Origin of the sequence: Streptomyces sp. SD31 (assembly GCF_052068475.1) — a bacterium.
Classification (GTDB): Bacteria; Actinomycetota; Actinomycetes; order Streptomycetales; family Streptomycetaceae; genus Streptomyces.
In genome coordinates this window covers 170587-227479 of record NZ_JBQHCX010000020.1, presented here as the reverse complement: position 1 = coordinate 227479, position 56893 = coordinate 170587, and the positions used below count along the sequence as shown (strand labels likewise).

The following is a 56893-nucleotide window of genomic DNA, read 5'->3' as shown; positions in this document are numbered from 1 at the left end:
GCGAACATCAGCAGCATGATCGTGCCGTGCATCGTGAACGCCTGGTTGAACTGCTCGTTCGACATGATCTGCAGACCAGGCCGGGCGAGCTCGGCGCGCATGAGCAGCGCCATCACGCCGCCGATCACGAAGAACGCGAACGACGTGACGAGGTACAGCGTTCCGATCGTCTTGTGGTCGGTGGTGGTGAGCCACTTGACCACGACGTTGCCGGGCTGCTTGCGCCTGACCGGCAGCTCGTTCTCGTACGAGTCCTCAGCTGCCGCGGCACCCTGGGGTTCGTTGAGGATGCTCACAGGTTTGTCGTCTCCCGGTTCTTCTCGTGGCTCGTCTGCGCGATGCCGGCGGGAACGTAACCGGTCTGCCCCTTCTTGGCGAGGTCCTTGAGGTGCTGCTCGTAGCGCTCGGGGGAGACGACCTTCACGTTGAACAGCATCCGGGAGTGGTCGACGCCGCAGAGTTCGGCGCACTTGCCCAGGAAGGTGCCCTCCTTGTTGGGGGTCACCTCGAAGGCGTTGGTGTGGCCCGGGATGACGTCCTGCTTCATCAGGAACGGCACCACCCAGAAGGAGTGGATGACGTCACGCGAGGTGAGGACGAAGCGGACCGTCTTGCCCTTGGGGAGCCACAGGGTCGGACCCGGGTTGCCCGTCTGCGGGTTCCGGGTGCCGGGAGTGCCGCAGTCGTAGACGCCGCCGGCGTTCGCCGGGAAGTCTTCCTTGAACCGGTCCGGGATCGCGGCCAGTTCCTTGGCCGTCTTGGCGTCGCCGGTGGAACCGTCGACGTTCTCGATCATGTTGAAGCACCAGGACCACTGGAAGCCGACGACGTTGACGGTGACGTCGGGCTTGTCCTTGAGTTCGAGGAGCTTCGACTCGTCGCGGGCCGTGAAGTAGAACAGGACCGAGACGATGATGAGCGGGACCACCGTGTACAGCGCCTCGATCGGCATGTTGTACCGGGTCTGCGGAGGGACCTCGACCTTGGTGCGGCTGCGCCGATGGAAGATGGCGCTCCACAGGATGAGGCCCCACACCAGCACGCCGACGGCGAGCGCCGCCGCCCAGGAACCCTGCCACAGGGAGAGGATCCGCGGAGCCTCTTCCGTGGTCGGGGTGGGCATACCAAGGCGAGGGAAGTCTTCCCAGTTGTACGAGCAACCGGTGGCTGTCGCCAGGACCAGGCCCGCAGTCATTGCCTGCAGCAGCTTCCGCCGCATCGGGCGCCGCGGCGAGCGGTCGGAGCCGTTGGGACTCACGTAGCGCCTTCCCGAGAGTCTCGCCCGCGCGGTATGGCTGCGGCCTGGCCTTCTCGCTGGTCGGTCGCCGCCCTGCGTCGGGCAGGGGTTTGGATGTTTATGCGGACCAAACCCTAGCCGACGCCCTCCGGGGGTTCGCGGGGAGGGGGGCCTACTGAGGTGGGGGGTTCGCTTGATTGGCGGCGGCGGGCTCGTTGGGGCTTGTCGCGCCCCGCGGCGGAGCCGCTGATGTCACTGTCCCGCGCCCCTGAAGGGCGTTCCAGTGACCGGACGATTTAGCGTTGCTGTGTGGGCTACTTCGACGCTGCTTCCAGTGCTCCCCTTCATCCCGTTGCCCGGCAGGCTCTGCAGGCCTCCCTTGATGAGGGGTGGGCTGATCCTGCCCGTCTCTATCGGGAAGGGCGGCGGGCGCGCATGTTGCTCGACGCGGCTCGGGAGGCCGCTGCCGAGGCGGTGGGGTGTCGTGCCGACGAGTTGGTGTTCACCTCGTCCGGGACCCGGGCCGTGCACTCGGGTGTCGCGGGCGTGTTGGCGGGGCGGCGGCGGGTCGGGCGTCACCTGATCGTGTCCGCCGTCGAACACTCCTCTGTGCTCCATGCGGCTGATGCGCACGAGGCCGGGGGCGGGGCGGTCACGCAGGTCGGGGTGGACCGTGCCGGGGCCGTGAGCGTGCGGGGTTACGTGGCTGCCCTTCGCCCGGAGACCGCCCTGGCCTGCCTCCAGTCGGCCAACCACGAGGTGGGGACCGAGCAGCCGGTGGCGGAGGTGGCCGGGGTGTGCCGGGAGGCCGGGGTGCCGCTGCTGGTGGACGCGGCGCAGTCGCTCGGGTGGGGGCGCGTCGAGGGTGACTGGTCGGTGTTGACCGGGAGCGCCCATAAATGGGGTGGGCCGTCTGGGGTCGGACTGCTCGTCGTACGCAAAGGAGTGCGGTTCGCCGCACAAGGGCCCCTGGACGAGCGGGAGTCGGGGCGGGCGGCCGGGTTCGAGAACATCCCGGCGATCGTCGCCGCGGCGGCCTCGCTGCGGGCCGTACAGGCGGAGGCGGCCCAAGAGGCGGTACGGCTGCGGGAGCTGACGGAGCGGATCCGGGCGCGGGTGCCGGGGACGGTGCCGGATGTGGAGGTGGTCGGCGATCCGGTGCGGCGACTGCCCGGTGTCGTCACCTTCTCCTGTCTCTATGTCGACGGGGAGACATTGCTGCACGAGCTGGATCGTGCCGGGTTCTCGGTCTCCTCCGGTTCGTCCTGTACGAGCAGCACGTTGACGCCCAGCCATGTGCTGAGGGCGATGGGGGTGCTGAGCGAGGGAAACGTGAGGGTTTCGTTGCCGTTCGGGACGGCGGCGGAGGACGTCGAGCGGTTCCTGGAGGTGCTGCCGGGGGCCGTGGCGTCCGTGCGGGAGAAGCTCGGGGCGCCGGTGCCCAGCACTGTCGTACGGGAGGACGTCCTGGTCGTGGACGCGATCGGCAAGCTCTGTCCGCTTCCGGTCATCGAGCTGGCCAAGGTCATCGGCGAGGTGCCCGTGGGCGGACGGGTACGGGTCCTGGCCGACGACGAGGCCGCACGGCTGGACATTCCGGCCTGGTGCGCGATGCGGGGGCAGGAGTACGTGGGCGAGGAGCAGGCTGCGGAGGGGACGGCGTACGTAGTCCGCCGGGTGACCTGAACGCCCCGTCTTTCAGGGGCGCGGGGCGGTATCGATATGCGGCCACCGCCGCGTGAGCGCGACCAGTCCCCACGCACCAGCACACGACGACACTCCCGCCAAGGCAGACGCGTAGTCGCACCCGGCCTCAGCCGAGATGCTTCCGCACCTCCTCGGCGGCAGCGTCCCCGTACGCCTTGGTGAAGCGGTCCATGAAGTGAGCCCGCCGCAGCTGATACTCCTGCGTCCCCACCGTCTCGATCACCAGGGTCGCCAGCATGCACCCCACCTGCGCGGCACGCTCAAGGGAAACACCCCACGCCAGTCCCGACAGGAACCCCGCGCGGAAGGCGTCGCCGACACCGGTGGGGTCGGCCTTGCGCTCCTCCTCGGGGCAGCCGACCTCGATCGGGTCCTCCCCCTCGCGCTCGATGCGGACGCCGCGCGAGCCGAGGGTCGTGACGCGGTGGCCGACCTTGGAGAGGATCTCCTCGTCGGTCCAGCCGGTCTTGGACTCGATGAGGCCCTTCTCGTACTCGTTCGAGAAGAGGTACGTCGCTCCGTCCAGCAGTATCCGGATCTCGTCGCCGTTCATGCGGGCGATCTGCTGGGAGAAGTCCGCGGCGAAGGGGATCTCGCGGGAGCGGCACTCCTCGGTGTGGCGGAGCATCGCCTCGGGGTCGTCGGCGCCGATGAGGACCAGGTCGAGGCCGCCGACGCGGTCCGCGACGGTCTTCAGCTCGATGAGGCGGGCCTCGCTCATCGCGCCGGTGTAGAAGGAGCCGATCTGGTTGTGGTCGGCGTCGGTGGTGCAGACGAAGCGGGCGGTGTGCAGGGTCTCGGAGATGCGGACCGAGCCGGTGTCGACGCCGTGCCGGTCCAGCCAGGCCCGGTACTCGTCGAAGTCGGAGCCCGCGGCGCCGACCAGGATCGGCTTCGTGCCCAGCTGGCCCATGCCGAAGGCGATGTTCGCGCCTACGCCGCCCCGGCGTACGTCCAGGTTGTCGACCAGGAAGGAGAGCGAGACCGTGTGCAGCTGGTCCGCGACGAACTGGTCGGCGAAGCGGCCGGGGAAGGTCATGAGGTGGTCGGTGGCGATGGAGCCGGTGACTGCGATGCGCACGGCGTGGAGTCTCCTGCGGGGAGGTGAGGTTGACAGTCCACGCTACCGTTCGTGACCAGGACTCTGAAGCAGTCGAAACTACCCGATAGTAGATCTTTCTTCGCGGCTCTCGGCGTGCCTACGGTTCCGTTATGACGAAAATCGAGGTCCACGCCCCGGCTCCGATCGACCTGGAGGGCGACCTGGCGTCGCTGCGCGGTGACTGCGCGCGGATGGCTCCCCACTGGACCGCTCCCGACCGTGTCCTTTCCCGTCCGGTCTCCCCCTCACTCATCCATGGGGTGACCGTGCCGCCGAGGTCGGCGCGGCTGCTGGACGCGATGTCGGACTACGGCGACTGAATCGGCGCCTTTCAGGGAACCGCGCGCTCCCCCGCTGCGTCCCATCGCTGTCCCCCGTAAAGGGGATGCGGGATACGACCGTGGGCCGACCTTTTTGGCAGGGTCCGGTCAGGGTCATGGGACATGTGCGCAGCCGAAGGAGCGATGCGGTGAACACCGAGCGACCCGAGAACGACGACACGGGCGCCGACGGCTCCGCCGAGGAGCAGGGCGTCCGGGAGGAGAACGGCGCCGCCGGTGCCGTGGAGGACGGCACCACCGTTCCCGACGCCGAGGCCACGGGGGCCGAGGACGAGCGCGCCCATGAAGAGACCGATCATGAAGAGGCCGCTCGCCACGAGGCCGGAGTCAGCGATTCCGCCCGGCGCCGCTCCCCCGCGATCATCGCCTCCGTCGCTGCCGCCGTGCTGCTGGTCGGGGGCGGTGGGGCCTACCTCGCCGCGAGTGCGTCGGGTGGGTCGGACGGGGGTACGGCGTCGGGGACGTCCGGCGACGACACTCCCCCGCCGCTCCACCTCGACGGCTACACCGAGGGCGGCACCGGCGGTACCGGCGGCATCGCGCCCGGGGAGCCCAACCCGTACGGCGTCACCTACAAGGCCGACGGGGAGTTGGCGGACGGGCCCGGCTCGGCGCCGGTGTACCGGGCTCAGGGTGAAGTCGGCGCGGACGAGGTGGCCCGGCTGGCCGAGGCGCTCGGGGTGGACGGGAAGCCGGTGGCGCAGGGGCAGACCTGGAAGGTCGGGGCGAAGGACGGGTCGGGGCCCAGTCTGCAGGTGAACAAGCAGGCGCCGGGGACCTGGACCTTCTACCGGTACGCCCCCGGCACCGACAACTGCGAGAGCACCACCGTCTGCGACAAGGGCGCCGCGGACCGGGCCGCCGACCCGGTGAGCGAGGCCGCCGCGAAGAAGGCCGCCGCGCCGGTCCTCAAGGCGGTGGGTCAGGACGACGCGAAGCTCGACGCCGGCCAGCTCATGGGCGCGCAGCGGGTCGTGAACGCCAGCCCTCTCGTCGGCGGGCTGCCCACGTACGGCTGGACGACCGGGGTCACGGTGAGCGCCCAGGGTGAAGTGGTCGGCGGTAGCGGCCAGTTGAAGGCGCCGGTGAAGGGGGACACGTACCCCGTGCTGGATGCCGAGAAGACGCTCGGGCTGATGAACGCGGCGCCGGGGACCGACCACCGCATGGGCATAGGCGGCTGTGCCAGCCCCGTACCGCTGAAGGACCGCCTCGAGGCGCCTTGCGGGTCGGAGGCCTCGACGGGTGCGCCGGCGAAGGACACCGTCACGGTCGAGAAGGCGGTGTTCGGGCTGGCCTCGCACTCCGTGGACACGCGGCAGGCGCTGGTGCCGTCCTGGCTGTTCGAGGTGCGGGCGCCGGGCGCGCAGGACGGCTTCACGGTGACGTATCCGGCGGTCGACCCGAAGTACCTGGTCTCGGCCACGCCGTCCGAGGAGCCGAGCGGGCAGCCGAGCGGGCAGCCGACGCCGCGGCCGACCGAGCCGAAGGACGAGCCGACCTCGGCGCCGGTCACCCGGAACGTGGCGGTGGACGGCTACACCGTCGACGGCAGGGAACTGACCGTGGCCTTCACGGGCGGCGTGTGCGCCGAGTACAAGGTGACGGCGAGCGAGAGTGAGGACGAGGTCACGGTCCAGGTGACCGAGACCTCTCAGCCGGACAAGATCTGCATCATGATCGCCAAGGTGTTCCACAAGACCGTGCAGCTGGACGAGCCGCTCGGTGACCGCAAGGTCGTGGGCTCGGACGGACAGGCCGTCCCGCTGGAGAAGCCCGGGACGCGGCTCCCGGACGCACCGGAGACGTCCGGGGCCCGGTAAGGGTCCGCGGACGCGGGAAGGCGGCGGCCCCGTCGGAGGGGGTCGCCGCCTTCCCGTGTGCCGGCCGGGCTCGGCCGGGCTGCTCAGTTGGGCTCGGCCGGGCTGCTCAGTTGAAGGAGTCGCCGCAGGCGCAGGAGCCCGTCGCGTTCGGGTTGTCGATCGTGAAGCCCTGCTTCTCGATCGTGTCCACGAAGTCGACGGTGGCGCCGCCCAGGTACGGGGCGCTCATGCGGTCGGTGACGACCTTCACACCGCCGAAGTCCTTCACCACGTCGCCGTCGAGGGAACGCTCGTCGAAGAAGAGCTGGTAGCGCAGGCCGGAGCAGCCGCCGGGCTGGACGGCCACGCGCAGGGCCAGGTCGTCACGGCCTTCCTGGTCGAGCAGGGCCTTGACCTTGGACGCGGCGGCGTCGGTCAGGACGATGCCGTCGGTGACGGTGCTGGTCTCGTCCGATACGGACATCTACATCTCTCCCGGGTTGTACGGAGACTGCTTGCCGACGGTTGCAACCGGCGGGGCCGCGGATTCATTCCGGGCCGGGCGCTTGTCTTATCGGTCCTCCTTCATGCTCGCACACGGTGCGCGAAGCGGAAAACGCCTCAATGGGGAATACGCGGACCCGTCATCGGGATTCACGTCACATCGACGCGATGGCCATCGTCAAACTGACGTGAACCGGTTATGATAGATAGCGTCAATTCGACGAAAAGTCGATGAAGGTGTCCCGCATGACCCGCCGGGTCCGGATCTTCCGGTCCCGGCGAGCCGCAGAACAGAAAGGGTGCGTGTCGTGACCACCGCCCAGACCACGGAGCTCGACGTCCAGCCGACGCCCCTCGCCCTGCTGCTCCTCGGCCGTGAGGCCGACCCCAGGAGCGAGCGCGGCGTCGAGTGTCCCGGCGACCTGCCCTCGCCGTCCGACCCGGACCTGGTCGAGCGCGCCCGCGCGGCCAAGGAGAAGCTCGGGAACAAGGTCTTCGTGCTCGGCCACCATTACCAGCGCGACGAGGTCATCCAGTTCGCGGACGTGACCGGCGACTCCTTCAAGCTGGCCCGGGACGCGGCCGCGCGCCCGGAGGCCGAGTACATCGTGTTCTGCGGCGTGCACTTCATGGCCGAGTCGGCGGACATCCTGACCTCCGACGACCAGAAGGTCGTCCTGCCCGACCTCGCCGCCGGCTGCTCGATGGCCGACATGGCGACGGCCGAGCAGGTCGCCGAGTGCTGGGACGTACTGACCGAGGCCGGGGTAGCCGAGCAGGTCGTGCCGGTGTCGTACATGAACTCGTCCGCGGACATCAAGGCGTTCACGGGCAAGCACGGCGGCACGATCTGCACCTCGTCGAACGCGAAACGGGCCCTGGACTGGGCCTTCGAGCAGGGTGAGAAGGTCCTCTTCCTCCCCGACCAGCACCTCGGGCGCAACACCGCCGTCCGGGACATGGGCATGTCCCTGGAAGACTGTGTCGTCTACAACCCGCACAAGCCGAACGGCGGGCTGACGGCCGACGAGCTGCGCGCCGCGAAGATGATCCTGTGGCGCGGCCACTGCTCGGTGCACGGCCGCTTCAGCCTGGAGTCCGTGGAGGACGTGCGCGCCCGGATCCCCGGCGTCAATGTGCTGGTCCACCCCGAGTGCAAGCACGAGGTCGTGGCCGCGGCGGACTACGTCGGTTCGACCGAGTACATCATCAAGGCCCTGGAGGCCGCCCCGGCCGGCTCCAAGTGGGCCATCGGCACCGAGCTGAACCTCGTACGCCGCCTGGCGAACCGTTTCGCGCCGGAGGGCAAGGAGATCGTCTTCCTGGACAAGACGGTCTGCTTCTGCTCGACGATGAACCGCATCGACCTGCCCCACCTGGTTTGGACCCTGGAGTCCCTCGCCGAGGGCAACCTGGTCAACCGCATCGAAGTCGACAAGGAGACCGAGGCGTTCGCGAAGCTGGCGCTGGAGCGGATGCTGGCGCTGCCGTAGTCCCGCCGTGCGGCGTGCTCACCCCGAGGAGGATTTCCGCTCGGGGTGAGCGGGGTCGAGGCTGAAGCCGGTGCCGTCGGGGGTGCTCACGATCAGTGCGCCGCCGTACCGCAGTACCTGGGACTTGATCGACTCGCCGCTCGCGGGCTGATCGGCGTGCGCGCCCGTCTCCCGCGGCAACTCGCCCTCGCGGGTGTCGAGGGCGGCTACCCGGCCACTGATGCCGGCCAGGTACCACGTGCCGGTGCGGTCGTCGTAGGCGGGCTGCCCGGAGGCCTCGACGCTGGTCCGGGTCTGCCACAGCTGCTCGCCGGTCAGCGGGAGACGGCGGCCACCTGGCCGTTGGCCTGGGTGATCCACAGGGTGCCGGCGCCCGGCCGCACCGAGCCGTCGTAGGTCTTCGTCGGTTTGCCGGGCACGTACCGGGTCGCCGTCCAGGGCCGTACCGCCTCCTTGGCCGGCGTCCACCACGGGTGCGGTGAAGGCACCGCTCACCTTGCGGACGGCCTCGCGGCCCGAGCGCGCCCTGCCCCGGTAGACGATTCCATGCCTCCGGCCCCGAGCCGGTCGACCGGCTTGTAGCCGCCGACGGACTTCGGGTCGTCCCTGTGCAGCGGCACGCGCGAATCCCCTTCCGCCACGGATCAGTTCGAGGCCACGGAATACGTAACCCCGGGTACGGCAATGGCCGGGTCCCCGATCTCCGTGGATCAGGGGCCCGGCCGCCGTACGACAAGGGCCGTCACACGCCCGCGGGTTCGGGCTCCCCCGATTCCTTCGGCTGAGCAGGCGTCCCGGCCTTCTTGGCCTTCTTCGCCGCCCGCTTCTTCGCCCGGCGCTCCTTGCGGAGCTCCAGCATCGTGTACAGCGTCGGAACGAGCAGCAGCGTCAGCATGGTCGAGGTGATCAGGCCGCCGATGACGACCACCGCCAGCGGCTGGGCGATGAAGCCGCCCTCGCCGGTGACGCCCGCGGCCATCGGGAGCAGGGCGAAGATCGTCGCCAGGGCCGTCATGAGGATCGGGCGCAGCCGGTGCCGGCCGCCCTCGATCACGGCTTCGACGACGCCGTAACCCTGCTTCCGGTACTGGTTGATGAGGTCGATCAGGACGATCGCGTTCGTCACCACGATGCCGATCAGCATCAGCATGCCGATCATCGCGGGGACGCCCATCGGGGTGCCGGTCGCCACCAGGAGGCCGATCGCGCCGGTCGCCGCGAACGGGATCGACACGAGCAGGATCAGCGGCTGGGCCAGCGAGCGGAAGGTCGCCACCAGCAGCATGAAGACGATCGCGATCGCCGCCAGCATCGCCAGACCCAGGTTGGCGAACGCCTCGTCCTGGTCCTGCGAGACACCGCCGATCTCGGCCGTCGCGCCCGCCGGGAGGGTCAGCCCGTTGATCTTGGACTGGAGGTCCGCGCTCACCGCGCCGGTGTTGTCGCCGGTCGGCTTGGCGGTGATCGTGGCGGCGCGCTGACCGTCGATCCTGGTCATCGAGACCGGGCCGTCCACCAGCTTCACGTCCGCGATGTCACCCAGCTTCACCCGGCCCAGAGACAGGCCCTGAAGCTGCTTCAACGTCTTCGCGGGCTTCGCCGACCTGATGACGATGTCCCGCTCGGTGTCGTCGAGGGTCGCCTGGGCCGCCGTGTTGCCGCGGACCGCCTGGGCCACCGCCATGCCGAGCGTCTGGTCGTTGAAGCCCGCCGCGGCCGCCTTGTCGTTGGCCTTGACCGAGATGCGCGGCACGCTCTGCGACAGGTCGCTGGTCACGTCCGTGACGTCGTCCAGGCCGGCCACCGCCTCCCGGACCTGCTCGGCCGCCGTGCGCAGGACGCCCGCGTCGGCAGCCTTCACGACCACGCTCAGGTCCTGGGCGCCGAAGCCGTCACCGGCCGCGATGGTGGTCGTACCGATGCCGTCGAGGTTCTTCAGGCCCGCCTCGATACGGTCCTGCACCTCGTCGTACGACGCCGAGTCCGCCAGCATCACCTGGTACGACGCCTGGTTGGTGTCGGTGCCGCCGCCGAAGGCCGCCATGAAGCCGGACGAGCCGACCGTGACCTGGTAGTCCTTCACGCCCTCGGTTCCGGCGAGCAGTTTCTCGACCTTCTTCGCCTGCTCGTCGGTCGCCGCGAGGCTGGTGCCCGGCTTCAACTCCTGCTTGACGGTGAGGACTTCCTGCTCGCCCTGGTCGAAGAAGTTCGTCTTCAGCAGCGGCGCCATGCCGAACGTGCCGATGAGGATGACGATCGCGAGCAGCACGCTGGTGAGGCGGCGGCGCGTCGCGAACCGCAGGACGGGGACGTAGAAGCGCTGGAGCCTGCTCTTCGCCTCCTTCTCCTCGGCCTTGCGGCGGGCCTCGTCGGCGTCCTCCGGGGTGCCCTTCGGGGCGCGCAGGAACCAGTACGACAGGACCGGGACGACCGTCAGCGAGACCAGCAGCGACGCCAGCAGCGCGGCCGTCACCGTCAGGCTGAACGAGCCGAACAGCTCGCCCACCATGCCGCCGGTCAGGCCGATCGGCAGGAAGACGGCGACCGTGGTGAGGGTGGAGGAGGTGACCGCTCCGGCGACCTCGCGGACCGCCTTGAGGATGGCCTCCTCGCGCTCCTCGCCGTAGCCGAGGTGGCGCTTGATGTTCTCCAGGACCACGATCGAGTCGTCGACGACGCGGCCGATCGCGATGGTCAGCGCGCCGAGCGTCAGCATGTTCAGGGAGAGGTCCCTGGTCCACAGCACGATCAGCGCCAGGACCACGGACAGCGGGATGGACACCGCGGTCACCAGCGTCGAGCGGATCGACGCCAGGAAGACCAGGATGATGAGCACCGCGAAGAGCAGACCGAGCGCGCCCTCGGTGGTCAGGCCGTCGATGGACTTCTTCACGGCCGGGCCCTGGTCGCTGACCACGGTGAGCGTGGCGTCCGAGCCGAGGTCCTTGCGGAGCTCCGGGAGCTTGTCGCGCACCGCGTCCGAGATGGCGACCGCGCTGCCGTCGCGGTCCATGGTGACCGCGACCGCGAGGGACGGCTTGCCGTCGGTGCGGGTGATGGAGTCGGCCGGGGCCTGCTCCTGCTTGACGGTCGCCACGTCACCGAGGCGGACCGGCTTCTTCCCGGAGGTGCCCTCACCGGCGACCATCAGGTCCTTGATCTGCTCCAGCGAGGTGAAGCCGCCGCCCACCTGGACCGTGCGGTTGTCGCCGCCCTCGTCGAAGGAGCCGGCCGGGACGGTGGCGCCGCCCGCCTGCAGGGCCTGGGAGAGGGCCGCCGAGGTCAGGCCCGCCTTGGCCAGCTTCGCGTCGTCCGGCTCCACGGTGACCTGGAGGTCCCGTACGCCGTCGACGGTGACCTGGCCGACGCCGTCGATGTCCTCCAGCGCCGTCACGACCGTACGGTCGAGCTGGTCGGCCAGCGCCTGCTGGTCCTGGCCGGAGGTGACGGCGAGGACGACGGTCGGGATGTCGTCCGTGGAACCGGCGATGACCTGCGGGTCCACATCGTCCGGCAGCTGGACGCGGGCCCGGTTGACGGCCTGCTGGACGTCGGCGACGAGCTGCTGGGTGTCGGGGCCGTAGTCGAAGGACGCCATGATCACGGCGTTGCCCTCGCTGGCGGTGGAGGTGACGCCGGTGATGCCGTCGACGGCTTCGAGGCTGTCCTCGATCGGCTCGACGACCTGCTTCTCGACCACGTCCGGTGAGGCGCCCTGGTACGGCGCCAGCACGGACACCATGGGCAGTTCGATGGAGGGCAGCAACTGCTGCTTGAGCTGGGGTATCGCGATGGCGCCGAAGGCGATCGCGATGATCGACATCAGGCCGATCAGGGCCCGTTGGGCAAGGCTGAATCTCGACAGCCAGGACATGGGTCAGGGTCTCTCTTCTGTGAGCGGCAGAAGTGGGCAGCGGACGTGGCAGGGCGTCTGTGGCACACACGCAGCGCACCACTCATGTGAGCGCCCGCCCTAACACCCTGAGCCATCGGGGAGCCCGTTTCCGTAGACCCCAGGTCCATTTCCTTATACGGCGCATACTCCGGGCGCAGTACACCCGCTCCGGGTCACTCCACCCTTGGACGTACCAGGCCGGACTCGTACGCGATCACCACGAGCTGGGCCCGGTCGCGGGCGCCGAGCTTGGACATGGCCCGGTTGACATGCGTCTTCACGGTCAGCGGGCTGACCTCGAGCCGCTCGGCGATCTCGTCGTTGGAGTGCCCGCCGGCGACCAGGACCAGGACCTCGCGCTCCCGGACCGTGAGGGCGTCGAGCCGCTCGGCGCGGGCGGGGTCGCGGTCGTCGTCCGCGCCGTCGCCCTGGGCGAGGAAGCGGGCGATCAGCCCCTTGGTGGCGGCCGGGGACAACAGGGCCTCGCCGCCGGCCGCGATGCGGATCGCGCTGAGCAGTTCGTCGGGTTCGGAACCCTTGCCGAGGAAACCTGAGGCGCCGGCGCGCAGCGACTGCACGACGTAGTCGTCGACCTCGAAGGTGGTGAGGATGACGACGCGGACATGGGCGAGGGCCGGGTCGGCGCTGATCATGCGGGTGGCGGCGAGGCCGTCGGTGCCGGGCATCCGGATGTCCATCAGGACGACGTCCGCCCGCTCCTCCTTGGCCAGCCGCACCGCCTCCGCCCCGTCGGACGCCTCGCCCACGACCTCCATGTCGGGCTCGGAGTCGACCAGCACCCGGAAGGCGCTGCGCAGGAGGGCCTGGTCGTCGGCGAGCAGGACGCGGATGGTCATGCGGGGTCCTCCGCGGGGCACGAGGTGGATGGCTGGGCGCTATGAGAACTTCCGCGGGGTGCCCGGGAGTTCCGCGACCGGGTCATGCGGTGTCCTCGGCGGCGCGGGTGGGGCTCTTGATCGGCAGGATCGCATGGACGCGGAAACCGCCTCCGTAGCGGGGGCCGGTGGTGAGGGTGCCGCGCAGGGCGGTGACGCGCTCGCGCATGCCGAGCAGGCCGTGGCCGCCGCTGTCGGGCGCGCGGTCCTCGCCGGCGCCGTCGTCGAGGACGGTGATCTCGATGTTCGGCCCCACGCGGACGACGCTGACCTCGGCTTTCGCCTCCGGGCCCGCGTGCTTCTGCACGTTGGTGAGGGCCTCCTGGATGACGCGGTAGGCGGCCAGGTCGACGGCGGCGGGGAGGGTGGTGCCCTGGTCGGTGCGGGCGACCTCCACCTGGAGGCCCGCGCTGCGGAAGGTGCCCGCGAGTTCGTCGAGGCGGGCGAGGCCGGGGGCGGGTTCGGTGGGGGCCTCGGGGTCGCCGGACTGGCGGAGCAGGCCGACGGTGGCACGCAGTTCGTTGAGCGCGGAGCGGCTTGCTTCGCGTACGTGGGCGAGGGCTTCCTTGGCCTGGTCGGGCCGCTTGTCCATGACGTGGGCGGCGACGCCGGCCTGGACGTTGACGAGGGCGATGTGGTGGGCGACGACGTCGTGCAGGTCCCGGGCGATACGCAGGCGCTCCTCGGCGACGCGGCGGCGGGCCTCCTCCTCACGGGTGCGCTCCGCCCGTTCGGCGCGCTCGCGGATGGCGGCGACGAAGGCGCGGCGACTGCGGACCGCGTCGCCCGCGGTGGCGCCGATGCCGGTCCAGGCGAAGATGCCGAGGTTCTCCTGGGCGTACCAGGGCAGGGGCCCGGCGAGCATGGCGGCGCCGGTCAGGGCGGTGATGGTGAGCAGGCCCACGCGCCAGGTGGTGGTGCGGTCGGTGGTCGAGGCGACGGTGTAGAGGGCGATGACCGCGGACATGGCGACCGGGGCGCGAGGGTCGGCGCTGACGCATTCGACGAGGGAGAAGGAGCCGGTGAGGGCGAGGACCGGCAGCGGGGCGCGGCGGCGGAAGACCAGGGCTGCGGCGCCGAGGGTGATGAGCAGGAGGCTGAGCGCGTCCGGGGTGCGCAGGCCCCAGGTGACCCCGTTCTTCCCGTGCGGGTCCACGAACGAGCCGGCCACCATGCAGGCCAGTACGCCCACCGCCAACGCGGCGTCCAGCGCCATGGGGTGCGCCTTGAGGTGCCGCCGAGTGCGTTGCCCTGCGGGGCTTGGGACGGGGGCCAACGGGAGGTTCCTTGTGGTGTGTGCCCGGCGTTGCAGTGCGCGTCTGCTGGGGGCTGCCGCCCCCAGGCCCCCGCTTCGGCCCTGAACGGGCCTCGTCCTCAAACGCCGGACGGGCTGGATTTTACGGACCGGCGTCCACAGGCGCCCCGGATCAACCCGGGATCAAGCCATCGTCGCTCAGCAATTCCCGGACCTCCTCCAAGGTCGCGTCCGGAGACGGGAGGATCAGTTCCGACGGTTCCAAGGAGTCGTCGGGCAGGGGCTCGCCGAGTTCGCGGACCTTGGAGAGGAGGGCGTCGAGGGTGCGGCGGAAGCCGGGGCCGTCGCCGTTCTCCATTTCCACCAGGAGCTCGTCGTCGAGCTTGTTCAGCTCGGACAGGTGGCTGTCGGACAGCTTCACCTGCCCTTCACCCATGATCCGGACGATCATGTCGCCCATCTCGGCCTCCTCGGCGTGGGCCCCGCCGTCGGCTACTGCTTGTCGAAGCGCGGGGTGTCCTGCGGCTGCTGCTGGGACTGCGACTGACCGTTGCCGCCCTCGATGGCCTGCTGGCCGCCCGACGCCCCTCCCGCCAGCTCCGCCTTCATGCGCTGCAGTTCCAGCTCTACATCCGTACCACCGGAGAGCCGGTCCAGCTCGGCCTGGATGTCGTCCTTGTGCATGCCGGACTGGTCGTCGAGGGCGCCGGAGGCGAGGAGTTCGTCGATCGCGCCGGCGCGGGCCTGGAGCTGTGCCGTCTTGTCCTCGGCGCGCTGGATGGCCAGGCCGACGTCGCCCATCTCCTCCGAGATGCCGGAGAACGCCTCACCGATGCGGGTCTGGGCCTGGGCCGCCGTGTACGTCGCCTTGATCGTCTCCTTCTTGGTGCGGAAGGCGTCGACCTTCGCCTGCAGACGCTGGGCCGCGAGGGTGAGCTTCTCCTCCTCGCCCTGCAGCGTCGAGTGCTGTGTCTCCAGGTCCGTCACCTGCTGCTGGAGGGCGGCGCGGCGGGACAGCGCCTCGCGGGCCAGGTCCTCACGGCCCAGCGCGAGCGCCTTGCGGCCCTGGTCCTCCAGCTTCGACGACTGCTGCTGGAGTTGGTTGAGCTGGAGTTCCAGGCGCTTGCGCGAGGTGGCCACGTCGGCGACGCCGCGGCGGACCTTCTGGAGCAGCTCCAGCTGCTTCTGGTACGAGTAATCGAGGGTCTCGCGCGGGTCCTCGGCCCGGTCAAGGGCCTTGTTCGCCTTCGCGCGGAAGATCATCCCCATACGCTTCATGACACCGCTCATGGGCTTCGCGCGCCCCCTTCTGACGTCCAGCTCCAGCTCTGCGACAGAACCCACAGTACGGGCCCTGCATCCATTGACGCACTGTTCGGGGACGGATGCGCTCATCCCCAAGGACGACTGCCGACGCTCCCGCTCCGGCGTAAGGAGTAGGTGACTCCCGGGTGGCTCATGGGTGGTTCCGATGGCCGCCGGCCGAACCGTCTGCAACGTCCCCTCTGTCCCCCTACGACGACTGGTGTTGCCGGATCGTTCCCCACCGGACTGACGTCCATGCGTCGCCACCCCGTACCCTTGGGTTTTGTGTTCCGTAGCCGTGCCAAGGAAGAGAAGGCCCAGGCCGCCGACAAGGCGCTGGTGACCGACTCCAATCAGACCCGTCATCCCGAGGCCCCGAAGGGCCGCCCCACGCCCAAGCGCAGTGCGGCCCAGTCGCAGCGTCGCAGCGTGGCCAACACGTCGATGACGCGCAAGGATGCCGCCAAGCGCCAGCGCGAGGAGCGCCGGGCCGCCCTGGAGAGGCAGCGCCAGGCGCTGGCCGGGGGCGACGAGCGGTATCTGCCGGCCCGCGACAAGGGCCCGGTCCGCAAGTTCGCGCGTGACTTCATCGACTCGCGCTTCAACATCGCGGAGTTCTTCCTGCCGATGGCCGTGGTCATCCTCGTGCTGAGCATGGTGCAGGTGCCCGCGCTGCAGAACATCGCGCTGCTGCTGTGGCTGATCGTGATCGTGCTCATCGTGCTGGACTCGGTCGTCACCGGCATCCGTCTGAAGAAGCGGCTCGCCGAGCGCTTCCCCGACGAGAACAAGCGCGGTGCCGTCGCCTACGCGCTGATGCGCTCGCTGCAGATGCGCCGGCTCCGGCTGCCGAAGCCGCAGGTCAAGCGCGGAGAGCGGCCCTGAGCACAGCTGCTTTCACCGGGGGTGCGGCCGACGCGTGGCTCAGCAAGCTGGGCGGACTGCGCGATGTCGTACGACAGGAGCTGGTGGCCCGGCAGCTCGACGAGCAGATAGCCGGGCGGTTCCCGGTCGGGCAGCGGCTGCGGGTGCTCGACGTGGGCATGGGCCAGGGCACCCAGGCGCTGCGCCTGGCCAGGGCCGGGCACCAGGTGACCGGCGTCGAGCAGGACCCGAAGATGATCGCGGCGGCCCGTGAGGAGCTCGCCGGCGAGCCCGAGGGGATCCGGGAGCGGGTCCGCATCGTCCAGGGGGACGGGCGGGACACCGGCGTCCACTTTCTGCCGGGCAGCTTCGACGTCGTGCTGTGCCACGGCGTGCTGATGTACATCGAGGAGCCCGATCCGCTGCTGGCCGGGCTGGCCCGGATGCTCGCCCCGGGCGGACTGCTGTCGCTGCTCGTGCGCAACGGCGACGCGCTGGCCATGCGGCCGGGACTCGCCGGGGACTGGGCCGCGGCGCTGGACGCCTTCGACACCACCGCCTACCGCAATCGGCTGGGGCTCGACGTACGGGCCGACCGGCTCGCCGAGCTGACGGCGACGCTCGCCGGGATCGGGGCGCCGCTGCACACCTGGTACGGCGTGCGGGTGTTCACCGACACGGCTGCCGACGGGGCGGAGATCCCGGCGGACGTGGAGGCGTTGCTGGCGGTCGAGGAGCGGGCCGGGAAGACGGATCCCTATCGGAGCGTCGCGGCGTTGCTGCATCTGTGCGGAGTGCGCGGCTAGGTCCTGTCCAAGGCAGGGCCCGGGCTCGTTCGGGTGAGCACCACGGGCCGGAGCCGGGTTCCGCGGTGAGACTCGGGGCATGGATGCTCGCCGTTTCCCTGCTCTGCGGCCGGTCGTCGCGGCCGTCGCCGTGCTGTGCTGCCTCGGGCTTCTCTCCGCGTGCTCCGGCTCCTCCTCGCGCTCGCGCGAGGAGGGCTCGACCACGCAAGCCGCGCAGGCCGCCGTCCCGCGGGCGGTCGACGATCTGCAGGACGGCTACCTGAAGGTGATCAAGGACGTGCTGCCGTCGGTCGTGCAGATCCAGGCCAGGAACGATCTGGGCTCGGGTGTGGTCTACGACGGCCAGGGGCACATCGTCACCAACGCGCATGTCGTGGGGAACGAGGACAGCTTCCGGGTGACGACCGCCAACAGCGAGGACACCTTCACCGCACGGCTGGTCTTCTCCTACCCGCAGCAGGACCTCGCGGTCATCAAGCTCGACAAGGCGCCGAAGGGCCTGAAGGCGGCGGCGTTCGGGGACTCGGCGAAGGTCGAGGTCGGGCAGATCGTGCTGGCCATGGGCTCACCACTGGGACTGTCGTCCAGCGTGACGCAGGGCATCGTCTCGGCGACCGGACGGACCGTCACCGAGGGCCGCAGCCAGGGCGGTACGGGCGCGACGATCGCCAACATGGTGCAGACGTCGGCCGCCATCAACCCCGGCAACAGCGGTGGTGCCCTGGTGAACCTCGACGGCCGGGTCATCGGCATCCCGACCCTCGCGGCCACCGACCCCGGCGCGGGCGAGGGCGCGGCGCCCGGCATCGGGTTCGCGATCCCGGCGTCGACCGTGCGGACCATCGCCGACCAGATCGTGAGGGACGGCAGGGTCACCGAGTCGGGCCGGGCGGCGCTCGGCATCACGGGCCGTACGGTCGTGGACGACGACTATCAGGTCGCGGGCGTCGCCGTGGTCGAGGTGATGGCGGGCGGGGCGGCCGACAAGGCCGGAATCGAGCCCGGGGACGTCATCACCCGGCTCGGTGACACGGACATCACCACCATCACCTCACTCGCCGAGGAGCTTGCCTCCGACCGGCCGGGCGAGCGGACGACGGTGACGTACACGCGCAACGGCAGTGAGAAGACGGTGGATGTGACGCTGGGTGAGCAGTGACGGGAGGGCGGGGCGAGGGCCGGACGATCGTGGGGCCCTCACCCCCTCCCTGCCTACGACTGCTCGGCGTGCAGGCTCATCGGCCCGTAGATCTCGGTGGAGTCCTCGAACAGCCGTACCTGGTCCGCGCCGCCTTCCAGCAGCGCCTTCCAGTTCTCCCCGACCCAGGACTCGGCGTCCCCCTGGGTGGTGAACTCCTCGGGCTGCACCGCGGGCGGGACCTCCGCCCCGTCGGCCTTCTCGAACCGCCACGTCCATGCCGCCATGTACGCCTCCAAGGTGTCAGCACGTGCAGAGCAGGAGCCGGATCTTGGTCCGGCTCCTGCCCTGAGCCTAGCCGGATGCGCGAGACCTGCGCAGACACGCGAAAATCGGTTCTGTGGAACTGACTCTGCTCGGCACCGGTGCCCCCGCGGGACTCCCCCGCCCCGACTGTCCGTGTGCGGCCTGTGCGGGCGCGCTCGGCGATGACGCGCGGGCGGCCACCGCGTTGCTCGTGGACGGGGGGCTGTTGCTCGATCTGACGCCCGGGGCGGCGTTCGCGGCGGCTCGGGCGGGGCGTTCGCTGGCGGGGGTACGGCAGGTGCTGCTGTCGCATCCGCACGACGGGCCCGCCGTCGAGGTGCCGGCGGGGGTGCCGCAGCCCGGTCGGGTGCCGGACGGGCGGGAGTTGGCGCTGCTGACGGGGCATCGGGTGCGGGCGGTGGCGATGGACTCGCCGGGCACGGGGTACGCGGTGACCGGGCCGGACGGACAGCGGCTGCTGTACCTGCCGCCGGGGGGTGCGCCGGCCGGGCTGGAGGAGGGGTCCGTCGGGATGTACGACATGGTGGTCGCCGATGTCGTGGGGCGGCCGGACGCCCTGGCCAAGCTGCGGGCGGTGGGGGCGATCGGGCCGACCACGGATGTCGTCGCCGTCCATCTGGACCATGACGTCCCGCCGGGCGCCGAGTTGCGACGGCGGCTGGCCGCGGCGGGGGCGCGGGCGGTGCCGGACGGGGCGACGCTGGTGGTGGGGGCGTACGAGGACGTACCCGACGTGCCGCGGCGGACCCTGGTGCTGGGCGGGGCCCGGTCCGGGAAGTCGGTGGAGGCGGAGCGGCGGTTGGAGGCCTTCCCGGACGTGCTGTACGTGGCGACCGGCGGCACCCGGAGTGGCGACGGGGAGTGGGCGGCGCGGGTCGCCGCGCACCGGGAGCGGCGGCCGGGGTCGTGGCGTACGGCCGAGACGTGCGACCTGGTGCCGCTGCTGGCGGAGGCCGGGGCGCCGTTGCTCGTCGACTGTCTGTCCCTGTGGCTGACGGACGCCATGGACTCCGTGGGGGCGTGGGACGACGCGGTGTGGGCGGACGGCGGGGAGCGCGCGCTGCGGGAACGGGTACGGGAGTTGACGGAGGCGGTGCGGGCCACTCGGCGGACCGTGGTCGCCGTGTCGAACGAGGTGGGGTCGGGGATCGTGCCGGCCACGGCGTCGGGGCGGCGGTACCGGGACGAGCTGGGCCGGCTGAACGCCGCGTTCGCCGGGGAGTGCGAGCAGGTGGTGCTGGTGGTGGCGGGGCAGGCGCTGGTGCTGCGGGGCTAGACCTGTCCCCGGCACCGGAGGGACTGGCAGCCGGGATTTTGACGAGGGGGCCTCAGGCCGGTGCGGTCGGCTCCTTGCGGGCGATGACACGGTATGTGTTCGAGAAGCGGGTGTGGCGTAGTACGGGGGCCAGGACGTGGTCGAGGGCCCAGGCCACGGCCACCAGGGGCGCGCAGGCCCGGGACAGCGGGGAGGGCAGGAAGAACGCCAGCGTCCGCGAGGTCGCGGCCGCGAGGTCGTACGGGATGTGCGCGGTGCGGCGGTCCGTGGAGAGGACCGTGCAGCCCTGGGACTCCAGTTCCTGGCGGAGCGTGTCCAGGGGCATCAGGTGCAGGTGGCCGGGGCGGCTGTGCGGGGTCCACCATCTGCCGAGCAGCACGGCGAACACGCAGCGCGGGTCGGGGAGTTCGACGATGAGGTGGCCGCCGGGTCGCAGGACCGTGAGGGCGGCGCGGAGCTCCTCGCGGGGGTCCGGGGTGTGCTCCAGGTGGCGGAACATGCTGACGATGTCGTAGCGGGCGCGCAGCCGGGCCCTGATGCGGGCGTCCGTCAGGTTGCCGACGTGGGCCTCCTCCACCCGCTCGGCCACGCGTGCGTGCAGGACGCGGTAGGTCGGGTCCAGGCCGTCGAACGCCGTGTACGGGAAGAGTTCCTTCGCCACCTCCGGGAAGCGGGCGTAACCCGTGCCCACGTCCAGCCAGCTCTCCGGCTCGGGGAAGGCGAGCGCCGCGCGGGCCGCTGCCCTCAGCCGGCGGGACGGCAGCCGCGTGAGCCCCAGGTGCCGGGGGACGTAGGGCTGGTCCCGGCATGCGGCGAGGGTGAACGCGCAGTCGGCGCGGGCTCTTTCGGGGGGTGCGGTCGCGGTCATGGGGCGGCTCCCGGGCGCGAGGGCGTAGGGCGGGGGCGTACGGGGGGCATACGGCAGAACGGTGCGAGCATGCCCCGACAATCCACTGCAAAACGGAACGTATGGGATGCCGATCTTGGGTGCAACGACGTCGCGCCGATGCCGGGGGGACGTGGCGGAACCCCTGGTGGCCATGTGGCGCCGTTCTGTTCGACCGGTGCCGGTACTGTTCGGCGAATGAGCTCGCTTAATCTCGACGACTTCAGTGATCTGATCGAGCGCCCCGACGGTGGGGTGCGCCGTGACGCCGAGGCGCGCCGTGAGCGTCAGATCGTGCCGCCCGGCGCGCTGGGCCGCCTCGACGACCTGGGTGAGTGGCTGGCGGCGGCACAGTCCGCCGTACCGGTGCGGCCGATCGAACAGCCGCGGGTCGTGCTGTTCGCCGGTGACCACGGCGTCGCCGAGCTGGGCGTCTCGGCGCGACGTGCGGGCGGCGCCGTGGAGTTGGTGCGGGAGATCCTCGAGGGCGGCCGGCCGGTGTCCGTGCTCGCGCGGCGGCTCGGGGTTCCGGTACGGGTCGTCGACATGGCGCTGGACTGCGACCCGGAGTCGCTGCCGGAGGCCGTCGTACGGCATCGGGTGCGGCGCGGCAGCGGTCGTATCGATGTCGAGGACGCGTTGACGGTCGAGGAGGCGGAGGCCGCCTTCCGGGCCGGGATCGCGGTGGCGGACGAGGAGGCCGACTCCGGTACGGATCTGGTGGTGCTCGGCGATGTGAGCGTCGGCGGCACCACGGCGGCCGGGGTGCTCGTGGCGGCGCTGTGCGGGACGGACGCCTCGGTCGTCACCGGGCGCGGCGGGCTGGCCATCGACGACCTGGTGTGGATGCGCAAGTGCGCGGCCATCCGGGACGCCCTGCGCCGGGCGCGCCCCGTGCTCGGGGATCAGCTGCAACTGCTCGCGACGGTGGGTGGGGCCGATCTCGCCGCGATCACTGGGTTCCTGCTGCAGAGTGCGGTGCGGAAGATGCCGGTCGTACTGGACGGGGTCGTGGTCGCCGCGTGTGCGCTGGTGGGGCAGCGGATCGCGTTCCGGGCGCCGGACTGGTGGCTGGCCGCGCACAACAGCGGGGAGCCGGGACAGGCGAAGGCGCTGGACCGGATGGCCCTGGAGCCCCTGCTCGACCAGGGCGTGAAGGTCGGGGAAGGGGCCGGAGGACTGCTGGCCCTCCCCATGGTGCAGGCCGCCGCCGCACTGGCCGCGGAGCTGCCGGAGAAGCCGAAGCACTCGGAGACGGCGGAGGACTCGGAGACGCCGGAGGATTCGGAGACGCCGGAGGCCGAGGGGCCGGTGGCGGAGAAGGAACAGCCGGTGACCGAGTGACGGTGGTGTGCGCGCAGTTCGGCACTGCCGGGCTGCGCGGTCGCGACGGAGCGTGAAAAGGGCGGTTCATCGCGGTTGGGACCATATGATCCCCCCCTCGTGACGTGGCGGACGCTCGTCATCGCGTACGTCGCGACTCTCGCCGGCACCCTGTACGCGCGCGTGGGCATCGCGCTCGGCCCGGACCACCCGATCGGGCTGCCCGCCTCGGACGCCCGGGTCGTGGACACGGGGCCGTCGGCGGCGGTGGTGGGCCTCGCCGTGTTCCTCGGATGGCGCTACGGCGCCTATGTCACGGCCGGCGCGGTGATCGTGGCGATGGTGGTCGAGGTCGTGCTGAAGGAGAACCTCGCCGGCAAGGAGCACCTGGCGGCGATCGCGGCGGTGCTGGTGCTGTGCGCCTGGTCGGCGATGCGTCAGCGGCGCTCCAGGGCCCGGTCCGGGTCGGCGTCCGGCGCCCCGCCGATCCACTCCTGAAGTCTGCGACGGGGGCCCGCCCAGCGCTTGTCGTGGTGGTAGGCGCGCAGCTGGGCCTTGGCCCGGGCACGCGGGCGGCGGCGGTAGAAGCGCTTCGCCCAGGGGGAGTCGGGCCGGGCCAGGCGGACGGCACCGAACAGGGCGATGAAGGGGACGACCACTCCGAAGATCGCGATCCGGGCCTTGCCCTTGGCCAGGGCGATCAGAGCCAGGAGGAAGTTCCCGAGGATCGTACTGAGCACCGACCCGCGGTTCTGCAGTTCGTCGTCGCTGAGGTCGTTGACCCCGAAGGGCGCGTAGCCGAGCAGGAACAGGCCGGCCACGGCGGCGGTGAGCACGACCACCTCCACGCTCTTGCGGCCGGCCTCGGTCCAGTAGACGTCGTCCAGATGCACGATCAGCGCGAACTCGTCCATGACCAGGCCGGCGCCCATGCCGAAGACCACGGCGGCCACGGCCGCACCGAAGCCGCGCTGGCCGCTGGCGACCGCGCAGAAGCCGCCGATGACCGTGAGGACGACTCCGGGGACGACATGGTGGATGTGGACGGCGCCGGTCTCGATGTTGCGGAAGGGTCCTTTGCCCGCGCGGATGAGGCGGGTGATGACGCGGGTGACGAGGAAGGTGACCACGAAGGCGGTCAGGGCCAGGAGCAGGGGGAGCTTGCCCGGTTCGATGATGTTGCGCTGCCACCAGTCACCCATGGCTTCAGTGTGTCCGGGGCAGGGGTGGGCCGCCTGGCGGGTAGGGCGTCCGGGCTAGTCTGCGGGCGTGTCCATGACCCCGCCGCCCCCGCACGCTCCCCGGTCGCACGGTCTCCGTGTCCACGGTCTCCGTTTCGCCTTCGGCACCCTGAGCGTGCTCCCCGTCAAGGTGAGCCGGTGGGACCGGGAAGCGGCGCGCGGCGGGATGCTGTGCGCCCCGCTCGTCGGTGTGGTCCTCGGCTGCGGTGCCGCGTCCCTCGCGCTGGTGCTGCTGTTCCTCGGCGCCGGTCCTCTCCTCGCCGCAGTCGCCGCCGCCGCCGTCCCGGCCGTACTCACCCGAGGGCTGCACCTCGACGGGCTCGCCGACACCGCCGACGGGCTCGGCAGCGGCAAGCCCGCCGAGGACGCGCTGCGGATCATGAAGCAGTCGGACATCGGACCCTTCGGCGTCATCACGCTCGTGTTCGTGCTGTTCGCGCAGGTGGCCGCCCTCTCCCAGCTGTACGGCGACTCGTGGGCCCGGGGTGCCCTCGCCACCGTCGTCTCGGCCGTCGCCGCCCGGCTCGCGCTCACCCTGGCCGCCCGCGCCGGGGTGCCCGCCGCGCGGCCGGAGGGGCTGGGGGCCGCGGTGGCCGGCGTCGTCCCGGTACGGAGTGCGGTGGCCGTCGCCCTGGCCGTGACCGGCGTCGCCGCGGCGGCGGGAGCGCTGCTCGGGACGTACGACCTCGCCCGCGCCGCCCTGGCGGTCCTCGCCGCACTCGCCGCCGCCGAGCTGCTCCTGCGGCACTGCACGCGCCGCTTCGGCGGCGTCACCGGTGACGTGTTCGGAGGGCTCGCGGAGACGGCGGCGACGACCGCGCTCGTCGTGCTGGCACTGGGCGACTGAGCCTCAGCACGCCCGTCGCCACACCCCCAGCTCGTACTTCTTCAGCATCGAACTCAGCTTCAGGCGACGCGACTCGGCGCAGAAGCTGCGCGTGGGGACCTCGTACTCGACGTGGAACACCGCCTTGCCGGCCTTCACGAAGGGGCTCAGGGCCGCGCACTCCCCGTACTGCGCGCACTGCTCGTTGACCGCGAAGTCGAAGTCGTCCACGAGCTCGGGGATCTGGTCCAGGTCGTTCTTCAGGCCGACCGCCATGCCCCGCTCGTGGGCCAGCGTGGCGATCAGGCGGTTGTAGCGGAGCTGGTCGCGGGCCTTCAGCGGGAAGCCCGTGCGGTTCTTGTAGCCGTCCATGTTGTCGGGCTCCACCGCGTCGAAGCCCTTGTCGCGGCACATGTCGATACGGTCCGCCATCAGGGGTTCCAGGACGTCCAGGCGACGGATGTCGAGCCAGCGCTCGCCCTCCCAGCCGTTGCCCTTGCCGATCACCGACTTGGGGAACTTCCCGGCGTCGGGCCGCCAGTCCTCCCAGGCGCCGGTGGAGAGGTAGCAGATGACCTTGCGGCCCTCGCGGTGCAGCGCGGCGACCGTCTTCTCGGACTGGTCGAAGCCGTCGATGTCGTAGACCGGCACGTCGACGGAGGTGTCGATACGGCCGCGCAGCTGCCACTGCCAGGCCGTGCCGGGCCGCGGCTGCCAGCGCGCGCCACTCGGACCCCCCTCGGCGTCATCGGCGCCGTCGGGGGACGTCGTGCAGCCCGCGAGGAGGACAAGAGGCAGAACGACCAGCGGAATGAGGCGTCTCACCGAGCGGGCTCCAGAGTGTGCGGCAACGTACCCCACGGATGATCGCCCATCCCCGGTACCCCGCAGTGCACGGCGGCCCCGCGGGCTCGGGCCAGGTCCGCCACCTCGACGCCGGCCGGGACGCCGTACACCAGATGGCACAGGCGCACTCCGCCGCCGCCCCGCCACTGCTGCGGGCCGAGCCGGGTGTACGACTCCCAGGTGCCCTCGAAGGTGACCAGGAGGTCCGCGATCCTGGCGTACGACGGGTGGGGTGCCGTGCCGTGGTTCAGGGCGAGCGTGCCGCAGCCCACGCCCCAGGCCGCCGTCGCGAGCCGCTGGTAGTACGCGAACTCCTCGCGGCCCGCGGCGACTTGGTCGAGGAAGACGCCGTCCGCGGCGTACCAGTCGCGGTGCCGGGCGATGTCGCGTACGACGTCGGCGTGCGGTCGGCGGCCGTAGTCGGTGTCGGCGTAGCCGAGCACCCGCACTCCCCCAGGGGAGGGACCCCCAGCGCCGCGCAGCCGGGTCGCGACCTCGGCGAACGCCGCGTCGGGCGTTTCACCGGGGCCGCTGGCCGGGTTGAGGACGACCCCGTACAGGCGGGGCGCGGCCGTGATGATCGCGTCCCATTCGGCGGGGCGGACGGACGGGTGCTCGTAGTACGGGACCAGCAGCTCGTTCATCGGTGTCATCGGTGGGCGGTCGCTCTCCCCAACAGGGCGCAGACGAGGGCGGCTTGGATCATCGCCGCCGTCCCGTACACGATCAGGCCGACCTCGTGCGGGCCGCCCGTGTGGGTGACCAGGCCGACCGTCTGGGCGAGGGCCGCCACGCAGCACACCGTCGCCGCGCTGAGCACCGCGCCGAAGGACTGCAGCAGCAGGCCGGTCCACAGCAGTACGCCGAGGAGGAGCAGGCCGGCGAGGCGGATGCCCGCGATGCCGGGGGCGTGCGGCCACAGCGCGGAGGTGGCGAGGCTCAGGGCGAGCAGGGAGAGCAGGTAGGCCGACAGGCACTTGACGACGGTGACCGTCGTGGTCCGCCAGAAGGCCTTCGGTGTGCTGCTGGAGCGCAGGCCGGCGAGGCTGCCGCTGCGGAAGCGGTGCAGGAGCCATTCGGCGGGGCCCATGCTGAGCGTCAGGGCCACTGCGGCCGGGGCGGCTATCGCGCTGTGCTGCTCGCCGGTGAGGATGTCGCCCAGGGCCGCGTAGAGGACGAGGACGCCGGTGGCCAGGCCGAAGAGGGCGTACGGGAGGGATGCAGAGAGACGGGGGCCCATTGTCGTTGATTGACTGCGGGTGCGTCGTGGCGTGTCGCGCCCACGCGGCGGTAGCCGCATGTCCGATACAGCCCCGCGCCCCTTTCGGGGCGCTACCTCACGTAGGCCAAGAAACGTCACCACTGTCAGCGAACCCAGAAGCAGGGCCAGTCTCGCGGCGTCCGGCACTGGATGGATCAGGGCCAGGACCGCGCCCGCCGACATCGGCAGCAGAGCCACCAGCAGGGCCCGTTCGCGGCCCATGACCAGGAGCGCGGTTGCCGCGCCCAGGTAGATCGACTGGCCGGCCGCGAAAGCGACGCCGACGGAGGCGGCGCCTGCGACGGCCAGGGACACCAAGGCACCGAGCATGGCGCCCGCCGGGGCGCCGAGGAGCAGAGAGCGGCGGGCGGCATCGCGGTCGCCCAGCCCCAGCCAGGAGTACGCCCGGTGGGCGAGCCCCTGGTTCCAGGTCCAGCCGACCAAGGCGCCGGCCAGCAGCGGGACCGTGCCGGCGGGGAGGCCGAAGTCGTCCCGCGAGCCGGCGAGGAGGGGTGCGCCGAGGACGTAGCCGAGGCCCGGGAGGGCGAAGACCACGCCACGCAGCAGACAGCCCAGCAGGCTCACCTGCCAGGGGTCGCGGACCGGCCCCTCCGGCTCCGGGTAGCGGCGCTCCACCCGCTCGTACAGTTCCTCGGCGAGGGCGAAGGAGTTCTTCACGCCGTAGCGCTCGCGTATCTGGTCGTCCGACAGGCCGTCGGACTCCAGCAGTGCGGCGATCTCGTCGGGGTGGACGGCGGCGGCGATGAAGTCGTCGAGGCGTTCGGCGAGTTCGTCGATGGGGTCGGGCTGCGCCCAGCTGGGTGCGGTGCGCTGGCGCGGGATCGCGGGCAGGGTGTCGGGACGGGAGCCGGGCGGCATCCAGAGGCTTCCGCTCACCAGCCGGTTCCGTCCGTCGCGACCTTCTCGTACCAGGGGTCGCGCAGTTCGAGGGTCCAGTCGGCGACCGTTTCGAGCGTGGGCTCGTACACCTCGGGGCTGCCCGCGAGCTCTTGATAAATCGTCCGGAAATTGTCCACGGAGCGGCGGAGCGTGAAGCGGTCGATCACCCGCTGACGGGACAACTCGCCCAGTTCACGGCGCCGTTCGTCGTCCCTGAGCAACGTCAGCACGGCGGCCGCCATCTTCTCCGGCTCCCGCGGCGGGACCACCAGACCGGTGTCGCCGACGGCCTCGCGCACTCCCCCGACGTCCGTCGACACCGTCGTACGGCCGCAGGACATGGCCTCGATGATGGAGAACGGGAAGCCCTCGGAGATGGACGACAGCATGACGACGTGACCGGCGGCGTAGGCGCGCCAGACCTCGCTGATGCGGCCCTCGAAGGTGAGGCCGTCCGTGACACCGAGTTCGGCGGCGAGTTTCTCCAGCTTGGTGCGGTAGGCCTCGCCGCCGGGCGGGACGGGGCCGAACAGGCGCAGGCGGGTCTCGGGGAGTTCGGCGCGGACGTCGGCGTAGGCCCGCAGCAGGGTCTCCAGGTCCTTGATGGGGTCGACACGGCCGCACCAGGTGAGGGTGGGGACCTCGGGCTCGGGGCCGGCGTGCGGAAAGGCGTGCGGGTCGACGCCGTTGTAGACCGTGCGGATCTTGTCGGCGTCGGCGCCGCCGCGCTCCTCCCAGCGGCGGTTGTACTGGTTGCAGGGGGTGATCAGGTCGGCCGCCCGGTAGCCGAGTGAGTTCAGCTCACGGTAGAAGCCGAGCATGAACGCCTTCACCGGCCAGCGCTGGGCGTCGCTGCGGTAACCGAGATAGCGCTCGCGCAGATAGATGCCGTGCTCGGTGAGGAGGAAGGGCACGCCGTCCAGCTTGTGTGCCGCGAGGGCGGGGAGGGTGGCGAGGCCGCTGCTCACCGCGTGGGCGACGGAGTCCTCGGGGATGCGGATCCCGAGGGGGCGCAGGGCGTGTTCCAGCAGGTCGGTGGCGGTCAGGGCGTCGTGGACGGTGGGGCGGGCGGCCGCGGTCGGCAGATGCGGCATCGTCCATACCCACATCAGCGACCGCAGCGCCGACTCGGTGCGCAACGCCGCCGACAGGCGCCCGTCGCGGGCGAGTTCGGCCAGCTCGTACAGGGCCTCGCCGAAGTCGGTGTGGGACTCGGGGCCCGTGGGGTCGAGGAAGGAGAGCAGGAAACGCTCGTAGGAGTCGGTGAAACGGCGCCGGGCCCTGCCGTACGGCGCCCTTTTGCGTCCCGGACGCGGGCCCCAGGTCGGTACGGAGGTGTGCCGGTAGACGTTCGGCGGCAGCTCCCACGTGACGGGTTCGCGGCCGGTTCCGGTGAGCGAGACGATGTGGAAGTCGACCTCCGGCATGCCCTTGACGAGCTGGTCGCACCAGGTGCTGACCCCGCCGTGGACGTGTGGGTAGGTGCCTTCGGTGAGCATGGTGACATGACGGCCCGTGGGCATCATGCGAGTTCCCCCCTGTGGAGCAAAGGTGGTGCTACGGCCCGGAGGCGCACCCCGGTCGGTTGGTCGTGAAGCGACCGGGGTGCGCTGTGGCGCTGTACTTACGACGGCAGCTTCAGCCGGAGAGCGGTCTGGAGCGGTGCGGGCGTGGTCCAGCCCGAGCGCGCTCCCGCGTACGGCGTCCCGAACGCGGTGGTACCGAGGAGGAGTTGCCGGGTGGTTCCTTCCGGTGCGGTCACCGGGATCCGGGTCCCGGACGGGGCGGTGACGGTGACGGTGTCGCCGATGCGGTACGCCGTGACGGAACGGTTGGCGAGAGCGGTCTGCCAGGCGGCGCGGTGCCGCAGCTCGGTGCCGATGGCGCTCTGCGCGAGGTTCTGCACCGGGGTGTTGTCGGCGAAGAGTGCCTGGTAGTCGGCGAGCACCTGGTCCAGGACCGGGTACAGCGTCCGGTCCTCGGCCAGGTTGGACTGGTGGGCGTAGTGCGGGCGCGGGTCGTTGCCGATCGCGTGTCCGAGGGCGGTGCGGGCCTCCAGCGGGACGATGTACTCGTCGTATCCGGTGGCCGTGTCCAGCGGGTCGGCCAGGCAGGTGGAGGCGGGGTTGGTCTCGCAGACGCCGCTGCCGCCGTCGGCCCTGGAGGTGTAGATCCAGTTGTACTCGTCGACCATCTCCTCCTCGGTACCCACGTTGTAGTACACGTTCATCGGGTGCCTGGGCACGGTCAGCGCGGCGCCGACCGCACGCTGCTCGGGCTCACGGGAGTTGTCGGAGGCGGTCCACTTGACGCCGTTGTCGGCGAGGGCGCCGGCCAGGTTGGGGTTGTCGTCGGGCTGCTGCGGCAGGGTCTTCAGGCCCGAGTGCTCGCCGGTCACCAGCTCCGTGCGGTCGAGCGGGAGCCCTTTGGTGACGCCCCAGTTGTAGTTGTCGCGGATCTGAGCCGAGATGTCCGCGCGGCTCATGTACCGGGTCGAGCCGTCGGCGTTCTTGGCGCAGCTCCAGGGCACGGTCGAGGTGTCCTGGACGCAGCCGAGGAACGGGTGCGTGTAGGTGTGGTTGATCCAGCGGTACTGCGCCTTGTCGGCCAGCAGTTGGTCGGTGAGGGCGTCCGTGCCGCCGTTCTCGCTCTTCCACTGCTCGCCGGCCCCGGCGTTGTAGACCATGTCCAGCGTGAAGCCGTGCTCCCGCTGCCACTGCGCGGCGTGGACCGCGTCCTCGGCCGTCATGCGGATCGGCGTGGTTCCCTCGCCGTCCCCGCCCACGCAGTCGAAGTCACCGGGGGTGCAGTTGTGCTCGGTGTCCCAGCGGCTGTCGGGCGCGAAGACGTCGTCGACGTGCACCGCGAAATAGTTGCGCGCCTGACCCAGGTGCACGCCCTGAGTCAGCCATTCGACGATGCCGCGGGCAAGGACCCGGAACTGCTGCTGGTACGCGTTGTACGCGAAGGTCACGACCAGTTCGCGGCGCCCGTCGTGGCTGTACTCGCCGATCAGGCTGCCGCGCCCGGAGCCGGCGGGCACGGGAATGTCGACATAGCTGGTGAAGCCCGTACGGGGCCGGGCGACGAAGCCGTAACTCTCCTGTACGGAGGCGTCGTTGTCCTCGAACGTGAAGGCGCCGTCGAGATAGCCGAAGTACCCCGCCTTGCCCTCGGTCGTGACGGCTGCCGCCCGCCCGTCGAGGGTGCCGGCCCAGCCGCCCTCGCTGGTGTAGTCGAGGCCGACGCCCGGGTGGGCCCAGGTGTAGGCGTCGACCTGCGGGATGCCGTAGGTCCGCTCGTAGCTCTCCAGCGCGGTCTGCTCGGCGGAGCCCGCGCCGAAGGGGGCCTCGTTGGGCAGGACGACGCCCTGGTACTTGGCCCGGGGTGTGCCGTTCACCGTGTCGCTGAGGAACGCGCCCGTGATGGTCGGGCGGTTCGCGTCGGTCAGGTCGACGGTGGTGTACGGGATGCCGGTGCTCTTCAGCTGGGCGGTGATGGCCCGGACGGGGCTGTCGCCGTTGTCCACGACCAGCACCCTGAGATCGATGCGCGGCTCCCCCGCGGCCGCGGCGCCCGGGGCCGCCAGGCCCAGCGACAGCAGACCCGCGGCTGTCAGGACGGCAACGACGTTTCTGCGGTTTCTCCATCGGTGCGCACTGCGCGCCATTGTTTTGCCCCTTCCCCCCAGAAGATCCCCTCATGGCCGCTGGTGACGAATCGGCAGGGGATCCGTGGAAATCATGCAAAGCGGCAAGCCGATCGCTCGCCGGAACCAGACGAGTGTGACTCAGCTCACCGAGGGCGTGGATCAAGAAATGACCACGACGCCACCGAGAGGTGAACGCCCGTAGGAATGAGCGAACGCTCACACGAGCGTAGGCTCATCCCGAGTGTTCGCCGTACCGGGGAAGGCCCCGCTGCCACCGCACCCGTAGGGTCGGCCGTCGGGCCCGGTCGACCCACACCGATTCGGCCATCGCAAACTTCACATCGGAAGCGAGATTTCACCACCGTGACTGCTCTCACTCTCAGCACCGCCGCGGCGCCCGGCCTGCGGGCCGACGCGATCGTGATCGGTGTCGCCAAGGGCGCCGCGTCCACGTCCGGGGCACTGGTTGTCGCACCGGGCGCCGAGGCTGTGGACAAGGCGTACGACGGCAGGCTCGCCGGCGTCCTGGAGACCCTCGGCGCCTCGGGCGCCGAGGGCGAGGTGACGAAGCTCCCCGCGCCCGCCGGCTTCAAGGCCCCGCTCGTGGTGGCGGTGGGCCTGGGCGCCGAGCCCGAGGACGCCAAGGACGGGGCCTACGACAGCGAGGCGCTGCGCAAGGCCGCCGGTGTCGCCGCCCGCGCCCTCGCCGGCTCCAAGAAGGCCGCGTTCGCGCTGCCGCTGGGCGATGCCGGTGACGTCGGCGCCGTCGCCGAGGGCGTGCTGCTCGGGGCGTACGCCTTCGACGCCTACAAGGGCAACGGCCGGGACGCCCAGGACAAGAAGAACGGCAAGGCGCCCCTCGCCGAGGCCGCGCTGCTCGGCGCCAAGCCCCGCGACAAGGCGCACAAGGCGGCGATCGAGCGCGCCACCGCCGTCTCCGAGGAACTCAACCGCGCCCGCGACCTGGTCAACACCCCGCCGAACGACCTCACCCCCGAGTCCTTCGCCGCGATCGCCACGGCGGCGGCCAAGGAGCACGGCATCAAGGTCCAGGTGCTCGACGAGAAGGCGCTGACCAAGGGCGGCTACGGCGGCATCCTGGGCGTCGGCTCCGGATCGGCGGCCGGCCCGCGGCTGGTCAAGCTGACGTACACGAGCTCCAAGGCGGCCAAGCACCTCGCCTTCGTCGGCAAGGGCATCACCTACGACTCGGGCGGCATCTCGCTGAAGCCGGCCGGGCACAACGAGACGATGAAGTGCGACATGAGCGGGGCGGCCGCCGTGTTCGCCGCCGTCGTCGCCGCCGCGCGCCTCGGTCTCGAGGTGAACGTCACCGGCTGGCTGGCGCTCGCCGAGAACATGCCGTCGGGGTCCGCCGTGCGGCCGGGTGACGTGCTGCGCATGTACAGCGGCAAGACCGTGGAGGTGCTCAACACGGACGCCGAGGGCCGACTGGTGCTCGCGGACGCGCTGTGGGCGGCGTCGCAGGAGAAGCCGGACGCGATCGTCGACGTGGCGACGCTGACCGGGGCGATGGTGCTGGCGCTGGGCAACCGGACGTTCGGTGTCATGGCCAACGACGACGCGTTCCGCTCCGCGGTGGTGGAAGCGGCGGAGGAGGTCGGCGAGCCGTCCTGGCCGATGCCGCTGCCGGAGCACCTGCGCAAGGGGATGGACTCGCCGACCGCCGACATCGCCAACATGGGTGAGCGCATGGGCAGTGGGCTGGTCGCCGGTCTGTTCCTGCGCGAGTTCGTGGGTGAGGGCGTCACCTGGGCGCACCTCGACATCGCCGGTCCCGCCTTCAACGAGGGTGGTCCCTTCGGGTACACGCCGAAGGGTGGTACCGGGAGCGCGGTGCGGACGCTGGTCCGGCTGGCCGAGCTGACGGCTGCGGGTGACCTGGGCTGACGCTGTTCTGCATGAGGGGGCTCCGCGCGCGGGTAGGGCGGAGCCCCCTCTTCCATGCCCGCTCAACTGAACGTGGGGCGTCTCACACACCGGCCCGGCGTCTCTTTCGGTGTGGACAAGTGCGAAGATGGGGCTCGGCAGGACAGGGCCCCACCCCAGGGCCGAAGAAAGAGCGGCCGGACACCAGCCGCCTGCCGGTCGTCGAAGACCGGCGTACGGCGCACATGCATGGAGGACGTGACGTGGCGAACGACGCCAGCACCGTTTTCGACCTAGTGATCCTCGGCGGTGGTAGTGGCGGTTACGCCGCGGCCCTGCGCGGGGCGCAGCTGGGCCTGGACGTCGCCCTGATCGAGAAGGACAAGGTCGGCGGCACCTGCCTGCACCGGGGTTGCATCCCCACCAAGGCCCTGCTGCACGCGGGCGAGATCGCCGACCAGGCCCGCGAGAGCGCGCAGTTCGGTGTGAAGGCCACCTTCGAGGGCATCGACATCGCCGGGGTCCACAAGTACAAGGACGGCGTGATCGCCGGTCTGTACAAGGGTCTGCAGGGTCTCGTCGCCTCCCGCAAGGTGACGTACATCGAGGGTGAGGGCCGCCTGTCCTCCCCGACCTCCGTCGACGTCAACGGCCAGCGCGTCCAGGGCCGCCACGTCCTGCTCGCGACCGGCTCCGTGCCGAAGTCGCTGCCGGGCCTGGAGATCGACGGCAACCGGATCATCTCCTCGGACCACGCCCTCGTCCTGGACCGCGTACCGAAGTCCGCGATCATCCTGGGCGGCGGCGTCATCGGCGTCGAGTTCGCCTCCGCCTGGAAGTCCTTCGGGGCCGACGTGACCGTCATCGAGGGCCTGAAGCACCTCGTCCCGGTCGAGGACGAGAACTCTTCGAAGCTTCTTGAGCGCGCCTTCCGCAAGCGCGGCATCAAGTTCAACCTGGGCACCTTCTTCTCCAAGGCCGAGTACACGGCCGACGGTGTCAAGGTCACCCTCGCCGACGGCAAGGAGTTCGAGGCCGAGGTCCTCCTCGTCGCCGTCGGCCGTGGCCCCGTCTCCGCCGGTCTCGGTTACGAGGAGCAGGGCGTCGCGATGGACCGCGGCTACGTCCTCGTCGACGAGTACATGCGCACCAACGTGCCGACCATCTCCGCCGTCGGTGACCTCGTCCCGACCCTCCAGCTCGCGCACGTCGGCTTCGCCGAGGGCATCCTGGTGGCGGAGCGTCTGGCCGGTCTGAAGACCGTTCCGATCGACTACGACGGTGTCCCGCGGGTGACGTACTGCCACCCGGAGGTCGCCTCCGTCGGTATCACCGAGGCCAAGGCCAAGGAGATCTACGGCGCGGACAAGGTCGTCGCTCTGAAGTACAACCTGGCGGGCAACGGCAAGAGCAAGATCCTGAACACCGCGGGCGAGATCAAGCTCGTCCAGGTCAAGGACGGTGCCGTCGTCGGCGTCCACATGGTCGGCGACCGCATGGGCGAGCAGGTCGGCGAGGCCCAGCTGATCTACAACTGGGAGGCGCTGCCGGCCGAGGTCGCCCAGCTCATCCACGCCCACCCGACGCAGAACGAGGCGCTCGGCGAGGCCCACCTGGCCCTGGCCGGCAAGCCGCTGCACGCGCACGACTGATCCCTCGGTCGACGAAGCGACGACTCAGACTTCCGCAATTCGTAAGGAGCAACCGAAACCATGGCGGTTTCCGTAACCCTTCCGGCGCTCGGCGAGAGCGTCACCGAGGGCACTGTCACCCGCTGGCTGAAGGCCGAGGGTGAGCGCGTCGAGGCCGACGAGCCGCTGCTCGAGGTCTCCACCGACAAGGTCGACACCGAGATCCCCTCCCCCGCCGCCGGCGTCCTGGCCTCCATCAAGGTCGCCGAGGACGAGACGGTCGAGGTCGGCGCCGAGCTGGCCGTGATCGACGACGGCACCGGTGCCCCGGCCGCCGCCCCGGCTCCGGCCGCCGAGGAGGTCGCCCCGCCGGCTCCCGAGCCGGCCCCGGCCGCCCAGCCGTCCACCGAGCAGGCCGCCCCCGCTCCGGCTCCGACCGCCGAGGCCGCGGCCGGCGGCGGTACGGCCGAGGGCACGGACGTGGTCCTGCCCGCGCTCGGCGAGTCCGTCACCGAGGGCACCGTCACCCGCTGGCTGAAGTCGGTCGGTGACAGCGTCGAGGCCGACGAGCCGCTGCTGGAGGTGTCGACGGACAAGGTCGACACCGAGATCCCCGCCCCCGCCTCCGGCACGCTGCTGGAGATCGTGGTCGGCGAGGACGAGACGGCCGAGGTCGGCGCCAAGCTGGCCGTCATCGGCGTCGCGGGTGCCGCTCCGGCGGCCGCCCCGGCCCCGGCGGCTCCGGCTCCCGCCGCCGCTGCCCCGGCCGCGCCCGCGGCTCCGGCTGCCCCCGCGGCTCCGGCCGCTCCGGCGCCCGCCCCTGCCGCTCCGGCCGCGCCCGCCGCTGCCGCCCCGGCTCCGGCTCCGGCCCAGCCCGCGGCCCCGGCCCCCGCGCCGGCCGCTCCGGCCCCGGTCACCCCGGCTCCGGCCGCTCCGGCCGCCGCCCAGGCGACCGACGAGGGCGCCTACGTCACCCCGCTGGTGCGCAAGCTCGCCGCCGAGAACGGCGTCGACCTGGCCACCGTCAAGGGCACCGGCGTCGGCGGCCGTATCCGCAAGCAGGACGTCGTCGCCGCCGCCGAGGCCGCGAAGGCCGCCGCCGCTGCTCCGGCCCCCGCCGCCGCAGCCGCTCCGGCCGCCGCGAAGAAGGCCCCGGCGCTGGAGGCTTCCCCCCTCCGTGGCCAGACCGTCAAGATGCCGCGCATCCGCAAGGTCATCGGCGACAACATGGTCAAGGCGCTGCACGAGCAGGCCCAGCTGTCGTCGGTCGTCGAGGTCGACGTCACCCGCCTGATGAAGCTGCGCGCCCGCGCCAAGGACGCGTTCGCGGCACGTGAGGGCGTCAAGCTCTCCCCGATGCCGTTCTTCGTCAAGGCCGCGGCCCAGGCGCTGAAGGCCCACGCGCCCATCAACGCCAAGATCAACGAGGCCGAGGGCACGATCACCTACTTCGACACCGAGAACATCGGTATCGCGGTGGACTCCGAGAAGGGCCTGATGACCCCGGTCATCAAGCACGCCGGCGACCTCAACATCGCGGGCATCGCCAAGGCCACGGCGGAGCTGGCCGGCAAGGTCCGCGCCAACAAGATCACCCCGGACGAGCTGTCCGGCGCGACCTTCACCATCTCCAACACCGGTTCGCGCGGTGCGCTCTTCGACACGATCATCGTGCCGCCGGGCCAGGTCGCGATCCTCGGCATCGGCGCCACGGTCAAGCGCCCGGCCGTCATCGAGACGGAGGAGGGCACGGTCATCGGCGTCCGCGACATGACGTACCTGACCCTGTCCTACGACCACCGCCTGGTGGACGGCGCCGACGCGGCCCGTTACCTGACGGCGGTCAAGGCGATCCTGGAGGCGGGCGAGTTCGAGGTCGAGCTCGGCCTGTAAACCAGTTGGGCTTCGTGCCTTACGGCGCCCCGTCCGGAGTTTCTCCGGGCGGGGCGCCGTCGCGTTGCGGCAGGGGCCACTCGCAACCCCCTCAGGGGCGCGGGGCCGTGACATCAGCGGCTCCGCCGCGGGGCGCGACCAGCCACAAACAACCCGCACCCGCCCGACGGACCGGAGCGAGCTCTGAGGCGCCCCACCGCCACACCGTGTAAGTCTCGTCTCACCTGCACCAAAGCACCCTTGTCGGCCCTCCCAGCGGAGCGCACCGGCCTTATTGTCTAAACGTCAACGCGCCCTAAGGAGCCCTCATGACCGCCCCCGTCATCCACTCGCTGCGCGAACAGATCCGCGAGCACATCCTGGAGGGGATCATCAGCGGTCGCTGGCAGCCGGGCGAGCGAATCGTGGAGCGGCGCATCGCCACCGAGTTGGAGGTCAGCCAGACACCCGTACGCGAGGCGCTGCGCGAGCTGGAGTCGCTGCGGCTGATCGAGTCCGCGCCCAACAAGGGCGTACGTGTACGGAGTCTGACCGCGGCCGATCTGGAAGAGAGCTACCCGGTCCGGGCCGGCCTGGAGGCCATCGCCGCGGAACTGGCCGCCGACCGCCTCGCAGAGGACTGCTCCGCTCTGGAGCCACACGTCAGCGCCCTGTACGAGGCCGACCGCAAGGCCGACGGCACGGCCCAGGTGCGGCACACGGTCGCCTTCCACCGCGAGATGGTGCGGGCGGCGGGCAACTCCGTGCTGCTGCACACCTGGGAGGGCCTCGGCATCGAGGTGTTCACGGCCCTGTCCATCCGGTGGCTGGGAACGGTGCAGCAGTCGTACGCGGAGGAGCACGAGGAGTTGGTGGCCGCGTTCCAGCGCCGGGATCCCCGGATCGCCGAGCTCGTCAAGGCCCATGTGCTGGGGTGCGCGCCTCGGCACGAAGGCGAGTAGCGCCGGGTCCCGCGCTGACGGACACGGCCGTGGAGGCGCTGCGTCCCGGATGCCGTGGGAGGGCTGGTCCCGGATGCCGTCGGCGACCCGTCTGAACCGGCGGGTGCACTCGCCGATTACCGGGGGCGCCGTGCTGGTGGGAGCCGCGTCTTCCCCGAGGCGGCGACCACGCCCCCGTCGGCCGATGGTGGAGGCCGCGTGATCTGGCCCCAGCTCTCCTCCATGCTCCCCGGGCCCGTGCTGCCCTCGACGCTGACCGCCGTGGCCTCGACGGCGTCGGCCGTCCGGTCCGTGGCTCGGGCTCTGACCGACGTACCGGCTGCGCTGCCGGTGAGCGAGCCGATGCTGTGGCCTCGTGCACCCGGCCTCTGGCGGACCTCCGGGGGTAGATCGAGGTCCAGCGACTGGGACGGCCCGGCACGGCCGCCGCGTCCCGTCGGCCGGAGGCCACGCTGCGCAGGGTGCCGGGGGTGAGCCGGGCCGAGGTGAACGGCACGCTGGGCTGCTGCGCGCCGCGGTGACGACAGTGGCGGCCGCCGTCGCCTGGATCGCCGCCCTGGCGACCGGCACCCGGGCGTACGCCGACACCGTCGCCCTGGCGACGTCCCAGTTGTTCCAGACGCTCCAGTACGCGGGCCGTGATCCCGTGGTGGCCGCGGCCGTGATCGGGTCCCTGGTCGTGCTGGGCGTGGTCGTGACCGTGCCGGGGCTCAGCCACTTCTTCGGCAGCCGGCCGCTCGGCCCGGGGGCTGGTCGATCGCGCCGGCGTCGGCGGCGGGATCGGTGCTGGTGCCCGCCGTGGCCCGGCGCGGCGTCGACACGCTGGGGAAAGTTCACCCGCAGGACACTCAGGTGCGGCCTGCCGGATGACATCGGACCGGACAAAGGAGCCGTACCCAGCTCGACCCACACGAAAGGCGGCTCACCATGCCGCACATCCTCACCACGATCCTGACCAGCGTGGCGGTCGCCCTGCTCGAGGCCCTCCTGGTGCGCCTGGCCATCCAGCTCTGGAAGGCGTTCGGCCCGAGCATGCGTCCGGTGGCCGCGCACGCCTGACCGGCGACCGAAGCAACCTGGACGAATTATCCGTTCAGGACAGGTTTAGGTGTTCACGTCGGGTTTAGGTTTAGCCGCGCGCGTCAATGGAAGGCGGCTGGAAGGACCCAACCACCCATGCCTTCCAGCAGGGGAGGACGGCTATGACTTCCCCAGAGCCGCAGACCCGGCAAGCACAGCAAGCACCACAGCCGGCTCCGTCCGAGACCGGGACCCAGGCCGAGCCGGAGCACCACGAGGAGAGGCACACCGGCGGCAAGGTGGTGCATCTGCACACCGCCCACCCCCGGGTTCCCATCCCGTACGTGACACCGGGCGACATGTTCTCGGGCGCCCGCAAGGCCACGTCCACGGCTGCCTCCACCGTCACGTCCCTCCTCCCGACTCCACGCAGGCTGGCCTTCTACGGGATCCTCGGCGGGATGACCGCCGCCGGAGCCATGGCATGGCCGGTCGCGGTCGCCGTCGGCGCCGCCACCGAGGTGATCACCCGTGAGCAGTCCGCACGGCATCAGCAGGATCACGTACGCATGGAGCGGGAACGCGCCCAGACCGAGCAGGGCCGGCAGTCCGCCACCGACCGGACGGAGACCGGGACGCCCCCGCAGGCGGCGATGAGCTGACACAACCCGCCCAAGCTAGCCGCTCGGAACTCAGGTGAGCAGGGGAAACGCGGCACCGCGTGCCTGTTTCCCCGGCACCGGATGCCAACTTTCTCGATGTCGAGACTTTTTAGCCCTCCACCCTTTGATCGATCATCGATCAGGGAGTTACAGTCGCCGACGGGCTTGTCACCCAAGCCCCAGCCCTGTCCTGCCAAAGACCAAGGGCACCCCCGAACCCTTACCGATTGAGGGAACCCCTTCGACTGAGGAAGGCGGCGACATGACCGACCCCAACGCCATCCAGCCGAGCGCGCTCGACCAGCTCCCGGACCGGGACCCGGAGGAGACCGCCGAATGGCAGGCCTCGCTGGACGCGGTCGCCAAGGCGGCCGGGCCGCACCGTGCGGCGTACCTGATGCGCCGGACGCTGGAGCGTGCCGAGGGCACCGGCATCGCGCTGCCCAAGCTTCTCGAGACCGACTACGTCAACACCATCCCGACCGCCGCCGAGCCGTCCGTGCCCGGTGACGAGGCGATGGAGTCCCGTATCACCGCGTGGAACCGCTGGAACGCGGCCGCGATGGTGAGCCGGGGCAGCAAACACGGCGTCGGCGGCCACATCGCCACCTTCGCCTCCGCGGCCTGGCTCTACGAGACCGGCTTCAACCACTTCTTCAAGGGCAAGGACTCCGGGGAAGCGGCCGGCTCCGGCGACCAGCTGTACATCCAGGGCCACGCCTCCCCCGGCATCTACGCCCGCGCCTTCCTCGACGGCCGGCTGAACGAGTCGCACCTCGACAACTTCCGCCAGGAAGCCGGCGGCAACGGACTCCCGTCGTACCCGCACCCCCGCCGCCTGCCCTGGCTGTGGGAGTTCCCGACGGTGTCCATGGGCCTCGGCCCGCTGTCGGCCATCTACCAGGCCCGTTTCAACCGCTACCTCACCAACCGCGGCATCAAGGACGTCTCCGCCTCCCACGTGTGGGCGTTCCTCGGCGACGGCGAGATGGACGAGCCGGAGTCCACGGCGGCACTCGCCCTGGCCTCCCGCGAGGGCCTGGACAACCTGACCTTCGTCATCAACTGCAACCTGCAGCGCCTCGACGGTCCGGTCCGCGCCAACTTCAAGATCGTGCAGGAGCTGGAGGCCCAGTTCCGCGGCGCCGGCTGGAACGTCGTCAAGACCCTGTGGGGTACGGCGTGGGACGAGCTGTTCCAGCTCGACACCACGGGCGCGCTCGTACGACGGCTGCGCGAGGTACCGGACGCGCAGGTGCAGACGTACCAGACCCGCGACGCCGCCTACATTCGCCAGGACTTCTTCGGCAAGGACCCGGCGCTCGTCGAGATGGCGAAGCTGCTGAGCGACGACAAGATCCTGGAGTGCTTCCACCTCTCCCGCGGTGGCCACGAGGCGCGCAAGGTCTACGCCGCCTACAAGGCCGCCGTCGAGTTCAAGGGCGCGCCGACGGTCATCCTGGCCCAGACGGTCAAGGGCTTCACCCTCGGCGAGGGCTTCGCGTCGAAGAACGCCAACCACCAGATGAAGAAGCTGACGGTGGACGAGTTCAAGGCGATGCGCGACCTGCTCGACCTGCCGATCAAGGACAGCGACTTCGTCGACGGGGTCGTCCCCTACGGCCACCCCGGCGCCGACTCCCCCGAGGTCCGCTACCTCCAGGAGCGCCGCGCGGCCCTCGGCGGCCCGGCCCCGGCCCGCCGTGTGCACCCGGTGGCCCCGCTGCCGGCCCCGGCGGAGAAGGCGTTCGCCTCGTTCGACAAGGGCTCCGGCTCCCAGAATGTGGCCACCACCATGGCCTTCGTCCGCCTCATCAAGGACCTGGTCCGCGACAAGGAGACGGGCAAGCGCTGGGTGCCGATCGTGCCGGACGAGGCGCGCACCTTCGGCATGGAGAGCCTCTTCCCCTCCCTCGGGATCTACTCCCCCAAGGGCCAGACGTACGAGCCGGTCGACCGCGACCAGCTGATGTACTACAAGGAGGCCAAGAACGGCCAGATCCTCAACGAGGGGATCACCGAGGCTGGTTCGATGGCCGACTTCATCGCCGCGTCCACCGCGTACTCCACGCACGGCGAAGCGATGATCCCGTTCTACATCTTCTACTCGATGTTCGGCTGGCAGCGCACGGCCGACCAGATGTGGCAGCTCGGCGACCAGCTCGGCCGCGGCTTCCTCATCGGCGCGACGGCGGGCCGTACGACGCTGACGGGCGAGGGCCTGCAGCACGCCGACGGCCACTCCCCCGTCATCGCGGCGACGAACCCGGCGGCGCTGACGTACGACCCGGCGTTCGCGTACGAGGTCGCGACGATCGTCAAGGACGGACTGCGCCGCATGTACGGCGAGGCCGCGCCGGGTGAGGACCCGAACGTCTTCTACTACCTCACCGTCTACAACGAGCCGCTGCCGCAGCCCGCCAAGCCGCAGGGCCTCGGCATCGACGAGGGCATCATCAAGGGCCTGTACCGCTTCAACACGGCGGAGTCGGCCGAGCTGTCGCCGGTGGCCAACGCCCCGCGCATCCAGCTCCTCGGCTCCGGCACCGCGATCCACTGGGTGCTTCAGGCGCAGAAGCTGCTCGCCGAGGAGTGGGGCGTGGCGGCCGACGTATGGTCCGCGACCTCCTGGACGGAACTCCGCCGTGACGCGCTGGAGGCCGACGCGGCCCTGCTGCGCGGCGAGGAGCGGGTGCCGTACGTCCGTCAGGCGCTCCAGGGTGCCGAGGGCCCGGTGCTGGCGGTCTCCGACTACATGCGCCAGGTCCCCGACCAGATCGCGCAGTGGGTCGAGCAGGACTACTCCTCGCTGGGCGCGGACGGCTTCGGCCTCTCCGACACCCGCGAGGCGGCCCGCCGCCACTTCGGCGTCGACGCCCCGTCGATCGTCGTCGCGGCCCTGGCCCAGCTCGCGAAGCGGGGCGAGGTCAAGGCGACTGCGGTGAAGGAAGCGCGGGAGAAGTACGGCCTGTAAGGGCTGACGGCCAGTGAAGGGGTACGGCGGCTGCCGTACCCCTTCGTTGTTGTTGGGGGCGTTGTCAGTGGCCCCCGGCATCATGGCCGTATGCGTGCTGCCCGGCTGATCAAGATGGTGCTGTTGCTCCAGTCCCGGCCCTCCATGACCGCCGCCGAGCTGGCGCGGGAGCTGGAGGTGTCCGAGCGGACGGTCACGCGGGATGCGCAGGCGCTGTCGGAGGCGGGCGTTCCGGTGTACGCCGATCGGGGGCGGGCCGGGGGGTACCGGCTGATCGGCGGCTATCGGACGCGGCTGACGGGGCTCGCGCGGAGTGAGGCCGAGGCGTTGTTCCTGTCCGGGGTGCCGGGGGCACTGCGCGAGATGGGGTTGGAGGACGCCGCCTCCGCCGCCCGGCTGAAGGTGTCGGCAGCCCTCATGCCCTCCCTGCGCGACGCCTCCCGGACCGCCGCCCAGCGGTTCCATCTCGACGCCCCGAACTGGTTCAGGGAGCCGAGGACACCCGAGCTGCTGCCGGCCGTCGCGGAAGCGGTGTGGGACGACCGGCGGATCGTCGCCCGGTACCGGCGCGGGGAGGCCGAGGTCGAGCGGGAGTTGGAGCCGTACGGCCTCGTGCTGAAGGCGGGGGTCTGGTACCTGTGCGCCCGCGTGGCGGCGGAGCACGGGTCGTACCGGGTGTACCGCATCGACCGGTTCACCGCCGTGGACGCCGGTGACGAGCGGTTCGAGCGGGACGAGGGGTTCGATCTGCCGGGCTTCTGGGACGAGCGGGCGGAGCAGTTCGCGCGGTCCATTCTGCGGGCCGAGGTCGTGGTGCGGGTGTCCCCGGGCGGGGTGCGCGGACTGCCGTACGCCGTCGATCCGCAGTCCGCGCGGGAGGCGCTGGAGGCGGCGGGCGCCCCGGACGGGGACGGGTGGGTGACGCTGACCCTCCCGGTGGAATCCGAGGAGGTCGCCCACACCCAGCTCGCGTCGCTCGGCCCGGAGGTCGAGGTGCTCGCGCCGGAGGCGCTGCGGGAGCGGTTCGCGAGCGACGCGGTACGGCTGGCCGCGCTGTACCGTTCATGACCGCTCTTGAGAGGTAGGTCCGCGAGACGATAACAATCCGTCGCACTCCACGTGCGCCCCACCCGCACAGGGCCGATGCTTGACCCGTGATGGACGAGACGGAGTTCTGGGAGCTGATCGACGCAGCCCGCGAGGCCGCCGAGGGCGACCCCGAGGAGCAGGCCGACCTGCTCGTGGACAAGCTGCTCCAACTGGACCCCGAGATGGTCCTGGACTTCGCCCGTCACTTCGAGGCCCGCTACAACCGCGCGTACACGTGGGACCTGTGGGGCGCCGCCTGGGTCCTGCTGGACGGGGCCAGCGACGACGCGTTCGACTTCTTCCGGTGCTGGCTGATCGGTCAGGGCCGCGAGGTGTACGAGGGCGGTGTGCACGAGCCCGACTCGCTCGCCGACCTGCTGGGCGACTTCGACGAGGAGTTCGACGGCGACGGCGAGGAACTCGGCTACGCCGCGGACGAGGCCTACGAACAGCTCACCGGCACCGTCGCCCCCGACCTCGGCATCGCCCCCGCGCCCTCGGAACCGAAGGGCGCGCCGGTCGACTTCGAGAACGAGCGGGCGCTGGCGGAGCGGTATCCCAGGTTGTGGGAGCGGTTCAAGGACTGAGTTCAAGACTGAGACGGAACCTCAGGTGCTTCGGGCGCTTCAGTGGCTTCGGCCGCTTCAGGCGCTTCAGGCGCTTCAGGCGCTTCAGGCACTTCAGGCGACGGCCCGCCTGCGGCTCAGGTCCGACGGGATGTGTTGCTCATGATCTCCACCTCCGGTCCGTGCGTGTGCATGACGATAGGGAGGCAGTCTCGGGGTGATACGTGAGTCGGCTACGAGAAACCTGTGAGGCGTTCTGGCCTGGTGACCGACGTCACCGGGCGGGTCGGGAAGGTTCACGCCACGTCTCTTGACCGGTTCCGTGATCTCCGGCTTAGGGTGGCCGCCCCGACCTGGAGCACCCAGCCCATGACCAGCCTGTTCGTGCGGGAGATACCGCGCGCGGAGCATCTCGCCCATCTGCGACGATATCCCGACGCGAGCCACCTGCAGATCCCCGAGTGGGGCGATGTGAAGCCCGACTGGCTGCCGGAGAGCGTCGGCTGGTTCGAGGACGGGGAGATGGTCGCGGCGGCGCTGGTCCTGTACCGGCCGCTGCCCGGGACCCGGCGCTACCTCGCCTACCTCCCCGACGGTCCCGCGATCGACTGGCGCACTCCGCGCCTGGAGCGGTGGCTGGACCCGCTCGTCGCCCATGTGAAGCGGATCGGGGCGTTCTCGGTCCGGATCGGCCCGCCCCTCGTCGTACGCCACTGGGACGCGGCCACCGTGGCGGCCGGCATCGCCGACCCCGACGTACGGCATCTGCACGATCTGCCGGCGGCCGGCATCGACGGATACGCGCTCGACGTCGCGGAGCGGCTGCGCCGACTGGGGTGGCGGCGGTGCGAGGAGGACGACGGGAGCGGTTTCGGCCTCGGCCAGCCGCGCTACGGCTGTGAGATCCCGTTGGCGGGGCGCTCGGTGGACGATCTGCGCGGCGCCCTCGCACCGCACTGGGAGCAGGCCCTGCGTACGGCCGAGGCGGCGGGCGTCCGGGTCTCCTGGGGCTCGGCGGCCGACCTGCCCGAATTCCACCGCCTGTACACCGCGACCGCCGCCCACGACGGCTTCAAGGCCCGCCCGCTGGACTACTTCCGGCGCATGTGGAAGGCCCTGAACGCCGAGGACGACGACCGGCTGCGGCTCTACCTCGCCGAGTACGACGACGAGGTGCTCTCCGCAGCCCTGATGATCAACGTGGGCTCCCGGGCCTGGCACTCGTACGCCGCGTCCGGCCGCCGCGGGCGCCAACTGCGGCCCAGCAGCGCGCTGTTGTGGCGCATGCTGGGTGACGCCCGGGCGGCGGGCGCCGAGACGTACGACCTGCGCTCCATCACCCCCGCCCTCACCGAGGACCGCCTCCTCGGCCGCCTCCACTTCAAGACGGGCACGGGCGGCCGGGCCGTGGAGTACCTCGGGGAGTGGGAGCTGCCGGTGGGGAGCCAGGGGAGGGTGCTGCAGCGGGCGTTGGGGGTTTATCTCGGGCGGCGGTGACGGTTGGGGGATGGCATGGGGGCGGGCGGTTCGTCGGTTGGCCGTGCGGTGGGCCGGGGGCGGCCTGTCGGTGGCTGATGTGCGGCTGGTGAGTCGGTGGCGGGCAGTGGCGGGCGATGGGGTGGGAGCGCGCGGATCAGCGTCTGCCCTGCATGCGGGCCGCCGTCTCCCTGATCTCGGGGAGGAGGGCGCTGAGCGCCGCGCCCGGGCAACTGGTCATGTAACCGTCCCTGTGGCCGGCCAGGGCGGGGAGCGTCGTGCTGGTGCCGGCGGCGTAGCGGCTGTGGCTGTTGCTGGAGGTCAGGCGGACCCTCGCGCGCGGGTCGGTGTCGGACAGCCCCAGTTTCCAGGCCGCCAGGGCGGCGATCGCGTCGGTCATCTTCTTCGGCACGGGGACGCCCGCCGTGAAGGTGCCGAGGGCGGCGATGCCGGCGGTGCGGTGGTTGAAGCCCTGGGTGTGGGCGCCGGTGACGGGGCGGTCGACGCCGCCCGCGCGGCCCTCGTAGATGGTGCCGCAGCGGTCGACGAGGAAGTTGTAGCCGATGTCGTCCCAGTCTCGGGAACCGGTCTGGCCCGCGTACAGGTAGCGGATGATGCGGGGGGTGTCGGCGCAGTCGTAGCCGTTGGGCGAGTCGGTGTGGTGGACGAACACGGCGACGACCCTGTCGTCGTAGCGCGGGGGCGGCTGGGCGTGCCGGGTGTCGCCGTCCAGCCAGACCGACCTCGGCACGATGTGCGGCCGGGCCGCCTTGTGCGGGGCGGCGTGACGCGCCACGGCCTGCCGCCCGGACGCCGCGACACTCCGCTCGACCCCGCTCGCGCACAGCGCCAGCGCGAGGACGGCGGCGAGCCCGGGAAGACAGCCGAGGAGCACGAGCACGACGGGCGGTACACGCCGCCCGACAGGCGACTGCGGCGTGCCTCGGGACGGCCCCCCGCCATGGAGCCACAGCAGGTCTCGGCACCACTGCGCGACCGAGGGCCACGGCCGGGTTCGGGGTTGCTGGCCGGCAGAGAGCCACGGCCGGGTTCCGGGTCGCTGACCGGCAGAAGACCACAACCGGATCCGAGGTCGCTGACCGGCAGAACGCCACAACCGGGCTCGCGGTCGCTGACCAGCAGGAGCCCGCAGCCGGTCTCGGGACTGCAGCCTGTCCCTCGGTTGCCGCCCGGCTTGGAGCTGCCGCCAGCCTCGGGGGTGACGCCGGGCTCGGGTGTGCTGTGCGGTTCCCGACCGCCGTCCGGCCCGGGCCTGCCACAAGGTTCGAGGGCGCTGCACGCGTCGTGCCCGGTGCCGCGCGGCACCGGGCACCGGCCCATCCCGCCGCTCCGACCCGACCGGCTCTTCTCGCACGGCTGGCTGCTCACGCCCAGCCAACTCCTCCCCCACGACGGGCCCTTCTCGCAGAGCCGGCCCTTGCTGCCCGACCGCCCCTTCTCGCACGACCGACCGCTCCCGCCCAGCCAACTGTTCCTGCCCACTCGGATGCTCCGACTCGGCCAGTTGTTCCTGCCCGGACGACACCTCTCGCCCGGCCGGTTGCTCCCGCACGACGGGTTCATCACGTACGACCGGCTGCTCCCGCCCGTCCCACTGGGCCCGGCCACCCAGTTGCTCCCCCTCGACCAGCTCTTCGTGTCCGGACGACACCTCTCGCCCGACCTGCCCTGCCCACGCCTCCGACTTCTCCCGCGCCCCCGGCTCATCTCGCCCACCCGGCGACCTGTGCGAAGCACCGAGCGAAGCTCCCGAATCCGGCGTCGGCCCCCGGACATCCGCCGCTCCCCCACCCACCGACGTCCGCCCGGCATCGGCGGCCCGCCCCACATCCGCAGCTCGCCCGGCCTGCGCCCGGCGCCAGGGCCCCGGCGCTCCCGTACCCCCTCCCGCCGTACCCCCTCCCGCCCACGCTCCTGAGGCCTTCCGCGCCCCCGGCTCACGCTCCGATCCGGAGCCATCCGCGGCGCGTCCACCCCGCCCCCCACCTGACCCACCCGCAGTCCGTTCCCCCCGCCCCGCACCGGACCCACACGCAGCCCCACCCCCCTCCCGCGCCACCCCCGATATCCGCGCAGCCCAAGGTATTCGTACGGCACGAGGCCTTCGTCTCCCCCGCGTTCGTCGGAAGACCCGTTGGGTGACCCGTCGGAAGACACGCATGGTCCTACTGTCCGACGGATCCGGTCCGCCCGCGATGTGGGGTGTGCCACCCGGTGGAACCATCGTCCCGGTCCGGGGCGTTTCTCCAGGTGCACGCAGGGTGGCCGGTTCCGATCAGTACGCGTGCGTGTGCTGATCAACAGGCGCCTCGCGCGCGTACTAAGGGGTCCGAGAGAAAGGCGGCTCCGTGGACCTGCTCGACATCTTGCTGTTGCTGGTGATCCTGGCCTACGCGGCATCCGGCTACCGGCGTGGACTGGTGGCCGGCTGCGTTTCGCTGGCCGGTTTCATCGGCGGCGCGGTGATCGGGGTATGGATCCTGCCGTGGATGATGGACCTGGTCACGCCGGGTACGACACAGGCGACCGTGACCGCGGTGCTCACGGTGCTGGTCCCGGCGGTGGTGGTGCACGAGCTGGCGGGCCGGCTGGCGCTGCGGCTGCGCCGGGAGCTGGACCGCGGGCCGCTCAGAGTGGCCGACGGCGTCGGCGGAGCCGTGGCCAACTCGGTGGCCGTGCTGATCGTGGCGTGGGTGGCGGCAAGCGTCCTCGCCGCGTCCTCCTCCCCGCTGCTCTCGTCCGCGATCCGGGACTCCCGGCTGCTCGGGACCGTTCAGGACGCGATGCCGGAGACCACACCCGCCTGGTTCTCACGGGCCACCTCCGCGCTCACCCAGGCCGGCTTCCCGCAGGTCTTCAACCCGTTCGAGAACGAGTCGACCGCCGAGGTCGCCAAGCCCACCGGCGACAGCGTCACCGCCGCCGCCACGAACGCCGCCAAGCTCAGCACCGTCAAGATCGAGGGCGTCTCGGGCACCCAGGGCCGCGAGGGCAGCGGCTTCGTCTACGCCCCGCAGCACGTGATGACCAACGCCCATGTGGTGGCCGGCATCGACGAGCCGAGCGTCCGGGTCGGCGGCGTCGGGCGGTCGTACGAGTCCCGGGTGGTGCTCTTCGACCCGGAGCGGGACGTGGCCGTGCTGTACGTCCCCGATCTGCGCGCCCCGGTCCTGCGGTTCGACGACGACGCCACCCGCGGCGACTCGGCGGTCGTGGCGGGCTATCCGGAGGACGGCGACCTGAATCTCCAGGCGGCCACGGTCGCGAACCGGGTGCAGGCGACCGGCCAGAACATCTACAACGACGAGACCGTCACCCGCGAGATCTACTCCATCCGCTCCACCGTCCGCCCCGGCAACTCCGGCGGCCCGCTGCTGACCACCGACGGCAAGGTGTTCGGCGTCGTCTTCGCCCGTTCCACCTCCGACGACGAGACCGGCTACGTCCTGACGGCCGCCGAGGTCGCCTCCGACGCGAAGCGCGCCGCGAACGCGACGGCCCCGGTCGACACGGGGGACCTCGTCACGTCGTGAACGCCGCCCGCCGTGCGGACTCGCGAGGCAAACGACGAGCGGGCGCCGTCACAGACCCCGCCCCATCAGCACGTCGTCCACGTACTCCCCGCCCAGGAAGAACTCCCCGGGCAGCACCCCCTCCACCACGAACCCCTCGGACTCGTACAGCTTGCGGGCAGGTGTGTTGTGGCCGAGGACGCGCAGCGTGATACGGCGGGCTCCCCTACGGCGGGCCTCCTCGACGGCCCCGCGGACCAGCGCCCGGCCGACGCCCCGGCCACGGGCCTCGTCGGCGACGGCGAGGCCCTGGATCTGCCGTACGTGCGCGTTGGCGGCGAGCCGGGTCGGAAAGCCCAGGCGGATATAGCCCACGATGCGGCGGCCGAGCTCGGCGACCAGGCAGTCGTCGGCGGCGTGGCGCTCGTCGAAGAACGGCCCGTACGGCGGCTGCTGCTTCGGCATGACCTCGTGCAGGAGTGACCACGTGGCACGGTCGAGGAGGGAGAGCTCCTCCTCGTCGTCGAGCAGGGCGGCGCGTATGAACGGCGACTGGTGAGGCTCGGGCATGAGCGCCACCCTATGACCGGAGCGCGGGAATCCGACCGGGCTGGGGGTCCGGGGGTTACCCCGGGAAAATGCAGCATGTGGTCAAAGGCAGGATGAAGTCATGCAACTTTCAAGAATTGCGGTGGCCGGCTCCTCCGGCCTGATCGGCGGCGCCCTGGTGCGGTCCCTGGTCGCGGACGGCCACGAGGTGGTGCGGCTGGTGCGCCACGCACCCAGGTCCGAGGACGAGGTGCGCTGGGATCCGGAGGCGAAGTACGTGGACACGGCCGGGCTCGCCGGGTGCGACGCGGTGGTCAATCTGGCCGGGGCGAACGTGGGTTCGCGCCGCTGGACGGAGGCGTACAAGGCGAAGCTCCGGAGCGGCCGGGTGCTGGGCACGGCGACGCTGGCCGAGGCGATGGCGTCGTTGGAGCAGCCGCCGCGGGTCTTTGTGAACGGCAGCGCGATCGGCTACTACGGCGAGACCGGCGAGCGGGAGGTCGACGAGAGCGCCCCGCCCGGCCAGGGCTTCCTGCCTTCGCTGGTCATGGAGTGGGAGGGCGCCGCGGCGGCCGCGCGGGAGGCCGGTGTGCGGACGGTGTTCCCGCGCACGGGGCTGGTGGTGGCCCGCAAGGGCGGGGCCTGGGGGCGGCTGTTCCCGCTGTTCAAGGCCGGGCTCGGTGGGCGCATGGGGGACGGTCGGCAGTACTGGTCGTTCGTCTCGCTGCACGACGAGGTGGCCGCCATCCGGCATCTGATCGACCGGGAGGACCTCTCCGGGCCGTTCAATGTGACCGCGCCGCAGCCACTGACGAACCGTGAGATCACCGAGGTCATGGGGCGGGTGCTGCACCGGCCGACGCTCTTCGCGGTCCCCGCGCCCGTACTGCGGGCCGTGCTCGGTGAGATGGCCGGGGATGTGCTGGGCAGCCAGCGGGTGTTGCCGACGCGCTTGCTGGAGTCGGGCTTCACCTTCGCGTTTCCGGACATCGAGGGGGCGATCCGGGCTGCCGCCGGGTGAAGGACATCCCGGAGCGGAGCAAAAGACGGAGGAAGACGAGAGAGACGGAAAGACGACCAGGGGCGGGCGTCCGTATGCGACCACCGTGCGACCGTGCTCTGCCCATGCGCGACTGTTTCTGACCGATCGGCGCCCTAACCTCGTCCCGAACTCGGGTATCCCCGGAGCCGGTTGGGGGCATGACGTCTCCACCGGCCGCGCAACCTCGAGGAGGGGCACGTGCTTGAGCCCGCGTACCAGGCGGACGTCGTCATCGTGGGAGCCGGGGTCGCCGGCCTCTCCGCGGCGCATCGACTGACCAGCGCAGGAGTAACGACCGCGGTCCTGGAGGCCGCCCCTTACCCGGGCGGCCGCATGTCGACCGAGAAAATCGACGGGTTCCGGCTCGACCGGATCGGCCAGCTCCTGACAGCCCCCTCGACGGCATATCCCGACCTACGTCTGCCCCCGTCACTCGACACGCTCGCGCTGCGCCCCTTCGCGCCGGGCGTACTGCTGCACAGCGACGGCCGCCGGCACCGCGCGGGCGCGTGGGCAAGGCCGATGAGCGCCCGGCGCGCGAGGGGCGCACTGCACGCGGTGCGCGCCTTGGCGAGCGCCCCTCGGGCGGCGTCCGCGCGGGGCGTCGCGGGCCAGACGTCCCCTCCGAGGGGACGCGCGAGTGCTCCGCTGGGGACCGCCGTCGACCAGGCCCGGCTGGGTGCCGCGCTGGCCCGCCTCGCCGCCTCACCCGTCGAACGGCTGCTGGCCCGCCCCGAGTTGCCGGCCGCGCAGGCCCTCGCGGCACGGGGCGTCCCCGCGCGAACCATCGACGGCTTTCTGCGCCCCCTGCTCGCCGCGCTGCTGTGCGACCCGGAGCTGACGACGTCCAGCCGGTGTGCGGATCTCGCGCTGCGCGCCTTCGCGAGCGGGCGCCTGTGCGTGCCCGAGGGCGGCGCCGAGGCACTGCCGGAGCTGCTCGCGCGGACGCTGCCGCCGGGCACCGTGCACACCGGCGTGCGGGTCACCTCGGTCGCGACGACGTCGGTGACCACCGCGGAGCACGGCGAGATACGGTGCCGGGCCGTCCTGCTGGCGACGGACGCGCGGACCGCCGCCGAGCTGCTGCCGGGCCTGCGCGTACCGGACTTCCACCCCGTGACGGTCGTCCACCACACCACCGACGAACCGCCGACGACCGGCGCCTCGCTCCTGCTCGACGCCGACCGCGGCGGCCCGGTCGCGCACACGGCGGTGACCAGCCAGGTCGACCCGTCCCGCGCGCCCGCGGGCCGGGCGCTCATCTCCTCGACGGTCCTGGGCACACCGCCGCCCGACATCGACACGGCCGTACGGATGCACCTGGCCCGCCTCTACGGCACCTCCACGGCACGCTGGGAGACCCTCGCCGTGCACCACACCCCCGAGGCCGTCCCGGCGATGCGCCCACCCCACGACCTGCGCCGCCCGGTACGCCTCCTGGCGGGCCTGTATGTCTGCGGCGACCACCGCGACACCAGCACGGTCCAGGGCGCCCTCCACTCGGCCCACCGGGCGACGGCGGCGATCCTCACGGACCTGGGAGCGGCAGGGTCGCTGCACAGGGCAGAGCCGTTAAGGGCAGCCGCCTGAGCCGACGGCACACCCGCGCCCCGAAAGGGGCGCGGGGCTGTATCGATATGCGGCTCCGCCGCGTGGGCGCGACGAGCCACAGCGAAGCCGCAGTGGGATGCAGCCGGTCGGAGTTACGGCGATACCTCCTACAGCAACGCCGCCACCTTGTCCCGATACCCCCGCACCGGCGCCGCATCCCGATACGGCTCCAACCTCCGCTCGAAGTCCTTGACGTACTCGATCGCCCGCACGGACCGCATCTCCGCGGCGGCGCCCGCGGCCTCCGCGCCGAGCGCACAGGCTTGGTCGAGCTCACCCAGACCGAGCCGGGCGGAGGCGAGAACAACCCGGCAGAACAGTCGACTACGGGCATACGCAGCGGAGCGCAACTGCAGCGACCGCTCCGCATGCTGCGCCGCCGCCCGGAACTGCTGCAGATCCCGGTGGCAGTGCCCGAACTCGTCGGCGAGCTGCGCCTCGTCGAAGAACCGTGCCCAGTACGGGACGTCATCGCCGGGGCGAGCCGCTTCGAGGGCGCGCTCGGCCCGCACCAGGGAGGCCGTACAGGCGCGCACCTCACCCAGTACGCCGTGCCCGCGCGCCTCGCACGCGTGCAGCAGGGCTTGGACGACCGGCGGTGCGCTGGTCCCCACGCCCTGCTGGGCGACGCGCGCGAGCTGGACGGCCTCGCGGCCGTGCCCGAGGTAGACGGCCTGACGGCTCATGGTGACCAGGACGTAGGAGCCGTACGCCCGGTCCCCGGCCGCCTGCGCGAGGCGCAGCGACTGCACGAAGTAGCGCTGCGCGAGCCCGTGCGCCGCGATGTCGTACGACGTCCAGCCCGCGAGCCTGGTGAGGTCCGCGGCGGCGGCGAACAGCTTGCGGCCGGTCTGCTCGCCGTAGGTGCCGCGGAGCATCGGCTCGCACTCGTGCTCCAGGTAGCGCACGAGCGCCTGCCGGGCGTGGCCGCCGCCGTACATGTCGTCGAGCGAGCGGAACAGCTCGCCCACCGACCGCAGCGCGGCGATGTCGCCGCCGGTGACCTTCTGGCCGGGACCGCGCTCCGCCTGGCCGCGCTGGCGGGGTACGGCGGGACGGCCCTGGACGGGGATGCGGGCGATCGGCTCACCGCGGGCCACCTTCTCGTCGGCGCGGCCGATCAGCCAGTCCCGGCTGGGCACGACGAGGCCGGCCGGGGTGAAGGCGATCTTGCGGAGCTCGGCATGGCTGCCGGAGTCCTTGCGCCACAGGCCGCTGACGATGTCGACGGCCTCCTCGGGGGTCGCGGCGAACTCCAGCCCCGCGTACACGGGCGCGCAGGCGTCGAGGCCGAGGTCCTGCGCGGAGAGCCGACGGCCGAGGCGGCGGGTGAAGACCTCGGCGATGAGGGCGGGGGTCGTGCCGCGCGGCTGCTGTCCGCGCAGCCAGCGTGTGACCGATGTCTTGTCGTATCTGAGATCAAGCCCGTGTTCGAGGCCGAGCTGGTCCACCCGGCGGGCGAGACCCGCGTTGGAGAATCCCGCTTCTGCGATGAGCGCGGCGAGCTGGCGGTTGGGAGTGCGCTGCGCGGGTCGTTCCGTCATCTGCGGTGCGGTCTCCTGCCTTTCGGGCCTCGCGGGCGAGTTCGGCCGCCGAGTGCCCGGATTGCCGGTGAGCTGCCCTTTTGGCGTCTCGAACGGCGCGAATGTAGCGGAGAGTAAGCAGCCGATCGCACATTTCCCCACCCATTCATCCGATCGTGTGAGGATTGCCGTACCGGGCTGACGCGGGGCCGGGAGGCATCACCCGAACGGGCCGGTCGTACAGTGGCGTGGGCACGCTTTGTGCCTTACGACCTTCGAGGGCTTCCAAGGAGGCTGGCCGTGAGTGAATTGCGGTTCGTCCGCATGGGATTCGGTGCGGACGCCGTCGAGTACCAGGAGGCGTGGGACGAGCAGCGCCGGGTGCACGCGGCGCGGTTCGAGGACGAGATCCCCGACACGGTCCTGCTGCTCGAACACCCCCCGGTCTACACGGCGGGGCGACGCACGGCGGACAACGAGCGGCCCCTGGACGGCACGCCGGTCGTCGACGTGGACCGCGGCGGCAAGATCACCTGGCACGGCCCCGGCCAGCTGGTCGGCTACCCGATCCAGAAGCTGCCGCGTCCGGTGGACGTCGTGGCGCACGTACGGCGCCTGGAGGAGGCCCTGATCCGCACGTGCGCGGAGTTCGGCCTGGAGACCACCCGGGTCGAGGGGCGCAGCGGCGTGTGGGTCCTCGGCGACCCCGTCGAGAAGCGTCCGGCCCTCGGCGGCCTGTCCCTGGACTTCGACCCCCGCCTCACCGACGAGGAGTTCGACCCGCGTCTGAACGGCCCCGAGTACGCCCCCTCCAACGCCGGCCAGCGGCGCGAGGACCGCAAGATCGCGGCGATCGGGATCCGGGTGGCCAAGGGTGTGACCATGCACGGCTTCGCGCTGAACGTGAACCCGGACAACAAGTGGTTCGACAAGATCATCCCCTGCGGGATCCGGGACGCGGGCGTCGCCTCCCTGGCGAACGAGCTCGGCCGGGACATCACGATCGACGAGGTGCTGCCGGTCGTCGAGCGGCATCTCAAGGACGTCCTGGAGAACGCGGACCTGAAACCGCGGGAGATCGAGAAGACCGCGGCTGCCTGACTCAGCCCGTCCAGCACTGCGGTGGACCTCGGGGTTCTTCGCCCCCGCCGCCCCTACCCGTCCCGTCCCTGGGGGCTGCCGCCCCCAGACCCCCGCTTCGGCCCTGAACGGGCCTCGTCCTCAAACGCCGGACGGGCTGAGTATCCGAGGCCCCCGCAGGCGGCCCCCGCAGGAATGCACCGGCGTTCCGCAAGGTTGCCCAGCCCGGGGGCGCAAAACGCACGGGCGTACCCTGGTGTACGCCGAAGAATCGAAGCTACAGGGAGCCGACGTGTCCGCAGTCTCACCCGACGGACGCAAGATGCTGCGCCTGGAGGTCCGCAACAGCCAGACCCCCATCGAGCGCAAGCCCGAGTGGATCAAGACGCGGGCGAAAATGGGTCCCGAGTACACGAAGATGCAGAACCTCGTGAAGAGCGAGGGCCTGCACACCGTCTGCCAGGAAGCCGGCTGCCCCAACATCTACGAGTGCTGGGAGGACCGTGAGGCGACCTTCCTCATCGGCGGCGACCAGTGCACCCGGCGCTGCGACTTCTGCCAGATCGACACCGGCAAGCCCGAGGCGCTCGACCGCGACGAGCCGCGCCGCGTCGGCGAGTCCGTGGTCACCATGGACCTGAACTACGCCACCATCACCGGCGTCGCCCGCGACGACCTCCCGGACGGCGGCGCCTGGCTGTACGCCGAGACGGTCCGCCAGATCCACCAGCAGACGGCGGAGCGCGAGGCCGGCCGCACCAAGGTCGAACTGCTCGCCCCGGACTTCAACGCCGTACCGGAGCTGCTCCAGGAGGTCTTCGCCTCCCGCCCCGAGGTCTTCGCGCACAACGTCGAGACGGTGCCCCGGATCTTCAAGCGCATCCGGCCGGGCTTCCGGTACGAGCGTTCGCTGAAGGTCATCACCGAGGCCCGCGACTACGGTCTGGTGACCAAGTCCAACCTCATCCTCGGCATGGGCGAGACCCGCGAGGAGATCAGCGAGGCGCTCCAGCAGCTGCACGAGGCGGGCTGCGAGCTGGTGACCATCACGCAGTACCTGCGCCCGAGCGTCCGCCACCACCCCGTGGAGCGCTGGGTCAAGCCGCAGGAGTTCGTGGAGCTGAAGGAGGAGGCCGAGGAGATCGGCTTCTCCGGGGTCATGTCCGGCCCCCTCGTCCGGTCCTCCTACCGGGCCGGGCGGCTCTACCAGATGGCCGTCGAGAAGCGGGGTTCCTACATCGCCTCGCAGGCCGTCTGATGGCACGGAGTGCCACTCGGCTCGTGTGAATCTGGGCACAAGCAGCTACCCCTCGGTAGTCACCGATTGACGCGGTCCTGGGCGTCCCCGCAGATAGGGGGCCCGCCAGGGCCGCGTCAAGTGTTTCCGGGCGCGTATTAAGGCTTCATTGGTGTTTGACCGGTCGGTCACGCCCTGGTAACACCAATCAGTGACGCTGGTTGTACACCCCGTGCACCACTCACCAATGCCGCCATTCCCGAGGGGGGACCTCCACCATGCAGGCCGCGCCCGTTCGCGCCACCGCCATCCCGTCGTTCACCACTGCACTGCGTGCCGTCGAGTCGCTGCTCATGAGCAGCGGCCAGCGCACCGCCCGCCGCAACGCCTGGACTTCCGTGCTGGAGGACCGCCGTCGCGCCAAGGACCGGGTCGAGGCGCAGCGCGTCCTGGACCAGGTCACCATCGTCCGCACCTGATCCACCGCCGCCCCCAGGGCACACTGCCGTCGTCGGCGCTTCCCGGGCCACGTAGACTTCGTGGCATGGCGAGGAAGGACACGGCAGCGGACGCTGCGAACCCCGGGCGACTCAAGCAGATCGCTCTGACCTACAAGATGACCCGCAGGGCCGACAAGAAGATCGGTCTTGTACTCGCGGCTGTCGGAATCGTCACCTTCGGTGTCTTCCTCGCGATCGGTTTCTTGATCGGTCACCCCATCTATCTCGGCATCCTGGGCCTGCTGCTCGCCTTCCTCGCGACGGCGATCGTGTTCGGGCGCCGGGCCGAGCGGGCGGCCTTCGGCCAGATGGAGGGCCAGCCGGGCGCAGCCGCGGCCGTGCTGGACAACATCGGCCGGGGCTGGACGACGACACCCGCGGTGGCGATGAACCGCAGCCAGGACGTGGTGCACCGGGCCGTCGGCAAGGCCGGCATCGTGCTGGTCGCCGAGGGCAACCCGAACCGGGTGAAGAGCCTGCTGGCCGCGGAGAAGAAGAAGATGAACCGCATCGTCGCGGACGTGCCGGTGCACGATCTGATCGTCGGCGCCGGTGAGGGCCAGGTCGGGCTGAAGAAGCTGCGGACCACCATGCTGAAGCTGCCCCGCGTGCTGACCGGCCCCCAGGTGACCGCCACCAACGACCGGCTGAAGGCCATGGGCGATTTGATGAGCAACATGCCGTTGCCAAAGGGCCCGATGCCCAAGGGCATGAAGCTGCCGAAGGGCGGGCCGAAGGCTCGCTGATCTCCCTCGTACGAGAAAGGGGGCGCCCGGTTCCTGCCGGGCGCCCC

48 protein-coding genes and 2 pseudogenes are annotated in these 56893 nt (G+C 71.3%); 28 read left to right on the top strand and 22 right to left on the bottom strand.

The annotated features are described in order from the left end of the window. Both ACTMVF_RS35715 and ctaC read right to left on the bottom strand, forming a co-directional pair. Positions 1 to 296 (bottom strand): cbb3-type cytochrome c oxidase subunit I (locus ACTMVF_RS35715; protein ID WP_441275202.1); only part of this gene is annotated, 296 nt, incomplete at its 3' end. Continuing rightward, positions 293 to 1258 carry an aa3-type cytochrome oxidase subunit II gene (gene ctaC / locus ACTMVF_RS35710; protein WP_441275201.1) on the bottom strand — a complete coding sequence of 322 codons (966 nt, stop codon included), beginning with the start codon at positions 1256 to 1258 and terminating at the stop codon, positions 293 to 295. The genes ctaC and ACTMVF_RS35715, both read right to left, overlap by 4 nt. Positions 1259 to 1546: 288 nt before the next feature. Here ctaC and ACTMVF_RS35705 point away from each other — a divergent pair, with 288 nt between their 5' ends. After that, entirely contained in the window at positions 1547 to 2923 is a 1377-nt protein-coding gene (locus ACTMVF_RS35705) for a cysteine desulfurase/sulfurtransferase TusA family protein (protein ID WP_441275200.1), read from the top strand. 127 nt (positions 2924 to 3050) lie between these two features. Here the strand turns inward: ACTMVF_RS35705 and ACTMVF_RS35700 are convergent, their stop codons facing one another. Next, complete coding sequence (locus tag ACTMVF_RS35700; protein ID WP_441275199.1) at positions 3051 to 4025, bottom strand: carbohydrate kinase family protein; 975 nt, start codon at positions 4023 to 4025, stop codon at positions 3051 to 3053. A gap of 131 nt (positions 4026 to 4156) precedes the next feature. Here ACTMVF_RS35700 and ACTMVF_RS35695 point away from each other — a divergent pair, with 131 nt between their 5' ends. Both ACTMVF_RS35695 and ACTMVF_RS35690 read left to right on the top strand, forming a co-directional pair. After that, positions 4157 to 4366 (top strand): hypothetical protein, encoded by a 210-nt coding sequence (locus ACTMVF_RS35695; RefSeq protein WP_441275198.1) that lies wholly within the window; start codon positions 4157 to 4159, stop codon positions 4364 to 4366. Positions 4367 to 4515: 149 nt separating this feature from the next. Further along, positions 4516 to 6210, top strand: coding sequence for a PT domain-containing protein (locus ACTMVF_RS35690; RefSeq protein WP_441275197.1), 1695 nt, complete (start codon positions 4516 to 4518; stop codon positions 6208 to 6210). A 106-nt stretch (positions 6211 to 6316) separates the two neighbouring features. Here ACTMVF_RS35690 and ACTMVF_RS35685 read toward each other — a convergent pair whose 3' ends face one another. Further along, on the bottom strand, positions 6317 to 6673 hold the full coding sequence (locus tag ACTMVF_RS35685; protein WP_302001300.1) for a HesB/IscA family protein: 357 nt from the start codon (positions 6671 to 6673) through the stop codon (positions 6317 to 6319). Positions 6674 to 7001: 328 nt separating this feature from the next. On the opposite strand from ACTMVF_RS35685, the gene nadA reads away from it, so the two are divergent. Further along, positions 7002 to 8186: a quinolinate synthase NadA gene (gene nadA, locus ACTMVF_RS35680; protein WP_441275196.1), complete on the top strand. Its 1185-nt coding sequence runs from the start codon at positions 7002 to 7004 to the stop codon at positions 8184 to 8186. An 18-nt stretch (positions 8187 to 8204) separates the two neighbouring features. Here the strand turns inward: nadA and ACTMVF_RS35675 are convergent, their stop codons facing one another. The 7 genes and pseudogenes from ACTMVF_RS35675 to ACTMVF_RS35645 all read right to left on the bottom strand — a co-directional run bounded on the left by ACTMVF_RS35675 (position 8205) and on the right by ACTMVF_RS35645 (position 15501). Then, on the bottom strand, positions 8205 to 8546 hold the full coding sequence (locus ACTMVF_RS35675; RefSeq protein WP_441275195.1) for a hypothetical protein: 342 nt from the start codon (positions 8544 to 8546) through the stop codon (positions 8205 to 8207). Between the two features lie 47 nt (positions 8547 to 8593). Next, positions 8594 to 8806, bottom strand: a pseudogene (locus ACTMVF_RS35670) (hypothetical protein); the annotation flags it as partial. 122 nt (positions 8807 to 8928) lie between these two features. Then, on the bottom strand, positions 8929 to 12060 hold the full coding sequence (locus ACTMVF_RS35665; protein WP_441275194.1) for an efflux RND transporter permease subunit: 3132 nt from the start codon (positions 12058 to 12060) through the stop codon (positions 8929 to 8931). Positions 12061 to 12254: 194 nt separating this feature from the next. Next, the gene (locus ACTMVF_RS35660; RefSeq protein ID WP_441275193.1) at positions 12255 to 12938 is read right to left on the bottom strand and encodes a response regulator; all 684 of its coding nucleotides are present in this window, start codon (positions 12936 to 12938) and stop codon (positions 12255 to 12257) included. A gap of 82 nt (positions 12939 to 13020) precedes the next feature. Beyond that, positions 13021 to 14253, bottom strand: a complete 1233-nt coding sequence (locus ACTMVF_RS35655) for a sensor histidine kinase (protein WP_441275192.1) — start codon at positions 14251 to 14253, stop codon at positions 13021 to 13023. Positions 14254 to 14404: 151 nt separating this feature from the next. Beyond that, positions 14405 to 14683 carry a PspA-associated protein PspAA gene (gene pspAA / locus ACTMVF_RS35650; RefSeq protein WP_441275212.1) on the bottom strand — a complete coding sequence of 93 codons (279 nt, stop codon included), beginning with the start codon at positions 14681 to 14683 and terminating at the stop codon, positions 14405 to 14407. 41 nt (positions 14684 to 14724) lie between these two features. Further along, the gene (locus ACTMVF_RS35645; RefSeq protein ID WP_441275211.1) at positions 14725 to 15501 is read right to left on the bottom strand and encodes a PspA/IM30 family protein; all 777 of its coding nucleotides are present in this window, start codon (positions 15499 to 15501) and stop codon (positions 14725 to 14727) included. 291 nt (positions 15502 to 15792) lie between these two features. Here ACTMVF_RS35645 and ACTMVF_RS35640 point away from each other — a divergent pair, with 291 nt between their 5' ends. From ACTMVF_RS35640 to ACTMVF_RS35630, 3 genes are all read left to right on the top strand, one after another. Then, positions 15793 to 16422, top strand: coding sequence for a DUF3043 domain-containing protein (locus tag ACTMVF_RS35640; RefSeq protein ID WP_441275191.1), 630 nt, complete (start codon positions 15793 to 15795; stop codon positions 16420 to 16422). 83 nt (positions 16423 to 16505) lie between these two features. Beyond that, positions 16506 to 17207 (top strand): class I SAM-dependent methyltransferase, encoded by a 702-nt coding sequence (locus tag ACTMVF_RS35635; protein ID WP_441275190.1) that lies wholly within the window; start codon positions 16506 to 16508, stop codon positions 17205 to 17207. Between the two features lie 79 nt (positions 17208 to 17286). Next, positions 17287 to 18366 (top strand): S1C family serine protease, encoded by a 1080-nt coding sequence (locus ACTMVF_RS35630; RefSeq protein WP_441275189.1) that lies wholly within the window; start codon positions 17287 to 17289, stop codon positions 18364 to 18366. A gap of 53 nt (positions 18367 to 18419) precedes the next feature. Here the strand turns inward: ACTMVF_RS35630 and ACTMVF_RS35625 are convergent, their stop codons facing one another. Continuing rightward, the gene (locus tag ACTMVF_RS35625; RefSeq protein WP_441275188.1) at positions 18420 to 18632 is read right to left on the bottom strand and encodes a hypothetical protein; all 213 of its coding nucleotides are present in this window, start codon (positions 18630 to 18632) and stop codon (positions 18420 to 18422) included. Between the two features lie 113 nt (positions 18633 to 18745). Here ACTMVF_RS35625 and ACTMVF_RS35620 point away from each other — a divergent pair, with 113 nt between their 5' ends. Further along, positions 18746 to 19948: a bifunctional adenosylcobinamide kinase/adenosylcobinamide-phosphate guanylyltransferase gene (locus ACTMVF_RS35620; RefSeq protein WP_441275187.1), complete on the top strand. Its 1203-nt coding sequence runs from the start codon at positions 18746 to 18748 to the stop codon at positions 19946 to 19948. 52 nt (positions 19949 to 20000) lie between these two features. Here the strand turns inward: ACTMVF_RS35620 and ACTMVF_RS35615 are convergent, their stop codons facing one another. Beyond that, positions 20001 to 20816, bottom strand: a complete 816-nt coding sequence (locus tag ACTMVF_RS35615) for a class I SAM-dependent methyltransferase (RefSeq protein ID WP_441275186.1) — start codon at positions 20814 to 20816, stop codon at positions 20001 to 20003. 216 nt (positions 20817 to 21032) lie between these two features. Between ACTMVF_RS35615 and cobT the strand changes: the two genes are divergently transcribed. Together cobT and ACTMVF_RS35605 are read left to right on the top strand one after the other, a co-directional pair. Further along, positions 21033 to 22178 (top strand): nicotinate-nucleotide--dimethylbenzimidazole phosphoribosyltransferase, encoded by a 1146-nt coding sequence (gene cobT, locus ACTMVF_RS35610; protein ID WP_441275185.1) that lies wholly within the window; start codon positions 21033 to 21035, stop codon positions 22176 to 22178. Between the two features lie 105 nt (positions 22179 to 22283). Beyond that, a pseudogene (locus ACTMVF_RS35605) lies at positions 22284 to 22655 on the top strand (hypothetical protein); the annotation flags it as partial. Here ACTMVF_RS35605 and ACTMVF_RS35600 read toward each other — a convergent pair. Beyond that, positions 22595 to 23359 carry a hypothetical protein gene (locus tag ACTMVF_RS35600; protein WP_441275184.1) on the bottom strand — a complete coding sequence of 255 codons (765 nt, stop codon included), beginning with the start codon at positions 23357 to 23359 and terminating at the stop codon, positions 22595 to 22597. The pseudogene ACTMVF_RS35605 and the gene ACTMVF_RS35600 sit on opposite strands and share 61 nt — an antisense overlap. Before the next feature lie 73 nt (positions 23360 to 23432). On the opposite strand from ACTMVF_RS35600, the gene ACTMVF_RS35595 reads away from it, so the two are divergent. Continuing rightward, positions 23433 to 24245: an adenosylcobinamide-GDP ribazoletransferase gene (locus tag ACTMVF_RS35595; protein WP_441275210.1), complete on the top strand. Its 813-nt coding sequence runs from the start codon at positions 23433 to 23435 to the stop codon at positions 24243 to 24245. 3 nt (positions 24246 to 24248) lie between these two features. Here the strand turns inward: ACTMVF_RS35595 and ACTMVF_RS35590 are convergent, their stop codons facing one another. The 5 genes from ACTMVF_RS35590 to ACTMVF_RS35570 form a co-directional block, all read right to left on the bottom strand. Further along, the gene (locus tag ACTMVF_RS35590; protein ID WP_441275183.1) at positions 24249 to 25049 is read right to left on the bottom strand and encodes an endo alpha-1,4 polygalactosaminidase; all 801 of its coding nucleotides are present in this window, start codon (positions 25047 to 25049) and stop codon (positions 24249 to 24251) included. Next, positions 25046 to 25714 carry a spherulation-specific family 4 protein gene (locus ACTMVF_RS35585; RefSeq protein ID WP_441275209.1) on the bottom strand — a complete coding sequence of 223 codons (669 nt, stop codon included), beginning with the start codon at positions 25712 to 25714 and terminating at the stop codon, positions 25046 to 25048. Before ACTMVF_RS35585 ends, ACTMVF_RS35590 begins: the two co-directional genes overlap by 4 nt. 5 nt (positions 25715 to 25719) lie before the next feature. Beyond that, a complete protein-coding gene (locus ACTMVF_RS35580) occupies positions 25720 to 27228 on the bottom strand; it encodes a hypothetical protein (protein ID WP_441275182.1) in 1509 nt (502 codons plus the stop codon). Then, a complete protein-coding gene (gene pelF / locus ACTMVF_RS35575) occupies positions 27225 to 28757 on the bottom strand; it encodes a GT4 family glycosyltransferase PelF (protein ID WP_441275181.1) in 1533 nt (510 codons plus the stop codon). Before pelF ends, ACTMVF_RS35580 begins: the two co-directional genes overlap by 4 nt. Positions 28758 to 28855: 98 nt before the next feature. Next, on the bottom strand, positions 28856 to 30901 hold the full coding sequence (locus tag ACTMVF_RS35570; RefSeq protein WP_441275180.1) for a hypothetical protein: 2046 nt from the start codon (positions 30899 to 30901) through the stop codon (positions 28856 to 28858). A gap of 345 nt (positions 30902 to 31246) precedes the next feature. Here ACTMVF_RS35570 and ACTMVF_RS35565 point away from each other — a divergent pair, with 345 nt between their 5' ends. The 10 genes from ACTMVF_RS35565 (at position 31247) to ACTMVF_RS35520 (ending at position 45046) form a co-directional block, all read left to right on the top strand. Further along, positions 31247 to 32794, top strand: coding sequence for a leucyl aminopeptidase (locus tag ACTMVF_RS35565; RefSeq protein ID WP_441275179.1), 1548 nt, complete (start codon positions 31247 to 31249; stop codon positions 32792 to 32794). 242 nt (positions 32795 to 33036) lie between these two features. Continuing rightward, complete coding sequence (gene lpdA / locus ACTMVF_RS35560) at positions 33037 to 34425, top strand: dihydrolipoyl dehydrogenase (RefSeq protein WP_441275178.1); 1389 nt, start codon at positions 33037 to 33039, stop codon at positions 34423 to 34425. Between the two features lie 60 nt (positions 34426 to 34485). Then, positions 34486 to 36297 carry a 2-oxoglutarate dehydrogenase, E2 component, dihydrolipoamide succinyltransferase gene (gene sucB, locus ACTMVF_RS35555; RefSeq protein ID WP_441275177.1) on the top strand — a complete coding sequence of 604 codons (1812 nt, stop codon included), beginning with the start codon at positions 34486 to 34488 and terminating at the stop codon, positions 36295 to 36297. Positions 36298 to 36605: 308 nt separating this feature from the next. Further along, positions 36606 to 37238, top strand: coding sequence for a GntR family transcriptional regulator (locus ACTMVF_RS35550; RefSeq protein WP_062702734.1), 633 nt, complete (start codon positions 36606 to 36608; stop codon positions 37236 to 37238). Between the two features lie 927 nt (positions 37239 to 38165). Further along, entirely contained in the window at positions 38166 to 38297 is a 132-nt protein-coding gene (locus ACTMVF_RS35545; protein WP_441275176.1) for a hypothetical protein, read from the top strand. A 143-nt stretch (positions 38298 to 38440) separates the two neighbouring features. Next, positions 38441 to 38920 (top strand): hypothetical protein, encoded by a 480-nt coding sequence (locus ACTMVF_RS35540; protein ID WP_441275175.1) that lies wholly within the window; start codon positions 38441 to 38443, stop codon positions 38918 to 38920. A gap of 262 nt (positions 38921 to 39182) precedes the next feature. Then, positions 39183 to 41894, top strand: a complete 2712-nt coding sequence (aceE, locus tag ACTMVF_RS35535) for a pyruvate dehydrogenase (acetyl-transferring), homodimeric type (protein ID WP_441275174.1) — start codon at positions 39183 to 39185, stop codon at positions 41892 to 41894. A gap of 90 nt (positions 41895 to 41984) precedes the next feature. After that, the gene (locus ACTMVF_RS35530; RefSeq protein WP_441275173.1) at positions 41985 to 42962 is read left to right on the top strand and encodes a helix-turn-helix transcriptional regulator; all 978 of its coding nucleotides are present in this window, start codon (positions 41985 to 41987) and stop codon (positions 42960 to 42962) included. Positions 42963 to 43051: 89 nt separating this feature from the next. Next, a complete protein-coding gene (locus ACTMVF_RS35525) occupies positions 43052 to 43570 on the top strand; it encodes a DUF4240 domain-containing protein (RefSeq protein ID WP_441275208.1) in 519 nt (172 codons plus the stop codon). Positions 43571 to 43918: 348 nt separating this feature from the next. Beyond that, on the top strand, positions 43919 to 45046 hold the full coding sequence (locus ACTMVF_RS35520) for a lipid II:glycine glycyltransferase FemX (RefSeq protein WP_441275172.1): 1128 nt from the start codon (positions 43919 to 43921) through the stop codon (positions 45044 to 45046). A gap of 136 nt (positions 45047 to 45182) precedes the next feature. Here the strand turns inward: ACTMVF_RS35520 and ACTMVF_RS35515 are convergent, their stop codons facing one another. Next, positions 45183 to 45920 carry a peptidoglycan recognition protein family protein gene (locus ACTMVF_RS35515; RefSeq protein WP_441275207.1) on the bottom strand — a complete coding sequence of 246 codons (738 nt, stop codon included), beginning with the start codon at positions 45918 to 45920 and terminating at the stop codon, positions 45183 to 45185. 1474 nt (positions 45921 to 47394) lie between these two features. Here ACTMVF_RS35515 and ACTMVF_RS35510 point away from each other — a divergent pair. Further along, positions 47395 to 48579 carry a MarP family serine protease gene (locus tag ACTMVF_RS35510; protein WP_441275171.1) on the top strand — a complete coding sequence of 395 codons (1185 nt, stop codon included), beginning with the start codon at positions 47395 to 47397 and terminating at the stop codon, positions 48577 to 48579. A gap of 48 nt (positions 48580 to 48627) precedes the next feature. Here ACTMVF_RS35510 and ACTMVF_RS35505 read toward each other — a convergent pair whose 3' ends face one another. Further along, positions 48628 to 49128 carry an N-acetyltransferase family protein gene (locus ACTMVF_RS35505; protein ID WP_441275170.1) on the bottom strand — a complete coding sequence of 167 codons (501 nt, stop codon included), beginning with the start codon at positions 49126 to 49128 and terminating at the stop codon, positions 48628 to 48630. Positions 49129 to 49228: 100 nt separating this feature from the next. Between ACTMVF_RS35505 and ACTMVF_RS35500 the strand changes: the two genes are divergently transcribed. Further along, entirely contained in the window at positions 49229 to 50128 is a 900-nt protein-coding gene (locus ACTMVF_RS35500; protein WP_441275169.1) for a TIGR01777 family oxidoreductase, read from the top strand. A 219-nt stretch (positions 50129 to 50347) separates the two neighbouring features. Then, positions 50348 to 51739, top strand: coding sequence for an NAD(P)/FAD-dependent oxidoreductase (locus ACTMVF_RS35495; protein WP_441275168.1), 1392 nt, complete (start codon positions 50348 to 50350; stop codon positions 51737 to 51739). 128 nt (positions 51740 to 51867) lie between these two features. Here ACTMVF_RS35495 and ACTMVF_RS35490 read toward each other — a convergent pair whose 3' ends face one another. Further along, positions 51868 to 53304, bottom strand: a complete 1437-nt coding sequence (locus ACTMVF_RS35490) for a regulator (RefSeq protein ID WP_441275167.1) — start codon at positions 53302 to 53304, stop codon at positions 51868 to 51870. A 279-nt stretch (positions 53305 to 53583) separates the two neighbouring features. Here ACTMVF_RS35490 and lipB point away from each other — a divergent pair, with 279 nt between their 5' ends. The 4 genes from lipB to ACTMVF_RS35470 all read left to right on the top strand — a co-directional run bounded on the left by lipB (position 53584) and on the right by ACTMVF_RS35470 (position 56846). Continuing rightward, positions 53584 to 54384, top strand: a complete 801-nt coding sequence (gene lipB / locus ACTMVF_RS35485) for a lipoyl(octanoyl) transferase LipB (protein WP_441275166.1) — start codon at positions 53584 to 53586, stop codon at positions 54382 to 54384. A 271-nt stretch (positions 54385 to 54655) separates the two neighbouring features. Beyond that, positions 54656 to 55621, top strand: coding sequence for a lipoyl synthase (gene lipA / locus ACTMVF_RS35480; protein WP_441275165.1), 966 nt, complete (start codon positions 54656 to 54658; stop codon positions 55619 to 55621). Positions 55622 to 55878: 257 nt separating this feature from the next. After that, positions 55879 to 56079, top strand: coding sequence for an SCO2195 family GlnR-regulated protein (locus ACTMVF_RS35475; protein WP_441275164.1), 201 nt, complete (start codon positions 55879 to 55881; stop codon positions 56077 to 56079). Between the two features lie 65 nt (positions 56080 to 56144). Beyond that, the gene (locus tag ACTMVF_RS35470; protein WP_302001265.1) at positions 56145 to 56846 is read left to right on the top strand and encodes a DUF4191 domain-containing protein; all 702 of its coding nucleotides are present in this window, start codon (positions 56145 to 56147) and stop codon (positions 56844 to 56846) included. Positions 56847 to 56893 lie beyond the last annotated feature (47 nt).

What these genes read in the sequence shown, in the direction of transcription:
- ACTMVF_RS35625 (WP_441275188.1), bottom strand. Translation starts at nt 18,632, where the DNA reads ATGGCGGCATGGACGTGGCGGTTCGAGAAGGCCGACGGGGCGGAGGTC.
- ACTMVF_RS35470 (WP_302001265.1), top strand. Translation starts at nt 56,145, where the DNA reads ATGGCGAGGAAGGACACGGCAGCGGACGCTGCGAACCCCGGGCGACTC.
- ACTMVF_RS35630 (WP_441275189.1), top strand. Translation starts at nt 17,287, where the DNA reads ATGGATGCTCGCCGTTTCCCTGCTCTGCGGCCGGTCGTCGCGGCCGTC.
- ACTMVF_RS35545 (WP_441275176.1), top strand. Translation starts at nt 38,166, where the DNA reads ATGCCGCACATCCTCACCACGATCCTGACCAGCGTGGCGGTCGCCCTG.
- ACTMVF_RS35505 (WP_441275170.1), bottom strand. Translation starts at nt 49,128, where the DNA reads ATGCCCGAGCCTCACCAGTCGCCGTTCATACGCGCCGCCCTGCTCGAC.
- ACTMVF_RS35685 (WP_302001300.1), bottom strand. Translation starts at nt 6,673, where the DNA reads ATGTCCGTATCGGACGAGACCAGCACCGTCACCGACGGCATCGTCCTG.
- ACTMVF_RS35695 (WP_441275198.1), top strand. Translation starts at nt 4,157, where the DNA reads ATGACGAAAATCGAGGTCCACGCCCCGGCTCCGATCGACCTGGAGGGC.
- ACTMVF_RS35520 (WP_441275172.1), top strand. Translation starts at nt 43,919, where the DNA reads ATGACCAGCCTGTTCGTGCGGGAGATACCGCGCGCGGAGCATCTCGCC.
- ACTMVF_RS35490 (WP_441275167.1), bottom strand. Translation starts at nt 53,304, where the DNA reads ATGACGGAACGACCCGCGCAGCGCACTCCCAACCGCCAGCTCGCCGCG.
- ACTMVF_RS35500 (WP_441275169.1), top strand. Translation starts at nt 49,229, where the DNA reads ATGCAACTTTCAAGAATTGCGGTGGCCGGCTCCTCCGGCCTGATCGGC.
- ACTMVF_RS35615 (WP_441275186.1), bottom strand. Translation starts at nt 20,816, where the DNA reads ATGACCGCGACCGCACCCCCCGAAAGAGCCCGCGCCGACTGCGCGTTC.
- ACTMVF_RS35570 (WP_441275180.1), bottom strand. Translation starts at nt 30,901, where the DNA reads ATGGCGCGCAGTGCGCACCGATGGAGAAACCGCAGAAACGTCGTTGCC.
- pelF (WP_441275181.1), bottom strand. Translation starts at nt 28,757, where the DNA reads ATGATGCCCACGGGCCGTCATGTCACCATGCTCACCGAAGGCACCTAC.
- ACTMVF_RS35640 (WP_441275191.1), top strand. Translation starts at nt 15,793, where the DNA reads ATGCGTCGCCACCCCGTACCCTTGGGTTTTGTGTTCCGTAGCCGTGCC.
- ACTMVF_RS35660 (WP_441275193.1), bottom strand. Translation starts at nt 12,938, where the DNA reads ATGACCATCCGCGTCCTGCTCGCCGACGACCAGGCCCTCCTGCGCAGC.
- ACTMVF_RS35525 (WP_441275208.1), top strand. Translation starts at nt 43,052, where the DNA reads ATGGACGAGACGGAGTTCTGGGAGCTGATCGACGCAGCCCGCGAGGCC.
- ACTMVF_RS35475 (WP_441275164.1), top strand. Translation starts at nt 55,879, where the DNA reads ATGCAGGCCGCGCCCGTTCGCGCCACCGCCATCCCGTCGTTCACCACT.
- ACTMVF_RS35665 (WP_441275194.1), bottom strand. Translation starts at nt 12,060, where the DNA reads ATGTCCTGGCTGTCGAGATTCAGCCTTGCCCAACGGGCCCTGATCGGC.
- sucB (WP_441275177.1), top strand. Translation starts at nt 34,486, where the DNA reads ATGGCGGTTTCCGTAACCCTTCCGGCGCTCGGCGAGAGCGTCACCGAG.
- ACTMVF_RS35540 (WP_441275175.1), top strand. Translation starts at nt 38,441, where the DNA reads ATGACTTCCCCAGAGCCGCAGACCCGGCAAGCACAGCAAGCACCACAG.
- pspAA (WP_441275212.1), bottom strand. Translation starts at nt 14,683, where the DNA reads ATGATCGTCCGGATCATGGGTGAAGGGCAGGTGAAGCTGTCCGACAGC.
- ACTMVF_RS35595 (WP_441275210.1), top strand. Translation starts at nt 23,433, where the DNA reads ATGACCCCGCCGCCCCCGCACGCTCCCCGGTCGCACGGTCTCCGTGTC.
- ACTMVF_RS35585 (WP_441275209.1), bottom strand. Translation starts at nt 25,714, where the DNA reads ATGAACGAGCTGCTGGTCCCGTACTACGAGCACCCGTCCGTCCGCCCC.
- cobT (WP_441275185.1), top strand. Translation starts at nt 21,033, where the DNA reads ATGAGCTCGCTTAATCTCGACGACTTCAGTGATCTGATCGAGCGCCCC.
- ACTMVF_RS35600 (WP_441275184.1), bottom strand. Translation starts at nt 23,359, where the DNA reads ATGGGTGACTGGTGGCAGCGCAACATCATCGAACCGGGCAAGCTCCCC.
- ACTMVF_RS35550 (WP_062702734.1), top strand. Translation starts at nt 36,606, where the DNA reads ATGACCGCCCCCGTCATCCACTCGCTGCGCGAACAGATCCGCGAGCAC.
- aceE (WP_441275174.1), top strand. Translation starts at nt 39,183, where the DNA reads ATGACCGACCCCAACGCCATCCAGCCGAGCGCGCTCGACCAGCTCCCG.
- ACTMVF_RS35645 (WP_441275211.1), bottom strand. Translation starts at nt 15,501, where the DNA reads ATGGGGATGATCTTCCGCGCGAAGGCGAACAAGGCCCTTGACCGGGCC.
- ACTMVF_RS35530 (WP_441275173.1), top strand. Translation starts at nt 41,985, where the DNA reads ATGCGTGCTGCCCGGCTGATCAAGATGGTGCTGTTGCTCCAGTCCCGG.